Origin of the sequence: Exiguobacterium sp. s183, from assembly GCF_018617655.1 — a bacterium.
Classification (GTDB): Bacteria; Bacillota; Bacilli; order Exiguobacteriales; family Exiguobacteriaceae; genus Exiguobacterium; species Exiguobacterium aestuarii_A.
The window spans coordinates 1-57671 of the sequence record NZ_JACSKN010000004.1; the positions used below are offsets into that span (position 1 = coordinate 1).

At 47.2% G+C, this 57671-nt stretch carries 58 protein-coding genes and 1 rRNA gene (1 of these 59 running past the window's edge); 44 read left to right on the plus strand and 15 right to left on the minus strand.

The genetic code is table 11. The features are described 5' to 3' along the window. The 8 genes from KNP62_RS10160 to dnaA form a co-directional block, all read right to left on the minus strand. A 16S ribosomal RNA gene (locus KNP62_RS10160) occupies window positions 1-178 on the minus strand; the annotation flags it as partial. Window positions 179-403: 225 nt separating this feature from the next. Continuing rightward, window positions 404-1393, minus strand: a complete 990-nt coding sequence (locus tag KNP62_RS10165; RefSeq protein WP_214785432.1) for an HD-GYP domain-containing protein — start codon at window positions 1391-1393, stop codon at window positions 404-406. Between the two features lie 57 nt (window positions 1394-1450). Further along, window positions 1451-4021 carry a DNA gyrase subunit A gene (gene gyrA / locus KNP62_RS10170; RefSeq protein ID WP_214696483.1) on the minus strand — a complete coding sequence of 857 codons (2571 nt, stop codon included), beginning with the start codon at window positions 4019-4021 and terminating at the stop codon, window positions 1451-1453. 22 nt (window positions 4022-4043) lie between these two features. Continuing rightward, the gene (gene gyrB, locus KNP62_RS10175) at window positions 4044-5972 is read right to left on the minus strand and encodes a DNA topoisomerase (ATP-hydrolyzing) subunit B (RefSeq protein WP_214696486.1); all 1929 of its coding nucleotides are present in this window, start codon (window positions 5970-5972) and stop codon (window positions 4044-4046) included. Between the two features lie 49 nt (window positions 5973-6021). After that, window positions 6022-7140, minus strand: a complete 1119-nt coding sequence (gene recF / locus KNP62_RS10180) for a DNA replication/repair protein RecF (RefSeq protein WP_214785433.1) — start codon at window positions 7138-7140, stop codon at window positions 6022-6024. 1 nt (window position 7141) lies between these two features. After that, window positions 7142-7357, minus strand: coding sequence for a S4 domain-containing protein YaaA (yaaA, locus tag KNP62_RS10185; RefSeq protein WP_015880213.1), 216 nt, complete (start codon window positions 7355-7357; stop codon window positions 7142-7144). Between the two features lie 126 nt (window positions 7358-7483). Beyond that, complete coding sequence (gene dnaN, locus KNP62_RS10190) at window positions 7484-8623, minus strand: DNA polymerase III subunit beta (RefSeq protein ID WP_026824743.1); 1140 nt, start codon at window positions 8621-8623, stop codon at window positions 7484-7486. A gap of 196 nt (window positions 8624-8819) precedes the next feature. Then, window positions 8820-10199, minus strand: a complete 1380-nt coding sequence (gene dnaA, locus KNP62_RS10195) for a chromosomal replication initiator protein DnaA (protein ID WP_214749500.1) — start codon at window positions 10197-10199, stop codon at window positions 8820-8822. A gap of 764 nt (window positions 10200-10963) precedes the next feature. On the opposite strand from dnaA, the gene rpmH reads away from it, so the two are divergent. The 4 genes from rpmH (at window position 10964) to KNP62_RS10215 (ending at window position 13208) form a co-directional block, all read left to right on the plus strand. Then, a complete protein-coding gene (gene rpmH, locus KNP62_RS10200) occupies window positions 10964-11098 on the plus strand; it encodes a 50S ribosomal protein L34 (RefSeq protein WP_015880216.1) in 135 nt (44 codons plus the stop codon). Window positions 11099-11252: 154 nt separating this feature from the next. Continuing rightward, on the plus strand, window positions 11253-11597 hold the full coding sequence (gene rnpA, locus KNP62_RS10205; protein ID WP_147537828.1) for a ribonuclease P protein component: 345 nt from the start codon (window positions 11253-11255) through the stop codon (window positions 11595-11597). Window positions 11598-11700: 103 nt separating this feature from the next. Next, window positions 11701-12561: a membrane protein insertase YidC gene (gene yidC, locus KNP62_RS10210; RefSeq protein ID WP_214785434.1), complete on the plus strand. Its 861-nt coding sequence runs from the start codon at window positions 11701-11703 to the stop codon at window positions 12559-12561. A 101-nt stretch (window positions 12562-12662) separates the two neighbouring features. Further along, a complete protein-coding gene (locus tag KNP62_RS10215; RefSeq protein WP_214761215.1) occupies window positions 12663-13208 on the plus strand; it encodes an HdeD family acid-resistance protein in 546 nt (181 codons plus the stop codon). An 18-nt stretch (window positions 13209-13226) separates the two neighbouring features. On the opposite strand, the gene KNP62_RS10220 is transcribed toward KNP62_RS10215, so the two are convergent. Continuing rightward, window positions 13227-13979 (minus strand): nucleotidyltransferase domain-containing protein, encoded by a 753-nt coding sequence (locus KNP62_RS10220; protein WP_214785435.1) that lies wholly within the window; start codon window positions 13977-13979, stop codon window positions 13227-13229. A 170-nt stretch (window positions 13980-14149) separates the two neighbouring features. Here KNP62_RS10220 and mnmE point away from each other — a divergent pair, with 170 nt between their 5' ends. From mnmE to KNP62_RS10245, 5 genes are all read left to right on the plus strand, one after another. Continuing rightward, complete coding sequence (mnmE, locus tag KNP62_RS10225) at window positions 14150-15529, plus strand: tRNA uridine-5-carboxymethylaminomethyl(34) synthesis GTPase MnmE (protein WP_214749515.1); 1380 nt, start codon at window positions 14150-14152, stop codon at window positions 15527-15529. 15 nt (window positions 15530-15544) lie between these two features. Further along, window positions 15545-17431 (plus strand): tRNA uridine-5-carboxymethylaminomethyl(34) synthesis enzyme MnmG, encoded by a 1887-nt coding sequence (gene mnmG, locus KNP62_RS10230; protein ID WP_214785436.1) that lies wholly within the window; start codon window positions 15545-15547, stop codon window positions 17429-17431. A gap of 4 nt (window positions 17432-17435) precedes the next feature. Beyond that, a complete protein-coding gene (gene rsmG / locus KNP62_RS10235; RefSeq protein WP_214696505.1) occupies window positions 17436-18152 on the plus strand; it encodes a 16S rRNA (guanine(527)-N(7))-methyltransferase RsmG in 717 nt (238 codons plus the stop codon). Between the two features lie 80 nt (window positions 18153-18232). Continuing rightward, window positions 18233-19117: a nucleoid occlusion protein gene (gene noc, locus KNP62_RS10240; RefSeq protein ID WP_074034050.1), complete on the plus strand. Its 885-nt coding sequence runs from the start codon at window positions 18233-18235 to the stop codon at window positions 19115-19117. A 36-nt stretch (window positions 19118-19153) separates the two neighbouring features. Then, window positions 19154-19936 carry a ParB/RepB/Spo0J family partition protein gene (locus tag KNP62_RS10245; protein ID WP_074034048.1) on the plus strand — a complete coding sequence of 261 codons (783 nt, stop codon included), beginning with the start codon at window positions 19154-19156 and terminating at the stop codon, window positions 19934-19936. Here KNP62_RS10245 and yyaC read toward each other — a convergent pair. Continuing rightward, window positions 19909-20535 carry a spore protease YyaC gene (gene yyaC / locus KNP62_RS10250; RefSeq protein ID WP_214696519.1) on the minus strand — a complete coding sequence of 209 codons (627 nt, stop codon included), beginning with the start codon at window positions 20533-20535 and terminating at the stop codon, window positions 19909-19911. The two genes, KNP62_RS10245 and yyaC, sit on opposite strands and share 28 nt — an antisense overlap. 171 nt (window positions 20536-20706) lie before the next feature. On the opposite strand from yyaC, the gene KNP62_RS10255 reads away from it, so the two are divergent. The 25 genes from KNP62_RS10255 to KNP62_RS10375 all read left to right on the plus strand — a co-directional run bounded on the left by KNP62_RS10255 (window position 20707) and on the right by KNP62_RS10375 (window position 44172). Further along, complete coding sequence (locus KNP62_RS10255) at window positions 20707-21648, plus strand: mechanosensitive ion channel family protein (RefSeq protein ID WP_074034043.1); 942 nt, start codon at window positions 20707-20709, stop codon at window positions 21646-21648. Next, complete coding sequence (locus KNP62_RS10260) at window positions 21638-21841, plus strand: DUF951 domain-containing protein (RefSeq protein ID WP_015880228.1); 204 nt, start codon at window positions 21638-21640, stop codon at window positions 21839-21841. The genes KNP62_RS10255 and KNP62_RS10260 overlap by 11 nt, the downstream gene beginning before the upstream one ends. A 153-nt stretch (window positions 21842-21994) precedes the next feature. Next, window positions 21995-23095, plus strand: a complete 1101-nt coding sequence (ychF, locus tag KNP62_RS10265) for a redox-regulated ATPase YchF (protein ID WP_214696529.1) — start codon at window positions 21995-21997, stop codon at window positions 23093-23095. 131 nt (window positions 23096-23226) lie between these two features. Continuing rightward, window positions 23227-23514, plus strand: a complete 288-nt coding sequence (rpsF, locus tag KNP62_RS10270; protein ID WP_074034039.1) for a 30S ribosomal protein S6 — start codon at window positions 23227-23229, stop codon at window positions 23512-23514. A gap of 37 nt (window positions 23515-23551) precedes the next feature. Continuing rightward, entirely contained in the window at window positions 23552-24061 is a 510-nt protein-coding gene (ssb, locus tag KNP62_RS10275; protein WP_015880231.1) for a single-stranded DNA-binding protein, read from the plus strand. Window positions 24062-24104: 43 nt separating this feature from the next. Continuing rightward, window positions 24105-24335: a 30S ribosomal protein S18 gene (gene rpsR / locus KNP62_RS10280; protein ID WP_015880232.1), complete on the plus strand. Its 231-nt coding sequence runs from the start codon at window positions 24105-24107 to the stop codon at window positions 24333-24335. A gap of 151 nt (window positions 24336-24486) precedes the next feature. Next, complete coding sequence (locus KNP62_RS10285; protein ID WP_214785437.1) at window positions 24487-26478, plus strand: DHH family phosphoesterase; 1992 nt, start codon at window positions 24487-24489, stop codon at window positions 26476-26478. Beyond that, entirely contained in the window at window positions 26475-26918 is a 444-nt protein-coding gene (rplI, locus tag KNP62_RS10290; RefSeq protein WP_214696532.1) for a 50S ribosomal protein L9, read from the plus strand. Before KNP62_RS10285 ends, rplI begins: the two co-directional genes overlap by 4 nt. Window positions 26919-26935: 17 nt before the next feature. Then, entirely contained in the window at window positions 26936-28288 is a 1353-nt protein-coding gene (gene dnaB / locus KNP62_RS10295; protein WP_015880235.1) for a replicative DNA helicase, read from the plus strand. 158 nt (window positions 28289-28446) lie between these two features. After that, the gene (locus KNP62_RS10300) at window positions 28447-29736 is read left to right on the plus strand and encodes an adenylosuccinate synthase (RefSeq protein WP_074034026.1); all 1290 of its coding nucleotides are present in this window, start codon (window positions 28447-28449) and stop codon (window positions 29734-29736) included. A 122-nt stretch (window positions 29737-29858) separates the two neighbouring features. Further along, window positions 29859-30569: a response regulator YycF gene (gene yycF / locus KNP62_RS10305; protein ID WP_015880237.1), complete on the plus strand. Its 711-nt coding sequence runs from the start codon at window positions 29859-29861 to the stop codon at window positions 30567-30569. 3 nt (window positions 30570-30572) lie between these two features. After that, window positions 30573-32414: a cell wall metabolism sensor histidine kinase WalK gene (walK, locus tag KNP62_RS10310; protein ID WP_074034022.1), complete on the plus strand. Its 1842-nt coding sequence runs from the start codon at window positions 30573-30575 to the stop codon at window positions 32412-32414. Beyond that, a complete protein-coding gene (yycH, locus tag KNP62_RS10315) occupies window positions 32414-33796 on the plus strand; it encodes a two-component system activity regulator YycH (RefSeq protein WP_214785438.1) in 1383 nt (460 codons plus the stop codon). Before walK ends, yycH begins: the two co-directional genes overlap by 1 nt. After that, complete coding sequence (locus tag KNP62_RS10320; protein WP_214785439.1) at window positions 33783-34607, plus strand: two-component system regulatory protein YycI; 825 nt, start codon at window positions 33783-33785, stop codon at window positions 34605-34607. Before yycH ends, KNP62_RS10320 begins: the two co-directional genes overlap by 14 nt. A gap of 13 nt (window positions 34608-34620) precedes the next feature. Continuing rightward, window positions 34621-35412, plus strand: a complete 792-nt coding sequence (locus tag KNP62_RS10325; RefSeq protein WP_214785440.1) for an MBL fold metallo-hydrolase — start codon at window positions 34621-34623, stop codon at window positions 35410-35412. Between the two features lie 52 nt (window positions 35413-35464). Then, entirely contained in the window at window positions 35465-36724 is a 1260-nt protein-coding gene (locus tag KNP62_RS10330; protein WP_214785441.1) for a S1C family serine protease, read from the plus strand. Window positions 36725-36761: 37 nt separating this feature from the next. Further along, complete coding sequence (locus tag KNP62_RS10335; RefSeq protein WP_214696548.1) at window positions 36762-36923, plus strand: CxxH/CxxC protein; 162 nt, start codon at window positions 36762-36764, stop codon at window positions 36921-36923. Window positions 36924-37006: 83 nt separating this feature from the next. Continuing rightward, window positions 37007-37486, plus strand: a complete 480-nt coding sequence (gene rlmH / locus KNP62_RS10340) for a 23S rRNA (pseudouridine(1915)-N(3))-methyltransferase RlmH (RefSeq protein WP_214785442.1) — start codon at window positions 37007-37009, stop codon at window positions 37484-37486. Between the two features lie 173 nt (window positions 37487-37659). Next, entirely contained in the window at window positions 37660-38502 is an 843-nt protein-coding gene (locus KNP62_RS10345; protein ID WP_214785443.1) for a hypothetical protein, read from the plus strand. A 77-nt stretch (window positions 38503-38579) separates the two neighbouring features. Continuing rightward, window positions 38580-39134: a GNAT family N-acetyltransferase gene (locus KNP62_RS10350; RefSeq protein WP_214785444.1), complete on the plus strand. Its 555-nt coding sequence runs from the start codon at window positions 38580-38582 to the stop codon at window positions 39132-39134. Between the two features lie 172 nt (window positions 39135-39306). After that, the gene (locus KNP62_RS10355) at window positions 39307-39552 is read left to right on the plus strand and encodes an acyl carrier protein (protein WP_214696564.1); all 246 of its coding nucleotides are present in this window, start codon (window positions 39307-39309) and stop codon (window positions 39550-39552) included. Then, window positions 39549-40955 (plus strand): AMP-binding protein, encoded by a 1407-nt coding sequence (locus tag KNP62_RS10360; RefSeq protein ID WP_214785445.1) that lies wholly within the window; start codon window positions 39549-39551, stop codon window positions 40953-40955. The genes KNP62_RS10355 and KNP62_RS10360 overlap by 4 nt, the downstream gene beginning before the upstream one ends. 49 nt (window positions 40956-41004) lie before the next feature. Beyond that, complete coding sequence (locus KNP62_RS10365) at window positions 41005-42456, plus strand: MBOAT family O-acyltransferase (protein WP_214696568.1); 1452 nt, start codon at window positions 41005-41007, stop codon at window positions 42454-42456. Between the two features lie 21 nt (window positions 42457-42477). Continuing rightward, complete coding sequence (locus tag KNP62_RS10370) at window positions 42478-43383, plus strand: hypothetical protein (RefSeq protein ID WP_214785446.1); 906 nt, start codon at window positions 42478-42480, stop codon at window positions 43381-43383. Window positions 43384-43455: 72 nt separating this feature from the next. Then, window positions 43456-44172: an alpha/beta fold hydrolase gene (locus tag KNP62_RS10375; RefSeq protein ID WP_214785447.1), complete on the plus strand. Its 717-nt coding sequence runs from the start codon at window positions 43456-43458 to the stop codon at window positions 44170-44172. A 56-nt stretch (window positions 44173-44228) separates the two neighbouring features. Here KNP62_RS10375 and KNP62_RS10380 read toward each other — a convergent pair whose 3' ends face one another. Further along, window positions 44229-44486 (minus strand): hypothetical protein, encoded by a 258-nt coding sequence (locus tag KNP62_RS10380; protein WP_074036895.1) that lies wholly within the window; start codon window positions 44484-44486, stop codon window positions 44229-44231. A gap of 72 nt (window positions 44487-44558) precedes the next feature. On the opposite strand from KNP62_RS10380, the gene KNP62_RS10385 reads away from it, so the two are divergent. The 3 genes from KNP62_RS10385 (at window position 44559) to KNP62_RS10395 (ending at window position 46335) form a co-directional block, all read left to right on the plus strand. Next, window positions 44559-45035, plus strand: coding sequence for a peptide-methionine (S)-S-oxide reductase (locus KNP62_RS10385; RefSeq protein WP_214785648.1), 477 nt, complete (start codon window positions 44559-44561; stop codon window positions 45033-45035). Window positions 45036-45152: 117 nt separating this feature from the next. Beyond that, entirely contained in the window at window positions 45153-45674 is a 522-nt protein-coding gene (locus KNP62_RS10390) for a sigma-70 family RNA polymerase sigma factor (RefSeq protein WP_214785448.1), read from the plus strand. Next, a complete protein-coding gene (locus KNP62_RS10395; RefSeq protein ID WP_214785449.1) occupies window positions 45664-46335 on the plus strand; it encodes a DUF3600 domain-containing protein in 672 nt (223 codons plus the stop codon). The genes KNP62_RS10390 and KNP62_RS10395 overlap by 11 nt, the downstream gene beginning before the upstream one ends. A 65-nt stretch (window positions 46336-46400) precedes the next feature. Here the strand turns inward: KNP62_RS10395 and KNP62_RS10400 are convergent, their stop codons facing one another. Continuing rightward, entirely contained in the window at window positions 46401-46643 is a 243-nt protein-coding gene (locus KNP62_RS10400) for a hypothetical protein (protein ID WP_214785450.1), read from the minus strand. Window positions 46644-46662: 19 nt separating this feature from the next. Next, window positions 46663-47295: an HNH endonuclease family protein gene (locus KNP62_RS10405; protein WP_214785451.1), complete on the minus strand. Its 633-nt coding sequence runs from the start codon at window positions 47293-47295 to the stop codon at window positions 46663-46665. A gap of 281 nt (window positions 47296-47576) precedes the next feature. Here KNP62_RS10405 and KNP62_RS10410 point away from each other — a divergent pair, with 281 nt between their 5' ends. Together KNP62_RS10410 and KNP62_RS10415 are read left to right on the plus strand one after the other, a co-directional pair. Further along, the gene (locus KNP62_RS10410) at window positions 47577-48770 is read left to right on the plus strand and encodes a DUF4317 domain-containing protein (protein WP_015880257.1); all 1194 of its coding nucleotides are present in this window, start codon (window positions 47577-47579) and stop codon (window positions 48768-48770) included. A 14-nt stretch (window positions 48771-48784) separates the two neighbouring features. After that, complete coding sequence (locus KNP62_RS10415) at window positions 48785-49213, plus strand: hypothetical protein (protein WP_214785452.1); 429 nt, start codon at window positions 48785-48787, stop codon at window positions 49211-49213. Between the two features lie 195 nt (window positions 49214-49408). Here KNP62_RS10415 and KNP62_RS10420 read toward each other — a convergent pair whose 3' ends face one another. Beyond that, window positions 49409-50854 carry a DEAD/DEAH box helicase gene (locus KNP62_RS10420; protein ID WP_214696591.1) on the minus strand — a complete coding sequence of 482 codons (1446 nt, stop codon included), beginning with the start codon at window positions 50852-50854 and terminating at the stop codon, window positions 49409-49411. 109 nt (window positions 50855-50963) lie between these two features. After that, a complete protein-coding gene (locus KNP62_RS10425; RefSeq protein ID WP_214696593.1) occupies window positions 50964-51335 on the minus strand; it encodes a hypothetical protein in 372 nt (123 codons plus the stop codon). Window positions 51336-51455: 120 nt separating this feature from the next. On the opposite strand from KNP62_RS10425, the gene KNP62_RS10430 reads away from it, so the two are divergent. From KNP62_RS10430 to KNP62_RS10450, 5 genes are all read left to right on the plus strand, one after another. Then, on the plus strand, window positions 51456-52532 hold the full coding sequence (locus KNP62_RS10430) for an alpha/beta hydrolase (RefSeq protein ID WP_214785453.1): 1077 nt from the start codon (window positions 51456-51458) through the stop codon (window positions 52530-52532). Continuing rightward, window positions 52529-55303 carry a glycoside hydrolase family 3 protein gene (locus KNP62_RS10435; RefSeq protein ID WP_214785454.1) on the plus strand — a complete coding sequence of 925 codons (2775 nt, stop codon included), beginning with the start codon at window positions 52529-52531 and terminating at the stop codon, window positions 55301-55303. Before KNP62_RS10430 ends, KNP62_RS10435 begins: the two co-directional genes overlap by 4 nt. A 244-nt stretch (window positions 55304-55547) precedes the next feature. After that, window positions 55548-55814 carry a CD3324 family protein gene (locus KNP62_RS10440; protein WP_214785455.1) on the plus strand — a complete coding sequence of 89 codons (267 nt, stop codon included), beginning with the start codon at window positions 55548-55550 and terminating at the stop codon, window positions 55812-55814. Between the two features lie 121 nt (window positions 55815-55935). Beyond that, entirely contained in the window at window positions 55936-56586 is a 651-nt protein-coding gene (locus KNP62_RS10445) for a FusB/FusC family EF-G-binding protein (protein ID WP_214785456.1), read from the plus strand. Between the two features lie 137 nt (window positions 56587-56723). Then, window positions 56724-57671, plus strand: the 5' portion of a protein-coding gene (locus KNP62_RS10450) for an alkaline phosphatase (protein WP_214785457.1). The gene runs 423 nt beyond the window's last position; the window shows 948 of its 1371 coding nt (coding positions 1-948); the start codon lies at window positions 56724-56726; the stop codon falls past the right edge of the window.

Genomic DNA, 57671 nt, shown 5'->3' on the forward strand with positions numbered 1-57671 from the left:
CCCGATTTCTCGTGGTTATCCCAGACCTATGGGCAGGTTCTTTACGTGTTACTCACCCGTCCGCCGCTCATTCCGCCGTCGTCCCCCCGAAGGGTTCAGACGGTTTCCTGCGCTCGACTTGCATGTATTAGGCACGCCGCCAGCGTTCGTCCTGAGCCAGGATCAAACTCTCCAAAGAATTTGATATAGCTCTTAAATTGACGAAGCTTGCGCTTCATTCAAAAATTGTAAAACTTATTTTTGCCTCATCGTTCAGTTTTCAAAGTTCGTCTGCCGCTCTTAGCGACTCATTTATAATAGCATCTGACTTTATATTCGTCAACTATAAAAATAAAGTTTTTTAAAAAAGAATAAATAAAGACGATTCCTATCATTTTTGATGAGAGGAATCGCCAGTCTCTTCTTATTGAAATGATACAATTTTCACTTCAGCCAAACGTGATAAATCATATTCAGTCTCATCCGTATCTTCTATAACAATAGGTCGCTCAATACGATTCGTATAGGCGTGAATCTTTCCCCGCACTCCGCTACTCAATAAAACGGTTCGACCGATTTCATAAAATCCGAGCAACGTAGCGAGAAGCGACAAGGCCTCCTCGTCATAGGCTTTATTCTGCCACATATAGAAGTATGCTTCTTCTGGCGAAAGTGGTTTTCGAAACGTTCGAGGTGCGGTTAACTGACAGAATCGATCAGCGACAATAAATAGAGGAGACGCGGGATTCAACTCCCGCTCGGTTAGACGTTTTGGAAAACCGGATCCATCTAGACGTTCGTGATGCTCTGTGATCAATTGATAGACACGCCCTCGTAGCGTTTGGGTACTTGGAAGCATCGCTGCCGAGACGAGTGGGTGTTGGTATAGTAGCTCCCGTTCCATTTTTGTGAAATAACGCATATGAGACCATTTTCGAATTTTAGCGTAACTTGCATCAGCGAAATAAGAAGCAATTCCGTAATCAAATTGAAGTTGGTGCTCATCCCCTCGATATTTCGATAAGGCGCGTGCGACGAGTGCTCGATAAATCGCATGGTAGATGACATGGTTTTTTCGCAAAGGTTGATGTGTAAAAAAATGAACGACTGCTGAAAGCGGGAGTTCCTGACGAAATAGTTGATGAATGAATTCTAAACCTTCATAAGGATTCGGGGCGATTCGCTCTTCCCACTGATTATAATGTTTCTCATATTGTAGAACCTGTTCGCAAAGAAGCTTTTCTTCTATAGAAGTGAAGATGAATTGTTCAACAGGTGCAACATCAATTGCTTCAATCTTTAAGAAACGGAGCAAACGTAGATGTTCATTTGTTAAATGAATTCCTGCCTCTAAGGAAGAAACGGGTGACAATAACGTCATACCAACATGTACAGCGAATAAGTTCAAACGCACGCGAATCCCTCCTATATATGAAAAAGGTCGAACGTAAACACCGTTCGACCTCTCGTCTTACTCATTCACATCAGACGATTCGTCGGCTTCAGGTGCTTCTACCTCAAACCCATTCTCCAAATCGACTGCTGATTCCTCTTCTAACTCATCTTTTTTCAATTTTGCGATAGTCGCTAGACGATCGCCATCTTCAATGTTCATCACTTTCACACCACGTGTGCTTCGACCCATCTGAGAGATGGTTTGCGAATCGATTCGAATCGCAACGCCGTGCTCAGTCATCAACATGATATCATCATCTTCATCAACGACACGCATACCCACGACTGTTCCACGATCTGTCTTAATTCCAATGATTCCGGAACCGCCACGACCTTGTGTACGGAACTGCTCCATAGCCGTACGTTTCCCGAATCCTTTTTCAGTGATAATCAAGACGTCTTGCGTTGTGCGAACGATTTCCATTGAGACGACCAAATCATCGTCTTTCTTCAAACGAATTGCACGAACACCACGTGCCGTACGTCCCATCGATCGAACTTCTCCTTCGAGAGGGAAACGAATCGACATTCCTTGGCGAGTGACAATCAACATTTCATCATCGCTCTTCGCAAGGCGGACGGTGACGAGCTCATCTGTTTCATTCAAGCTGATGGCCCGAAGACCGTTTTTGTTGATTCGAGCGTATGCCGAGAGTGGTGAACGCTTAATCAAACCTTCTTTTGTAATGAAGACAAGAGACAATTGCTCATCTGCCACTTCTTCTTCCGATTCATTCTGCGCATCTTCTGCCACCGTTTGGTTTGCCAGGTAACTGTTGAAATCGACAGGAATCATCGTTTCAACTTTTTCACCTTTATCAATTTGAAGCAAGTTAATGATTGGCATTCCTTTTGCGGTACGACTCATCTCAGGAATTTCATATCCTTTAAGACGGAAGACACGACCGAAGTTCGTAAAGAAGAGAATCGTATCGTGTGTCGATGCTGATAGCAAACGAAGTACGAAGTCTTCATCGTTCGTTCCCATACCTTGTTTCCCACGTCCACCCCGACGCTGTGCGCGGTATGAATCGGATGGGATTGACTTGATGTAACCTTCGCTCGTTAACGTGATCATCATGTCACGAACCGGGATTAAATCTTCGTCCTCAAGTTCAACGATGTCTGTACGAATCACCGTACGACGTGCATCACCATACCGCTCTTTGATTTCAAGCAACTCGTTACGAATGATGTCGAGAAGCAACTCCTCATCACCAAGAATCGCACGAAGTTCCTCGATCAACGCTTTCACTTCACGGTATTCGCCTTCGATTTTCTCGCGCTCCAAACCAGTCAATCGTTGGAGACGCATATCTAAAATCGCTTGCGTTTGCTCAGTAGAAAGTCCAAAGCGAGCAATCAACTTCTCACGTGCCTCGTCACCAGTACGTGTACTACGAATGATGGCGATGACTTCATCCAAGTGATCAAGGGCAACACGAAGTCCTTCTAAGATGTGGGCACGTGCTTCCGCTTTATCCAAATCGAATTGCGTACGACGACGTACGACTTCTTTTTGGTGTTCGATGTAGTAATAGATTGCTTGTTTGATGTTCAACGTTTTCGGGCGGCCACCTACGAGGGCAAGCATGTTCACTCCGAACGTCGTCTGCATCGGCGTTTGCTTATACAAGTTGTTCAAGATGACACTCGCATTCGCATCCCGACGAACTTCGATGACGACCCGCATTCCATTACGGTCGGATTCATCACGCAAGTCTGTGATTCCTTCGATTTTTTTATCACGTACCAAATCGGCAATTTTCTCAACGAGACGTGCTTTGTTGACTTGATATGGGATTTCATGAACGAGGATCCGTTCACGACCGTTTTTCAACGTTTCGATTTCGGCTTTCGCACGCATCGTAATCGATCCACGTCCCGTTTCATAGGCACGACGAATCCCACTACGTCCCAAAATCTCTCCCGCTGTCGGGAAGTCAGGGCCTGGGATGTGTTGCATCAATTCAGCAATCGTGATGTCCGGGTTATGAGTAAGAGCCAACACCCCATCGATGACTTCATTCAAGTTATGCGGAGGAACGTTCGTTGCCATCCCGACCGCGATCCCGCTCGTTCCGTTGACAAGGAAGTTCGGGAAACGCGCCGGAAGAACGACCGGCTCTTTCTCTTCACCATCGAAGTTTGGTTGGTAATCGATTGTGTTTTTGCCAATGTCTCGTACGAGTTCCATCGCAATCTTAGACATACGTGCCTCGGTATAACGCATCGCAGCGGCCGAGTCGCCATCGACTGAACCGAAGTTCCCGTGACCGTCGACTAGTTCGTAACGATAACTGAAATCTTGAGCCATACGAACCATCGTTTCGTAGACGGCAGAGTCACCGTGTGGGTGATACTTACCGATCACGTCCCCGACGACACGCGCCGATTTCTTATGTGGCTTGTCCGCACGAATTCCGAGCTCGTTCATCGCATACAAAATACGACGGTGAACCGGCTTCAAACCATCTCGCACGTCCGGAAGGGCACGTGATACGATGACGCTCATCGCATAGTCCATGAATGACGTTCGCATCTCTTGGCTAATATTTATATCCTTGATATTTTCTTGTTCTGCCATTCGTTATTGCCTACCCTTCTTATTAAATATCGAGGTTCTTCACGTAATGGGCGTGAGATTGAATAAAGTCACGGCGTGGTTCGACGTTGTCACCCATGAGCGTTTCAAAAATCTCATCTGCTTCAATCGCATCTTGAAGATCGACGCGAAGCATCGAACGCGTTTCCGGGTTCATCGTCGTATTCCATAACTGTTCAGGATCCATCTCCCCAAGACCTTTGTAACGTTGAACGCTATAACGTGCATTTTCAGGAAGTTGTGCAAGTGTAGCTTGTAGCTCTCGCTCGTTTTGAACATAGATCGTTTCTTTACCGTGTTTCACACCATAGAGCGGTGGTTGCGCGATATAGACGTATCCACTTTCCACGAGTGGTCGCATGTAACGATAGAAGAACGTCAATAACAGCGTACGAATGTGCGCTCCATCGACATCGGCATCGGTCATGATGATCAGTTTATGGTAACGCGCTTTTGATAAATCAAACTCATCCGCAATTCCTGTTCCGAGAGCCGTGATAATGGTCCGGACTTCTTGGTTGGCTAAAATCTTATCAAGACGTGCTTTCTCGACGTTGATGATTTTCCCTCGAATCGGCAAGATTGCTTGGAAGTGACGGTCACGACCAGATTTCGCCGAACCACCCGCTGAGTCACCCTCAACGATGTATAGTTCAGATTTCGAAGCGTCTTTCGACGAACAGTCAGCCAATTTCCCTGGTAATGAACTGACTTCGAGAATACCTTTACGACGTGTCATCTCACGTGCGCGTTTCGCAGCAAGACGTGCGCGTGCTGCCATCAATCCTTTGTCGACAATAAGACGACCGACTGATGGATTCTCGAGCAAGAATTGTTCGAACGTGTCACTGAATAACGTATCTGTCGCCGTACGAGCATCGGCATTTCCAAGTTTCGTCTTCGTCTGTCCTTCAAACTGAGGTGCCGGGTGTTTGACGGAAACGATCGCCGTCAATCCTTCACGGACATCATCCCCGGAGAGACTTCCGTCGGCCTCTTTCATCAATCCGAATCGCTTCGCATAATCATTGATTGAACGTGTGAGTGCTGTCTTAAATCCAGTCTCGTGCGTCCCACCTTCATGTGTCGGGATGTTGTTCGTGAATGAGTAGATGTTACTTGCGAAACCTTCGTTGTACTGAAGGGCAATCTCTACCTCGATTCCATCTTTCGTTCCGTGCACATACACAGGCTCTTCATGAATCGATGCCTTCGAACGGTTCAAGTGCTCGACGTAAGACTTAATTCCGCCCTCGTAGTGATAATTACGTTCAATCGTCTCATCGCTACGATCATCTTTTGCGACAATCCGTAGCCCTTTGTTTAAGAAAGCGAGCTCGCGAAGACGTGTTGCTAGCAAATCAAAATCATACTCGAGCGTTTCTTGGAAGATATCGCCGTCCGGGAAGAAGCGGACAGTCGTTCCTGTCGTATCTGTCGTTCCGACGATTTCAAGTTCGCCTTGTGGCACGCCACGTTTGAACGATTGATAATACACGTTGCCGTCGCGACGGACGAACACTTCAAGTTTTGTCGATAGTGCGTTGACAACCGACGCCCCTACACCGTGAAGACCACCTGAAACTTTGTATCCGCCACCGCCGAATTTACCGCCGGCGTGCAATACCGTGAAAATAACTTCAACGGCAGGTCGACCTGTTTTCTTTTGAACGTCTACTGGAATCCCACGTCCGTTATCTTCGACAACGATGGAGTTTCCTGGCTCAACCGTCACTGTGATCGTGTCACAATAACCTGCAAGCGCCTCATCGATTGAGTTATCGACAATCTCCCATACTAAGTGGTGGAGACCGCGAGAGCTTGTGGAACCGATATACATCCCTGGACGTTTACGTACAGCCTCTAAGCCTTCAAGAACTTGAATCTGATCGGCGCCATACGCTTGTAATTCTTTTTCGTTTTCATTACTCATCGGTTATTTTCACCTACTATACATGATTTGGTGTTCCTTCTTACCACGATTACACGGATTCTGTTTCGACTTCGCCTTGTTTCACGTGAAACACTTTGGCTTGTTGAATGGTTTCATGCGCGATTCCATCAATGTTTGTTGTCGTCAAAATCGTTTGTACTTTCCGTCCCATCGTATCGAGTAGATGGGTTTGGCGATGATCGTCAAGTTCAGATAACACATCGTCTAATAACAAAAGAGGATATTCGCCCACTTCTTCATGAATCAATTCAATTTCAGCTAGCTTCAATGACAAGGCCGCCGTTCGTTGCTGACCTTGTGAACCGAACGTTTGAACGTTTCGACCGTTTACGTACAATTCAAAATCGTCACGATGCGGACCAAATAAGGTCACACCTCTTCTTCGTTCGTTCTCTCTTATTTTATCAAACTTTTGGCGATACGTTTCAAACATCTGTTCTTTTGAGAAACGTTCTTTTTGGAACGTGTCAGAAACGTATTGAATCGTCAGTGTCTCTAACTCACGTGTGATCCCAGAATGAATCGGATTGGCCCATTTTTCGAGTTGATCGATGAAATGATAGCGTCTCATCACAATCTTCACGGCGAGTTCAATCAATTGGTCCGTCAATACTTCGAGTAACGTCTCGTCCCCACCCTTTGTGGATAACTGCTTCAACAAGGCATTTCTCTGTTTTAACGTCTTCAAATATTGATTGAGCTCATGTAAGTACACGGGACTGACCTGACCGATTTCCATATCTAAAAATCGCCGTCTCCCTTGTGGACTGCCTTTGACGATGGCTAAGTCTTCAGGGGCGAACAAGACGACGTTAAATGCGCCGACATAGTCACTGAGACGACGTTGTTCTAAATGATTGAGCTTTGCTTTTTTTCCTTTAGGAGAAAATGAAAGACTCTGCACGGATTCGCCGGTGCGTTTATGAATCCGTCCTTCGATACTTGCGGCATCAGCTTCCCAACCGATCAATTCTCGGTCTTGTGTCGTCCGATGCGATTTTGCGAGCGCAAGTACGTAAATCGATTCGAGAAGATTCGTTTTTCCTTGGGCATTCTCACCAATTAGAACATTCGTCTGTTCTGAGAAATCTAGCTCGAGGGTTTCGTAGTTGCGGTAATTTTGCAATCGGATCGACTTTAAATGCACGTCAGTTTCCCTCGATTTGATATTCCCCGAAGCCTTCGACCTCGATTGTATCTCCATCTCTCAATTTGCGACCACGGCGTTGGTCCTGCTCACCGTTCACTTTGATCATGACATCTTCTAAAAAGAACTTTGCTTGTCCCCCGCTTGAGATGATATCTGCTAATTTTAAAAATTGTCCGAGCGTTACATACTCGGTTGTAATCGACACTTTTTCCATGTCGTCACTTCCTTTCTCACATGCTGATCTGAAAAAATCGCCATACATATTAGTTTATCGAAAATCGTCGAATAAGGCAAAAAGAGGGATGACAAGGTCAGACACCTCATCATCCCTATCCGCTGCTTACGATGTGCGGACTGGTAAAATCAGTTGAAGAACGCTATCTTGCTCAACCGGTCGTAGAATGAACGGTCTCATCGAACCCGTGAACTGGATTTCGATTTCAGATGCATCGAGCGCACGAAGCGCATCCATTACAAATTTAGAGTTGAAGGAAATTTTCAATTCTTCCCCTTCAAGCGATAAGATGCTGACACGCTCAGACACTTTACCGACTTCAGGTGAATGTGAAGATACTTCGACTGCTGTCGTATCTTCCGCGACAAATTTAATCACGTTGTTCCGGTCAGCACGTGCTAAGAGTGACGCACGGTCGATGGCTTGTAAGAATTCTTTCGCATTCATACGTACTGCTGTACGATATTCTTCCGGAATGAGGCGTGACGTGTCTGGGTACGCCCCGTCTAACAAACGCGAGAAGAATGAGATATTTTTCATGCGGAACAAGATCTGCTGGTCTGTCAGTACGATTTCAATCGGCAACTCTTCACGATCGAGCAATTTAGCAAGTTCGTTGAGCGAACGACCAGGGACGACGACATTTTGGAACGTCAAGTCGTTATCTGTCTCAAAACGAGCACGACGGAGCGCCAAGCGGTGGCTGTCTGTCGCTACACATGTGAGGAAGCCTTTCTCAGCAGAGAAGTTGACCCCTGTTAAAACTGGGCGTGTCTCTTGTGAGGAAACAGCGAAACTTGTCTGACGGATGATGGTTTTTAAAAGATCCGCTGGTAGATAGAAACGACGGTCGCTCGCAAGTTCTGGCAGGCGAGGATATTCGTCAGGGTCGAGACCGTTTAAATGGAATTCTGCCTGGCCAGACTCAATTCGTGTCATGAAGTTTGGTGACACTTCGAGTGTGACTTCGTTTGTCGGCAATTTCTTCACGATTTCTCCTAAGAAGCGCGCGTTTAATACGACACTTCCGGCACGTTGAATTTGAATGAGTTCGATCCCACCTTCTTCGATTGGGATCAAACGTTCAATCGAAATTTCAGTGTCACTTCCTGTCAGTGTTAAACCGTCCGCATGAGCTTCAAGCTTTAAGCCTGTCAAAATTGGAATAGTCGTTCGTGAAGCCACAGCTTTTGATACATCTTGTACGGCTTGCATGAATACATCTCGTTGAATCGTTAAATGCATGTGGATAATTCCTCCTAAGGTGAAATGAGTCATTTACTAATGATAATAATAGTATTATTTAAGTCATAATAGTAATAAGGGCTGTGGATACTGGGGATAAGTCCCCTGAAGCATACGTATAAAGCCATTTCGCCTGTGAATAACTTGTGGATAACTAAGGTGGTTTATCCACAGGATATCCACAGAGAATCCCTCATCAGTTAGACAGTGCTTTTTTCAACGTTTGAATCGTCTCTTGCATTTCCACATCGTTTTTCAGAAGCGTGCTAATTTTCTCATGTGCATGAATCACAGTCGTATGATCACGCCCTCCAAACTCTTCCCCGATTTTCGGTAATGAACTCTCCGTCATCTCACGAGATAAGTACATCGCGATTTGACGTGGGAATGCCAACGTTTTTGTGCGTTTTTTCGAGTTCAACTCTTCTACTTGAATGTTGAAGTGTTGACCGACTATTTCTTGAATATCACGAATGACGATCTTCTTCGCTTCCTGGACCGGCATGATGTTATGAAGCGCTTCTGCTGCTACGTCTGGGTCAATCGGTCGCCCAACTAGTTTTGCGTAAGCGACAACGCGTGTCAACGCCCCTTCTAGTTCACGAATGTTCGTATCGATTTGATTCGCAATATAAAGCATGACCTCGTTTGAGATATCGAGACCTTCAGCAGTCGCCTTTTTACGGAGAATCGCAATTCGTGTCTCGAGGTCAGGTGGTGTGATATCCGTAATGAGTCCCCATTCGAAACGCGAACGTAGGCGATCTTCTAACGTCGGAATTTCTTTTGGTGGTCGGTCGCTTGAAATGACGATTTGTTTCTGATCATTGTGTAGCGCATTGAAAGTGTGGAAAAACTCTTCCTGCGTTTGTTCTTTTCCTGCTAAGAACTGAATATCATCAATCAGCAACACATCGATGTTCCGATAGCGATTACGGAACTCGCCTGTTTTATTGTCTCGAATGGAGTTGATGAATTCATTCGTAAACTTTTCAGAAGAGACATACGCAATCCGAGCTCCTGGTTTTTGTCCTTTTACGTAATGACCAATCGCATGCATCAAATGCGTTTTCCCGAGTCCGACTCCCCCGTAAATGAATAGCGGGTTATATGCACGGGCTGGCGCTTCAGCAACAGCGAGTGATGCGGCGTGGGCAAATCGGTTCCCCGATCCGATGACAAACGTCTCGAAGATATATTTGTCATTCAGCTGTCCGAGATCCCCTTCCTCTTTTGAAGGTAATGGTAAAGGCTGTTCCCTTGTTTCCGTCACGGCAATGGATTCTTGTGACGATCCATCCGCTGGAGCATACTTGTGTGCTTGAGATTCTTCAATAAAATGAATTTCGAGCTTATTGTTTGTGATTTCTTCGACCGTATCTTGTAAAAGTGACAAGTACTGTCGCTCTAACCACGTAACGATAAAACTGGCCGGCGCCGACACAACGAGTGTCGTTCCCATCAGTGATATCCCTTCGGTTGATTTCAACCACATGTCAAAACTAGCTTTTGGAGTTCGTTCCTCTTCTTCAATCACAGATAAAACGTTTCTCCAAATCTCGCGAGCATTCTTCAATGAAAGACCTCCTTTACTCACATGTTTGGTAAAACTTATTCACACGATATACACATACACTATTCTATAGTAGAAACTAGGGTTATCCCCAGAGAACAAAAACTGTGGATAAAGTTATCCACATGGTGTTCATTATGGGGATAACACTTATCCACAGCCTGTGTATATCTCGGAATCACGAATTGTTCATCCACAAGTTTGTGCACATTCAGTTTAGCAAAATAAAATAGACGTGGCAATGCTTTTCGGTATTTATCCACAGACAAAGAAAAGTATCCACACCCACTTATCCACACGCTGTGTGTTTTGTGGATAAACTGTGGATATGTTGTGGATAAAGGTGTTTGGATAGAAAGGTCACTGAAAAAGTTATGCACAAAAGAGGAGGAAGTGAATTGAGAGAAAGTTTTTGTAAAAGAAGAAAATGAAAAAATAAAGAATTTAGACATGAAAAAAGAAGAGTTATTCACATATAAATGTGGATAACTTCGTGAATATGTGGATAAAATGGCTCAACATCGCTATTTATAAAGACCGTTTAAGAAATACGTTAAGGTTTCGTGTCAATCTGGTCCTATATAAGTCGTTCTAGACAAAGTTAAACAATCTCCAATGACACCTCTCGATCACGTAATCTCCCCGATTCGAAAACCGTTCGAAAATACATTGACAATTGTTGATTCGATTTATATAATCTTAAAGACTGCCTTAAATGAAACTATAACTTGCTAATAGAGCGTTAATCTTGAGGAGGTGCTGTAACCATGAAACCAACTTTCAACCCTAACAACCGTAAGCGTAAGAAAGTTCACGGATTCCGTGCACGCATGGCGACTAAAAACGGTCGCAACATTCTTGCTGCTCGTCGTCGTAAAGGCCGTAAAGCCTTGACTGTATAATTTCGAATGAAGATTGCCCGGGGATCCTTTCCTCGGGCAATTTTTTAGTTTGTCACAGAAACGTAGTATTTCATGGATTCTCCCTCGTTCAAATGATGCGGATATGATATGATGTTAGTTGACGATTTTTGAAGCGAAGGATGGAGTGAGAATTTTGAAAAAAGAATACCGCCTGCAAAAGAATGAAGAGTTCCAAGCGGTGTTTCGCGAAGGACGCTCCGTGGCCAATCGTCAGTTTGTCGTCTACACGCTCAAAGCGGATCAAACGCATTTCAGAGTGGGTCTTTCTGTCAGCAAAAAGCTTGGAAATGCTGTAGAACGAAACCGCATGAAACGATTGATGCGTGAGTCGCTTCGCTTGCTTGAACCGAACGTTGCGCCGAATGATTATGTGATCATCGCCCGGAAGCCTGCGACCGCATTGACGCAGTCGGAAGTGACCGAGAGTTTGAAACACGTATTCAAACGAGCGAAGGTTTGGCAAAAACAAAGCCGGTGACCATGACAATCTGAATTTGTTCTCTCATATAAAGAGTCTTATAAGATTGCCCGATCGACGTGTGCGTTAAAAAAGAATTGATAAAGAAAGCGTAGGAGGAACTATGAGCAAAAAGCTAAAATTAGGATTACTCGCTGCCATGACTGCGGTCATTATGCTGATGGCAGGCTGTGTGGATCCGTCTACCATCCAAGCCGAACCAATCACGGCTGACACAGAAGGTTTCTGGGCGAAGTACTTTGTATGGCCGCTCGCATGGCTCTTGAAGGAAGTTGCTTACTTAGTCGGTGGATCGTGGCAATACGGGATTTCAATCATCATCGCGACAATCATTGTTCGTTTGTTGATTCTCCCGCTCATGATCAAGCAGACGAAGAGTATGGGTGCGATGCAAGTCTTGCAACCGGAAATGTTGAAGCTTCGTGAGAAGTACAGCTCGAAAGACCAAGAAACGCAACGTAAACTTCAAGAAGAGATGATGAAGCTTTATCAGGAGTATCAAATCAACCCGCTCGCAGGGTGTTTGCCAATCTTGATTCAAATGCCGATTCTCTTCGCGTTCTATGATGCGATTCGTCGCACACCTGAGATTTTCGAAGCGAACTTCTTATGGTTCGACCTCGGTGCTCCAGACCCAACGTTCATCTTGCCGATTTTAGCGGCGATCTTGACGTTCGTCCAACAAAAAATCTCAATGGCGGGTCAAGAACAGAACCCACAATTGAAGATGATGCTTTATATCTTCCCGGTCATGATTTTCATCATGTCGATCAACCTTCCAGCCGCGCTCTCATTGTACTGGGTAGTCGGTTATATCATCTCAATCATCGTCACGATGGCCATCATGCTTCCGATGCGTGAGAAGATGAAGGTTGCAGCAGAAGCGAAAATCGCTGCGAAAGAAGCAGAGCGTGCAGCGCTTGCTGAAGAAGAGAAGAAAAGCAAAAAGAAAAAACGTAAATAATCGTTAGGCTGGGTGTCTTCTGACACTCAGCTTTTTTTGTGGGATTGTATGTTGAGAAGACGGGAATAATGAAAGAAACGGGTAAATGGAGGTGTGGAAACATGGAGGCATTTATTCATCGTGTAGAACGTTCGACGTTATGGCAAGCCATCCTTTACTTTGTGCTCGGTGTTCTTATTCTACTGTACCCTCGATTTTTCTTTGATGTCATGGTGTACGTGATTGCCGGATACTTGGCGATCATGGGCATATGGATGATCTTTCAGGGAGTTCGCAGACGACAAGGCGGATTACCGCCGGCTTTCTTTATGGGTCTCATCTATTTGATTTTGGCAGCGGTCGTCTTTTTCTTCGCCGAGACGCTGGCTAGTCTACTCCCGATTTTAATCGGGGCGCTGTTTTTATTTGGAGGAATCATTCGCCTCATTCAGGCGCTCGGTTACCGTCAATCGATGGCAGGGCGATGGCTCTGGTTTTTGATTGGCAGTCTACTGTGGATTGGTGTCGGGATTCTCATGCTGACGAATCCGTTCAGTAGCCTACTTGTCCTATTCCAGCTTTTCGGTGGAATCCTCATCGCCATTGCAATTCTAGAATTGTTCCTCTATTTCACGATTCGTTCGACGAAACGACAAGCACGTTACTAAAAAACAAACCGTCCTCTTTCAAGGGCGGTTTGTTTCTCGTTGAAGCAACTGTTCCATAAACGATCCGAACACATTGTAGCCGGATAAGGATTGGAAGAAAGGGTGTTCTTCTTTAAGTCGCTCGATATAGAGTCGGGCGGCTTTTTCATGATGCGTTGGAGTCAATTGATTATAAATTGGATGTAGGTCGATTTCTTGTCGCTGCGTCATATCCTTTAAACCGAGGGAAGCCCGATCCGGTGTATGGTGAGCGGCTAACACATATGCAAAATGGACCATTCCTTGACGAAGCATTTCGGCTGCCCAAATGTCGTTACCGCGATTTCTTGATTTCGTATATTGGAAAAAGAACCAAACGGTGTCGAAGGCATGGTCACTTGTCGTCTTTTCCTCAATCTGTAACGAGCTTTCATGCGCTATCAGGAGATGATGCGGATCGTAGAGAATCTGCATTGAGTCCTGATGGTTCAAGGTGTCTTTAGTGACGGTGAATAAGTCCATGTGAAGAAAATCGTCGAATACGACGATGAGTTGTGGGGCGACAATGAAGATGTCGTCTTTCAACAGAACAGGTCGATACGCACGAAGGTGATCGAGTCGTCTTGATAGAAACGATTCTTCTTGATCGGGGTGCACCATGACATAGAGGTCGATATCTGAATACTCATCGGCTTCTCCCCTGCCGAAAGAGCCTTTCAAAAAAATTGCTTGAACTGCCTCATCCTGTTTTAATCGTTCCGTAATAAGTTGAATCGCTTCCTGTTGCTTCATGTTCATCCCTCTCCTCTCTGTCAATATATTCCTTTATTGTACGAAAATAATGATAGGAACTGCAATGACTTCATCGGCGGGTGAACTCTTTCGTTCAAGTCGAATATCGTGTATAGTAGGTTCGTTATGCATATGATAGAAGAAGATGGTTTAGGTTTGGAGGGAGAAAGATGCTAGAGTTTGACACGATTACAGCGATTTCGACGCCGATGGGTGAAGGTGCCATTGGAATCGTCCGATTATCAGGCGATTTGGCGGTCGAAACGGTGAACAATGTGTTTTCTGGAAAAGACTTAACAACGGTCGATTCACATACCATTCATTATGGAACATTAAAACGTCCTGATACGGGCGAAGTCGTAGATGAAGTCATGGTCAGTATCATGCGAGCACCAAAGACGTTTACACGAGAAGACGTCGTCGAAATCAATTGTCACGGAGGTGTCGTGGCGGTCAATCGTGTGCTAGAACTCATTCTCGACCAACCCGACATCCGCTTAGCAGAACCGGGCGAGTTCACGAAACGCGCCTTTTTAAATGGCCGCATCGATTTATCACAGGCCGAAGCGGTCATGGACTTGATTCGTGCGAAAACGGATCGGGCGATGAACGTGGCCATGTCTCAAATGGAAGGACGTTTGTCGCGACTCGTTCGCGAATTGCGTCAACAACTGCTTGAGACGATTGCGGCAGTCGAGGTCAATATTGACTATCCGGAGTATGACGCCGAAGAGATGACACAAGCGATCGTCGAAGAGAAGGCCGGCGAAGTCAAACGAATCTTGGAGCAATTGCTCGAGACGGCGCGACAAGGGAAAATCTTACGCGAAGGTTTGGCGACGGCGATCATCGGGCGACCGAACGTCGGAAAATCCTCACTCATGAATACGCTCGTGCAGGAGACGAAAGCGATTGTCACTGAGATTGCGGGGACGACACGTGACACGATCGAGGAATATGTCAACGTGAAAGGTGTTCCGCTCAAGTTGGTGGACACTGCCGGTATTCGCGAGACAGAGGATATCGTTGAACGCATCGGCGTGGAAAAATCGAGGAAGGCGTTAGAAGCGGCGGACTTGGTCCTTCTCGTCTTAAACGGACATGAGGGGCTGACTGTCGAAGATGAGGCGTTGTTTGAGGCCGTCAAAGGGATGAATGCCATCATCATCATCAACAAGACAGACTTGCCACAAAACATGGATTCTTCTAAGCTAGAGAAACTAGCGGCAGGCCGTCCAATCGTGGCGACGTCGCTCTTACTAGATGAGGGGATCGATGCACTTGAAGCGGCGATTGCGAACCTCTTCTTTGCAAAAGGCGTCGAATCGCAAGATATGACATATATCTCAAACGCTCGACACATTCAGTTAATTAAACGAACGATTGGTCAAATTGATGAGGCGCTCGGTAGTGCTGTCATGAATATGCCAATCGATATGGTCCAAATCGATTTACGTCGGGCGTGGGATACGCTCGGTGAAATCAATGGAGATACCGTTCAAGAGAGCTTGATCGATCAGCTCTTTTCACAGTTTTGTCTTGGGAAATAATAAGGAGGAACAAATATGGCTTATACGGCAGGCGAATATGACGTAATCGTCATCGGGGCCGGACACGCAGGGATTGAAGCGGCACTCGCATCGGCTCGGATGGGTGCCAAAACAGCGATGCTGACGATGAACCCTGATATGGTCGGGTTCATGTATTGCAACCCGTCGATCGGCGGACCGGCGAAAGGGATCGTCGTACGTGAAATCGATGCACTCGGTGGAGAAATGGGTCGTGCGATTGATGCGACATACATCCAAATGAAGATGCTCAACACGTCGAAAGGTCCAGCGGTACGTGCGCTACGTGCACAGGCGGACAAATTCCAATATCAAAATCACATGAAGAAAGTGCTAGAAGACGAGCCGAATCTATTGCTTCGTCAGGCACTTGTTGAACGATTGCTCATCGAAGACGGGGAAGTGCGTGGCGTGGTAACGAACACGGGTTCAGAATATCGCGCGAAAGCAGTCATCGTCACGACGGGAACGTTCATGCGTGGTCAAATCATCATCGGTGAATTGGCATACGAAAGTGGTCCAAACAACCAAATGCCATCAGTCGAGCTTTCAAAACATTTAGAAGAACTCGGCCTCGATTTAGTACGATTCAAAACAGGGACACCGCCACGAATCGATGGGAAAACGATCGATTACTCGAAGACTGAGATTCAGCCTGGAGACGAGAATCCATCATTCTTCTCGTACACGTCGACTGACTTGAATCCAATTGAACAAATCCCATGCTGGCTCACGTATACGAGTGAACGTACGCATCAATTGATTGATGAGAACTTACACCGTTCACCAATGTATTCGGGTGCAATCAAAGGAACAGGACCACGTTACTGTCCATCGATTGAAGATAAAGTCGTCCGTTTCAATGACAAGCCGCGTCACCAGATCTTCTTAGAACCAGAAGGTCGCGACACGGAAGAAGTATACGTTCAAGGTTTCTCGACGAGTATGCCAGAAGACGTTCAACATCAGATGCTTCGGACGATTCCAGGTCTTGAAAAGTCAGAAATGATGCGTCCAGGTTATGCGATTGAGTACGATGCGGTCGTACCGACGCAACTTTGGCCGACTCTTGAAACAAAGGCAGTTCCAGGACTCTTTACAGCGGGACAAATCAACGGGACGAGCGGCTACGAAGAAGCAGCCGGACAAGGAATCATGGCGGGAATCAACGCCGCATGCAAAGTGCTCGGTAAAGACCCGGTCATCCTTGATCGCTCTCAAGCATATATCGGTGTCTTAATCGATGACTTGGTGACGAAAGGAACGAACGAACCCTATCGTCTCCTCACATCGCGTGCTGAGTATCGCCTCTTGTTGCGTCATGACAATGCAGATTTACGTCTCAGCGACATCGGGCATGAGATCGGCTTACTTTCAGAAGAACGCCATGCACATCTCAATGAGAAGCGTGAAGCGATTGAAAAAGAAGTGAAGCGACTCGCATCACTTGTCGTCAAACCGACGCCTGAAGTGAACGCGATGCTTGAATCGGTCGGTGCACAACCGCTGAAAGAAGCGACACATGCCAACATTTTGTTGAAGCGTCCAGAAGTGACGTATGAGGCGCTCATGACGGCCGTGCCATCTGCGGACGAGTTATCGTTCGAAGTGAAAGAACAAGTCGAGATTCAAGTGAAGTATGAAGGTTATATCTCAAAACAACTCGAACAAGTCGAGAAGATGCGTCGCATGGAAGCAAAACGAATCCCAGAAAACTTGGATTACGATGCAATCGGCGGTCTTGCGACAGAAGCGAAACAAAAATTAAAACAAGTTCGTCCACTTTCGATCGGACAAGCATCACGAATCTCAGGTGTAAACCCTGCAGACGTGTCAATCTTGCTCGTCTATATCGAACAAGGACAATATGCGACGGTGGAGTGAAACGATGAACGAATCTCAATTTATTGAAGCGTTACGGGCGAAAGGGTTTGAACTGAACGAGACACAACTCGCTCAGTTCAAGCGCTATTTCGAGATGCTCGTTGAATGGAACGAAAAAATGAACTTGACGGCCATCACGGACAAAGAGGAAGTGTATTTGAAGCACTTTTACGATTCGCTCAGCGCAGCGTTCCATTTCGATTTCACGAAAGTCGAAACGGTATGTGATGTCGGAGCGGGTGCCGGATTCCCAAGTCTCCCTCTCAAGATTTTATTCCCGCACTTACATGTCACGATCATCGATTCATTGAACAAACGCATCACGTTCTTGAATGAGTTGGCGCTCGCCCTTGGACTTGAAGGTGTCGCGTTCCATCATGGACGTGCCGAAGAGTTCGGGAAAAACAAAAAATTCCGCGAACAGTTTGATGTCGTCACAGCACGTGCGGTAGCTCGCATGACAGTGCTGGCTGAGTACTGCCTACCGCTCGCAAAAGTAGGCGGAAACTTTGTCGCGCTGAAAGCGGCGAAAGTATCTGATGAGATGAAAGACGCCCAAAATGCGTTGGCTGTCCTTGGCGGGAAAGAAAAAGCGACACACCAGTTCCTATTGCCAGGAGAGATGAGTGAGCGTAATATCGTAGTTGTAGATAAACTACGAAAAACGCCCGGGAAATATCCGCGTAAGGCGGGGACACCGGCGAAAGAGCCACTTATCTGATGATGTCGTTTCACGTGAAACAAAAGCAGATTCCAGTGGTGGAGTCTGCTTATTTTTTTACATAAAAGGGGTGCCCGACGTTGAAGAATAGATTTGCGAAATTGTTCGGTGTGAATCGAAAAGACGAAGTTGCCGTGACGCAGATTGCAGAAGTTCGAGCGGATGACACGGTACAGGAGCTCTCGTTGTCACGATTGCGTCCGAACCGATATCAACCGCGTAAAGTATTCGAACCGGCTAAAATTGAAGAGTTGGCAACGACGATTTCGGAACACGGACTGCTTCAACCGATCGTGGTTCGTAAGGCAGATGGGGACTGCTATGAAATCATCGCCGGGGAGCGTCGTTTCCGTGCCGTGAAATCGCTCGGCTGGTCAGCGATTCCGGCAATCGTTCGAGACATGGACGACGACACGACGGCTGCGCTCGCCTTGATTGAAAACTTGCAACGGGAACAGTTGAGTCCGATTGAAGAGGCGGAAGCATACGACCGTTTACTCGCCTTGAACGGCTTGACGCAGGATGCGTTAGCGAAGAGTTTAGGGAAAAGTCAGTCTACGATTGCGAATAAGTTACGACTGTTGAAGTTGCCTGAAGACGTGAAACAGTCACTTCGCGATCGTCGCATCAATGAACGACACGCTCGTGCGCTGTTACCGTTAAAAGAAGAGGGATTACAGCTCCAAGTGCTCGTGGAAGTATTGGAACAGGATTACAATGTTAAAGAGACGGAAGAACGAGTCGCCTTTTTGACAACGCCGATTGAAGAAGAAAAGCGTAAACCGAAAAAACAACGTCGCCGGACGAAAAGTTTTGCGCGCGATACTCGAATCGCCATCAATACGATTCGTGACTCAATCGATTTGATTGGGAAAACAGGGATTGATGTCCAAACTGAAGAAGTAGACGAAGAGGAATTTGTTGAAATTCGAATTCGCATCCCGAAAGCGCGGCCTCAAAAATGAGTCCGTGCTTTTTCATACGATGAAGGAGGTTTGTAGATGGAACGATTAGCATTAAAATTCATTCGCCCAAACCCGAACCAACCCCGGAAACAATTTGAGGTGGAAAAACTAGAAGAGTTGCGCCAGTCGATTGAACGGTATGGCGTTCTGCAGCCGATTGTCGTACGAAAAGCGACCGGTTACTATGAAATCATCGCTGGGGAAAGACGATTCCAAGCGGCAAAACTTGCCGGGAAAGAAGACATTCCCGCTCTAGTCGTCACGGCGGACTCGGATCGCGTCATGGAGTTGGCCTTGATTGAAAACATTCAGCGTGCCGACTTGAACGCCATCGAAGAAGCCGTCGCCTATGAACAATTGATGCAGACACTCGGCCTGACGCAACAACAATTGGCAGACCGGGTCGGGAAAAGCAGAAGTCATGTGACGAACAGTTTGCGTCTGCTTCGTCTACCGAGCGCGGTCCAGCACGCGGTCATGGTCGGTGATTTGACGATGGGTCATGCACGGGCGATTACAGGCATGAAATCAGAACAAGCGATGGAACAGATTGCAAAACGAGTGATTGCCGAACATTGGACGGTAAGGCGGCTCGAGCGTTACTTACAAAAAGAGCGCACAGCAAAAAAGACGCTGAAGCAATCGAACGCAGATATCGAAGCGGTCGAAGCAGTGCTTGCAGAGCGTCTTCAAATGGATGTGTCAATTCGTCCTCGTCGAAAAGGAGGCGTGTTAGAACTAAAATACTTCTCACAAGACGATTTAGAACAACTCCTTACGTTGTTGTCGCCTCAAGACTTTGATTCGTCTCGTGATTGACGAAGTCTCGTGATTGCGGCTTCTTCGTGATGAAGGCGTCCGATACGTGAATCGAAATCGACGAACCCTTCCGTGATGAAGCGTGCGAGTTCATAGACGAGATGGAGTCGTGTATTTTGAAGAATCATCATCTCCATAAAGCCACTGACGTTCACGACGGCCTTGATATTATAAGCACCGACGGCAGGGAGTTCTTTTTGGACGCCTGCACCGGGGGCGAGTGGTCCTTCTGAAAAGAAAACGTAGCCGACGCTCGACAAACGTCCGAGACAGGCATCGATGGCAATGATGAGCGGTTGATGGAAGCGGGTTTGAATCTCATGTAACGTCTCCACTAAGTTGAGCGCATGTACGGGCTTCGTCAACGTACCGTATACGTGTAGGTTGCGGATGCGACGTTCTTCTAAAAACGTTCCGACGAGTGGACCAAGAGAATCACCGGTCGAACGATCCGAACCGATGCAAACAAGGACGATGGGGCGATGGGTTTCATTGACCAACTGTTCATGAAGCTGGTCCGCAAGTAATCTGGATCCACTCCGCTCAGTGTGTTCAATGAAGAAAGAGTATGGTTTATGAGGTTTTAGGCGAAACGGCATGAATCTCATCCTCTCTTCTGAGCTGCCTATTCCTAGTTGCAGTTAGGGGATTGATCTCGTATTAACCCATTCCCAAAAGTGGAAAACTTCTAAACTTCCGAATGCGGCGTTTGAGAAAAGTCGCGAAATATGTTTTGATGATTTAGAATCTACGACTTTTGAGGTGAAAAGATGGCTTCGCAAAATACAGAAAAAGATTTAAATACGGTTGCCGATGAGACAATCGATAGTGTAAACCGATTCGTGGAGTACTTTAAGGATACAGACATGTGGATTGGCTTGGGGATCAAGCTTGCAGGCGTCGCACTCATCATTCTTGGCTTATATATCGCGACAAGAATTTTGACGACGATGGTCGAACGTGTGTTTACGCTTCGGAAAATAAAAGAACATGATATTGTCGCTCAGCGTCAAAACGAGACACTTTTGAAACTCGCACAAAATACGATCCGTTATGTGATCGGTTTGATTATGGTCCTGACAGTGCTCGGACAATTTGGCGTTAATATCGCCGGTTTAATCGCATCAGCCGGGGTAGCAGGTCTTGCCATCTCGTTCGGTGCGCAAAGTTTAGTGAAGGACGTCATTACAGGCGCATTCATCATTTTTGAAAATCAATATAAAAACGGGGATTACGTCAATTTGAACCAGCAGGTCGATGGAACGGTCATTGAGGTCGGCATTCGCACAACGAAGTTAAAGGGATTAAATGGACAAGTAACGATTATTCCGAACGGACAAATTTTGCAAGTGACGAACTATTCGCTTGAAAACAGCGTTGCGGTTGTCGATATTGGTGTTGCATACGAAGAAGATATGTCAAAAGTAGAACAAGCGCTAAAAGAAATTGCAAAGTTGGTCGAAGAACGCTATCACGACTTGTTCATCGAACCTATCAACTTGGCTGGAGTCCAATCGCTTGGACCTTCGGAGGTCGTCTATCGATTAATGGCGGAAGTCCCGCCGACCCAGCACTTTGCTGCCGGGCGAATTTTGCATAAAGAGTTGAAGGCTGGACTTGACGAACGCGGTATTGAAATTCCATATCCACGTACGGTCATGATGCCACCGAACTCGACTCCTAAAGGAGGAGAAACAGAACATGCAAAGTAAAACTTATGCGTTGAACGATGTTGTGGAAATGAAAAAACCACATGCCTGCAAGACGAACCGCTGGCAAATCACACGTGTAGGGATGGACATTCGCATCAAATGTCAAGGTTGCGGAGCAAGTGTACTCATGCAACGCCGTGACTTTGATAAGCGATTCAAGAAAGTGCTTGAGCAAGGGAACGCCGCAGAATAAGCGGCGTTTTTCTTTAGGTTATGAACGTGAGTTGCGGTTTAATCGTGGACTATCTATAATTGTGAAGGATGTGACGGTGTGGTGTACTGAAGGTACCCACTCCACAGACGGCTTAACATTTCCCGGGAAACACCGGATGAGGAGGAACTACTAGTGGGATTAACAGCAGGAATTGTCGGATTACCAAACGTCGGGAAATCGACTTTGTTTAATGCGATTACACAAGCAGGAGTCGAAGCGGCCAACTATCCGTTCGCGACAATCGACCCGAACGTCGGAGTCGTTGAAGTACCAGATGCGCGTCTTGATCGATTGACGGAACTCGTCAAACCGAAAAAGACGGTGCCAACAGCGTTTGAATTTACAGATATCGCTGGAATCGTCAAAGGTGCATCAAAAGGTGAAGGACTCGGAAACAAGTTCTTGGCGAACATCCGCGAAGTCGATGCAATTTGCCAAGTCGTTCGTTGCTTCGAGGACGAGAACATCACGCACGTCGCGGGACGCGTCTCACCGATTGACGACATCACGACCATCAACCTTGAATTGATCTTAGCTGACCTTGAACAAGTCGATAAACGAATCGCACGCGTTCAAAAAATGGTAAAAGCAAAAGATAAAGGAGCGGTACAGGAGCTTGAAGCACTTGAGATCGTACGTGACGTTCTTGAGTCGGAGCGCCCGGCACGTGTCGCTGAATTAACGGACGACCAACTCGCCATCGTGAAACACTTCCAGTTGTTGACGATGAAGCCGATGCTTTATGTGGCGAACGTGAGTGAGGATGAAGTGGCGGACGCGGACTCAAACGAGTACGTTCAAGCGGTCCGTGACCATGCGGCAACAGAAGGGGCGAAAGTGATCGTCATCTGTGCACGTATCGAAGAAGAAATTTCAGAGCTCGAACCAGAAGAGCGCCTTGAATTCCTACAAGATCTCGGCATCGAAGAGTCAGGACTCGATCAATTGATCCGCGCTGCGTATTCGACACTTGGTCTTGCGACATACTTCACGGCAGGTGAAAAAGAAGTTCGCGCTTGGACGTTCAAACAAGGGATGAAGGCCCCACAATGTGCCGGTGTCATTCACTCTGATTTCGAACGTGGATTTATTCGTGCTGAAGTTGTCGCGTATGAAGATCTTTCGGCAGCTGGCAACATGACGACAGTGAAAGAACAAGGGAAACTTCGCTCGGAAGGTAAAGAATATGTCTTCCAAGACGGCGATGTTGTCACATTCCGCTTCAACGTATAAGTTGATTTGCTGAAACGTGTTGTAAAAGTCAAGGAAGTTTGATAGTATATTATGACGTGAGTAAAACAATTGTTTGCTCCTTGCTCCTACAAACCGGTAGGAGCCGTTAGTCCAAGAGGAGGTGAAAGATAATGCGTAAATACGAACTTCTTTACATTATCCGTCCATCAGTTGATGAGGAAGCGAAGAAAGCTTTGATCGAGCGCTTCAACAACGTCATCACTGAAAACGGTGGTACTGTTGAAAAAACAACAGACATGGGTAAACGTCGTTTCGCTTATGAAATCAACAAGATGCGCGAAGGACACTACGTTCTTCTTAACATCGTTGCTGAACCTAAAGCGATCCAAGAAACAGAGCGTCTCATGAAGATCTCTGACGACGTTGTCCGTCAAATGACAACAAAAGACGAGCGTTAATCCTTAACGTCTCGTATCGTGAAAGGGGAGCTTGGAGATGATTAACCGAGTTGTGTTAGTTGGTCGATTGACTCGCGATCCGGAAATGCGTTACACGCAGAGCGGAATCGCCGTAACACGCCTTACTCTCGCTTGCGATCGTCCATTCGCTGGACAAGATGGGAAGCGCGAGACGGACTTTATTGATTGTGTCGTTTGGCGCAAACAAGCAGAGAACGTAGCACAATACTTGAAAAAGGGCAGCATGGCCGGCGTTGACGGTCGCCTTCAAATCAGTAGTTACGAAGGACAAGATGGCCAACGTCGTTACCGGGCAGAAGTAGTCGCCGACAGCGTACGCTTCCTTGAACCACGCGGGGCCTCAGGGCAACGTGAGCAAGCACCATCTGGAGATGTCTTCGGTGGTGGTGAATCAAGTGGATCAGGATGGGGCGCAGGAGCTGCTTCGACTTCATCTCAGTCCTCGAATTCGAATAAAGGTTTTGACGCAGATCCGTTCTCGGGTGGCGGCAAAATCGACTTGTCAGATGATGATTTGCCATTCTAATCATTGTTGACAATAAAAACTAACTTATAAAGGAGGTCTTCACATGGCACGTCGTCCAGGAGGTCGTCGTCGTCGTAAAGTATGTTTCTTTACGTCGAACAACATCACTCATATCGATTATAAAGACGTAGAATTGCTCAAACGCTTCGTTTCGGAGCGTGGTAAAATTCTTCCACGTCGTGTGACTGGTACTTCAGCGAAATACCAACGTCCACTTACTGTCGCTATCAAGCGCTCACGTCAAATGGCTTTGCTTCCATACGTTGCAGAGTAATGTTTGACGAACGGCTTATCCTTTTGGATAAGTCGTTTTTTTGTATTTCATCTCGTTTGTAAGTGTGTAAGTGAAACCGACGAATATGGTATGATAGAGCAGAAACCTTTACGATTCCATGGGTGAACATTACTCATTTTAGGAGGCATACATGCACAGTGGTGAAGCAATAACATCCGTGAAGAACCAATACGCGCGGCACATGATTCCATATGTGATTGGATTTCTTGTCTCGTTAGGATTGGCGTTCTACAGCATTGTGGCGGCAATCACCCTGTTTATGGGCACGCTGATCTTTTTCATCTATCAGCAAGTGACGATGCGACGGGAACGTAAAAATTGGGAACAGTATGTCCTTTCACTCTCTCATCAAATCGAAGAGGTCGGAAAAGAAGCGTTGACGACGATGCCGATCGGAATTTTAGTCTTCGATCAAGACCGACGAATCAGTTGGTATAACGAGCAATCACGATTGATCTTTGAACTCGATATGGCGATTGGTGTACCGCTTGATGCGCTCCATTCCGCATTCGATGAGTTGATTGAAGAGGAAGAGGATGAAGCCACGATTGAAGTGGGTGACCGCGTATATCGTGTTTTTTACAATCAAACACATCAAACGCTTTATTTGTTTGATATGACCGAAGAAGCAGAGATGGAACAAAAATATGTTCAAACGCAAACGGTCATTGGCATCTTGTATCTAGACAACTACGATGAAATGTCGACTGCAGTGGATGAGCAAGTGCGAAGCGAAGTAAACCGTCGTGTGACGGTGCTTCTCAACCAATGGGCGCAACGGCATCACATCTACATGCGTCGTACGGCAGCAGACCGCTTTTTCCTCGTGATGAACGAGCGAACGTTATCTGAACTGGAGAACAATCGCTTTTCTATTTTGGATGAAGTGCGTGATGCGACGAAGGAACAAAGGATTCCATTGACGTTATCGATTGGGGTCGGATGTGGTGAGACGACATTGACCGAGCTTGGCAATCTATCTCAGTCGAGTCTGGATTTAGGGCTTGGTCGTGGTGGTGACCAGGCAGTCGTCAAGCGCCATAACGGAAAAGTTCGTTTCTTTGGAGGGAAGACAAACCCGACGGAAAAACGGACGCGCGTCCGTGCACGTGTCATCTCGAACTCGATGCGTGATTTGATTCGCGAATCGAGCCGTGTCCTCGTCATGGGACATAAAAACCCAGATATGGACTCGCTCGGGGCTTCGATCGGGATTATGAAATTAGCTGAGTTTGTCGGACGTGAGGCGTACGTGGTTGTGCCGTCAGGTGAGACGAGCATCGGCATTCAACGTCTCGTTCAAGAGGTAGAAAACGATGACTCGTTATACAGCCAGTTCTTAACCGAATATGAAGCACAACCGCTCATCGATGAACAGACGCTTCTCGTCGTCGTCGACACGCATCGTCCTTCACTTGTCATTTCAAAAGACATCCTGTATCGAGCGGAGCGTGTTGTCGTGATTGACCATCACCGACGTGGTGAAGAATTTATCGAGGATCCGGTTCTTGTGTACATGGAACCTTATGCATCGTCGACGTGTGAGCTCGTCACGGAGTTGATTGAGTATCAGGCGGGAAGTCGCAAGCTCTCGATTTTAGAGGCGACGTCACTTCTTGCAGGAATCATGGTCGACACGAAAGGCTTTACGCTCCGTACAGGTTCACGTACGTTTGATGCGGCGTCCTTCTTACGTATTCAAGGGGCTGACACGGTACTCGTGCAACACTTTATGCGTCAAGACCTCGATGCCTATATCGAACAGTCACAGATTTTAAAAAACACCGAGATTTACGCAGATGGCATGGCGATCGCGGTCGCTTCTGACGATGAGGCCCATCACCAGGTATTGATTGCCCAGTCTGCAGACCAGTTGCTGAACATGGAGGGTGTCAAAGCCTCGTTCGTCATCGCGATTTTACCGGATGGACGAACCGGGATCAGCGCGAGGTCTCTCGGTGACGTCAATGTTCAAGTCATCATGGAAATGCTCGATGGCGGCGGACATTTGACGAATGCAGCGACACAACTCGAAATGAGTCGTGAACAAGCAAACGTCTTGTTAAAAGAAGCAATTGATCATTATTTGACAGATGATACTGAAGGAGAGGAATTAGAATGAAAGTCATTTTGAAAGTAGATGTAAAAGGGCAAGGAAAAGCTGGAGAAGTGAAGAACGTGGCAGACGCTTACGCAAAAAACGTCTTGTTCAAGAAAAACTTGGCGGTTGAAGCGACACCTGGAAACTTAAAAGCGTTCGCGGCGAAAGAACGTCGTGCTGAAGAGGCTGCAGAAGAAGAGTTGAAAGAAGCGCAGCAACTTAAGGCAAAACTTGAAAAAGAGACGATCGCCGTCACGACAAAAGCCGGTGAAGGTGGTCGCGTGTTCGGATCGGTCACGAGCAAACAAATCGCGGATGCCCTCAAATCAATGGGCTACAAGATTGATAAGCGTAAAATTGAACTCGAGCACCCAATCAAGGCGCTCGGTTTCACGAAAGTGCCAGTGAAGTTGCACCATGACGTCGTTGCGACGTTGAACGTACATGTACAAGAAGCTTGAAGGTGAGGTAGAGACGGATGAGTGATGCGATTCAAGTCAATACACCACCACATAGCGTGGAAGCGGAGCAAGCCGTCTTAGGGGCGATCATCCTCGATTCGGACCGGTTGATCACGGCCTCAGAGCGGGTCGACCCGGACGACTTTTATCGCGTCAGCCACCAGCGCATCTTTGAAGCGATGTTAAAAATCAATGACCGGGGCGAACTTGTCGACTTGGTCACGCTCAGTTCAGAACTCCAGGCGCAAGGCATTTTAGACGAAATCGGCGGTCTCAACTATTTGGCGGAGGTCGCTGAATCCGTCCCGGCCATCGGGAACATCGGCTATTACTTGAATGTCGTCGATCAAAAAGCGGCACTTCGTCGTCTGATTCGAACGGCAACGAACATCGTTTCAGATGGTTATGAGCGTCAGGACGAGGTCGATTCTGTCCTCTCGGACGCGGAGCGGAACATTCTAAAAGTATCGCAACGGAAAGGGCAGTCCAGTTTCCACCCGATTGGTTCCGTGCTATCGGATGCCTATTCGACGATTGAAAAATTGCATCAGTCGAGCGGTGAGATCACTGGGATTGCGACAGGGTTCACGGATTTAGATAAGATGACGGCCGGTTTCCAACGAAACGATTTGATTATCGTGGCCGCTCGTCCATCTGTTGGGAAGACTGCGTTCGCCTTGAACATCTCGCAAAACGTTGCCGTCCGTACGGGCGAGAACGTCGCCATCTTCAGTTTAGAGATGGGGGCGGAACAGCTCGTCATGCGTATGTTGTGTGCGGAAGGAAATATCGATGCCCAGCGCCTCCGGACCGGACGCCTTGAAGCGGAAGACTGGGGTCGCTTATCACTTGCGATGTCGTCGCTCTCACAAGCGGGCATCTACATCGACGATACGCCGGGTCTTCGTGTCAACGAGATTCGGGCGAAGTGTCGTCGCTTGAAGCAAGAACATGGTCTCGGGATGATTATGATTGACTACTTGCAGCTCATCGTCGGGAACGGCAAACCGGGCGAGAACCGACAACAGGAAGTATCGGAAATTTCACGTACGCTCAAAGCGATTGCGCGTGAACTTCAAGTACCTGTGATCGCCTTGTCACAGCTCTCTCGTGGGGTAGAGAGTCGTCAAGACAAGCGACCGATGATGTCGGATATCCGTGAATCGGGAGCGATTGAGCAGGATGCCGATATCGTTGCCTTCCTCTATCGTGATGACTATTACGATAAAGAGAGTGAAGACGCCAATACGATTGAAATCATCATTGCGAAACAACGTAACGGTCCGACCGGTACGGTCAAGCTCTCCTTCCGGAAAGAGTACAACAAGTTCGTCAATATGGAGACACAAGCCTTCGCACCACCGATGTAACGTCGGTGGTGTCTTTTTTTATATAGGTGATTTGTAAAATAACGAACGAATAGTTACATGTTATATAAAACGTTCGGTATTGGATTGACTTTCTCGCTTTTCAAGTGTACACTTACGGATGGTTTGAACAGAACGTTGATCAATAAGGAGGATTCATTATGTCATCAGTAGTCGTAGTGGGAACGCAGTGGGGCGATGAAGGGAAAGGGAAAATCACCGATTTCTTATCGAAACAAGCCGAAGTCGTCGCGCGTTATCAAGGGGGAGACAACGCTGGTCATACGATCGTCTTCAATGATACGAAATATAAACTTCACCTCATTCCGTCGGGTATCTTCTATTCGGATAAGACGTGTGTCATCGGGAACGGAATGGTCGTCAACCCGAAATCACTCGTGACCGAACTCGCTTACTTACATGAGCGCGGTGTGAGCACGGATAACCTTCGTATCTCGAACCGGGCGCACATCATCTTACCGTATCATCAGCTTCAGGATCGTTTAGAAGAAGATGCGAAAGGTGATGCGAAAGTCGGGACAACACTTAAAGGGATTGGTCCAGCATACATGGACAAAGCGGCGCGTATCGGGATTCGTATCGCAGATCTTCTCGACAAAGAAGTGTTCGCAGAGAAATTAAAGACCGTTCTCGAGTTGAAAAACCGCATGTTCGTGAAAATGTACGAGGTCGATCCAGTAGAATTTGATGATATTTTCGAAGAGTACTACGCGTATGGCCAACAGTTTGCGAAATACGTGTGTGATACATCTGTCGTCTTGAACGATTCACTCGACGAAGAGAAGAAGGTTCTCTTTGAAGGAGCACAAGGTGTCCTTCTCGATATCGACCACGGAACGTACCCGTTCGTCACATCGTCGAACGCAGCATCAGGTGGCGTATCAAGTGGTGCCGGAATCGGTCCATCAAAAATCCATCACGTTGTCGGTGTTTGTAAAGCATATACGTCACGCGTCGGTGACGGTCCTTTCCCAACACAACTCGATGACGAGATCGGTCATACGATCCGTGAAGTCGGGAAAGAATACGGAACGACAACAGGTCGTCCACGTCGTGTCGGCTGGTTCGACTCGGTCGTCGTTCGTCACTCACGTCGTGTCAGCGGGATCACAGATCTTTGCCTCAACTCAATCGATGTGTTGACAGGTCTTGAGACACTCAAGATTTGTACATCGTATGAGTACGAAGGAAAGCATCTTGATGAATATCCTCCGAACTTCCGCGTCCTTGAGAAGTGTGTACCGGTATACGAAGAACTTCCTGGTTGGACTGAAGACATTACGGGCGTTCGTAACTTCGACGACCTTCCAGAAAACGCGAAACGTTACGTGCGTCGCATCGAAGAATTGACGGGTATTGAGTTATTGACCTTCTCGGTCGGACCGGCTCGTGAGCAGACGGTCATCTTGCGTGACATTTACGAAGCATAAGAAAGGAGAGCCATTGCGGCTCTCTTTTTCATTTCCACGGAAATGGACCACGCTTTCTAAGCTGTATAAAAAGAGTTACAATGTAGGCATGTACGTTTAATGATAAGAGGAGGACTCACTGAATGGATCGTACGATTTTAGTGGTAGATGACGAACAACCAATCGCAGATATATTGAAGTTTAAACTTGAAAAAGAAGGTTACCAGGTGCATGTCGCCTATGACGGCGAAGAAGCGCTCGTGAAAGTAGAAGAGATTCAACCGGATCTCATCTTACTCGACATCATGCTTCCACTCAAAGACGGCATGGAAGTATGCCGCGAGGTACGGAAGAAGTATGATATGCCGATTATCATGTTGACGGCAAAAGACTCAGAGATTGATAAAGTGCTCGGACTAGAGCTCGGTGCGGACGATTACGTCACGAAACCGTTTAGCTCACGTGAGTTATTGGCTCGCGTCAAAGCGAACATGCGACGTCATGCGACGGCGCCGGCGCCTGAAGCGAAAGGGGCGAACGCGAACGATATCGTGATCGGCGACTTGACGATTCACCCGGATTCGTACATGGTGACGAAACGGGACGAGAAGATCGAGCTGACGCATCGCGAGTTCGAATTGATTCATTACCTCGCGCAAAACATCGGACAAGTGATGACGCGTGAGCATTTACTCCAAACGGTTTGGGGCTATGATTACTTCGGGGATGTTCGTACCGTGGATGTCACCGTACGCCGTCTTCGTGAAAAAGTAGAGGACAACCCATCGACACCGACGTATATCATTACGCGTCGCGGAGTCGGGTATTATTTGAAGGCAGGAGAAGAAGATTAAACGATGAAACGGACGAACTTCTTTAAATCAATCCAGTGGAAGCTCGTCGTCATCTATGCGCTGCTCATTCTCGTTGCGATGCAAGTCATCGGCGTGTACTTTGTGCGTTCTTTGGAACGGCAATACATCAACAACTTCTCGCAGTCACTCGTCGACCGGGCGAACCTACTGAGCTATAACGTCAGTGAGGGCATCGCCGCGAACGAGAGTGACTCGACCACGGACCAGCAGTTGAACCAGTTACTGGATCAGCTGCTGTCTGACTTTACCGAGAGCACGACGCTAGCTGACGACATTCGAGAAGTCCAAATCATCGATACGAACAGTGTCGTACGGGCGACCTCGAACCAGAACAATCAAAGCCTTGTCGGACAACGAACGGCAAGTACGTTTATCCAGAAGTCATTCGCGACAGGCGGCGCCCAAGAAACGCTCGTCTATGAAGATTCAAATGACCGGATGCGCGTCGTCGCCGTTCCCGTCAAGTCAGAAGTAGACGGGACCACAATCGGCATGATCTATATCGAGGCATCGATGCAGTCCATCTATAACCAGATGGAACAAGTCATCCGAATCCTCGCGACCGGGACGGTCATCGCCCTGATCATCACATCCTTCCTCGGTATCTTATTATCTCGAACGATCACACGACCGATTGCCGATATGCGTCGGCAAGCCGTCGAGATGCGAAAAGGGAACTTCTCGCGGAAAGTTAAAGTGTATTCGGATGATGAGGTCGGTCAACTCGCCTACGCGTTTAACGAATTGACGGACGAGTTGATGGAAGCGAATGCGACAACGGAAGCAGAGCGTCGTCGATTGACGAGTGTCCTCGAAAACATGTCGGACGGTGTGGTTGCCACCGATCGTTCGTTACGGGTCATCTTAATGAACGACCAGGCGCGTGACATGATTGGGGTCGATGAAGAAGAGGCGATGGGGATGAACTTGCAGAGCCTCCTCGCATTCGAAGAGGAAATCGTCATTCCAGAGGATGGGACGATGCCGGCGAAACTGATTGACCTCAGTACGGATGAGGAACTGTTCCTCGTTCGAGCCTATTTCTCACCGATTCAAAAACATAGTGGACCAATCACAGGTCTTATCGTCGTCTTGCACGACGTCACCGAACAAGAGCAAGTCGAACAAGATCGCCGTGAATTCGTCGCAAACGTCAGTCACGAGTTGCGCACGCCGCTCACGACGATGCGTAGTTATTTGGAAGTCCTTGCGGAAGGGGCTTATCAGGATGATGAGTTGGCGCCGCGCTTCTTAGAGACGACGCAAAACGAGACAGAGCGAATGATTCGCCTCGTCAATGACTTGTTGCAACTCTCGAAGATGGACAGTAAAGAATATAAGATGCAGAAAGTGAAGTTTGACTTTGTACAGTTCTTTAACGACATCATCGATCGTCATGAGATGACGAAAGGGGACGCGATTCAATTCCGTCGGAAGCTGATGAAACGTCGCGTGTACGTGCATGCCGACCAGGATAAGATGACCCAAGTGATCGATAACATCATTACGAACGCCATCAAGTTCTCACCGGAAGGCGGTACGATCACGTTCCGGACGATGCTTCGGGCGAAACGCCTCGTCATCGGCATCAAGGATGAAGGGGTCGGGATTCCGAAGTCGAACTTGAAGAAAATTTTCGAACGCTTCTATCGTGTCGATAAGGCGCGGGCGCGTAATATCGGTGGTACCGGACTCGGACTATCGATTGCCAAAGAAGTCGTATCCGCTCACGGTGGAGACATCTGGGCAGAGAGTGAATTTGGCCGCGGCACGACGATTTACTTCACGATTCCGTTCGATACGATTGTGGAGGTGAATGATTGATGAAACGGTTTACGATTGCAAAGCCAGAACTGTGGAAGTCGTTCCTTTTGCTCACGTTAATCGTCACGTCGATTGTTCAAACCATCATTTTGTGGGATTATCATCCCACCTATCAGGCAGTCCAATCGGAGACGCAATTGACGACAGTGGACGAGTCACTTCAACGCCGGGCGAATCAAGTCGTCATCCCGGTTCAAGCGGTCGTTCATGACAACAACGCCGTCTTCGCTTCGAAGAACACCCCAAAGCAGTTGATGCGGGTCATTCGGGATACGTTTGAAGCGAGTGAATTCAAACCACTCGCCGCAAAGAATATCCCGAGCTTTTACACGGATATCAACGAAGGACTCGAATTGATTTTACCGGAAGCCTATTATGCGGATACGCTCAGCTATATGCTGCCGGGCACGTATAGTCTGTCTGGAAAGATTCCGCAACGTGTGCTCATCTACATGGAAGACAATGCGTTTACAATCCGAACGATCATGAGTGACCAATCGATTTGGGAAGGGAAGTTGACGAAGGTCGGAAACGGCGACGTGAACAGTCTATTCCTAAAAAACTCGAGTCGGACGATGAAGCGAGTGACGTATACGGATGAGCGTGTGAACTATATCCCGGTCGTCGGACCGGAGATGAATGAGTTGTTCGCATATGACGTATCGTCGATTCAAATCGATGCGCGCCTCGACTGGATGCGGGACACGTTCTTCCCAGGCGACCCGAACGTCCAGGAAGTCGACCCGGCGAGTTCGGTCGGTGCATTGACGAACGGTGTCAGTGTGGCGGAATATGACGCGAAGCTGAACGCGAGTCGCTATCGGAACTTATCGCGAAACAGCACTGAGCGGGAAACGGCACTCGGATTGGATTCGATTGTCGAATTCGTGAATTTCCATGGTGGATGGGTCGACGAGTCTTCGGAGAATCAAGGACTCTCGCTTCGTTTCGATGCCATTACACCGGCGAACAAAGGCTTTGAAACGACCGTATTCCGTTTTCATGTGAAAGGATTCCCGGTCTTTAGCCAACGTGAGGCGTTTATCAACAATGACGCCATCGACTTATCCACATTGCGTGTGGAAAACGACGGGGCGCAAGTCCGGTCCATCACACGACATCACTTAGAGATTGACCGCTTGATCACAGTCGGCACGACGCAGCTGGCTGACGCAGAAGAAGTACTCGGGACACTCATCAACTCTGGACGGTTTGAGAACGTGACTGAGATTCGAATCGGTTATGAAATTGAGTATAACGAGGATACGAGCCGATATGTGACGTTCTCACCGAATTGGTTCGTACGTGAAGCGGGACGTTGGGTCCCATATAATCAGTCAGAAGATTGGACAGAAAGGATGATGTATCGTGGATTGGAGTAAAGCGAAAACCATTTTAATCTTCGCCTTCCTCGCCTTGAACATCTATCTGTTGTTCCAATTGGTGACTGAGACATGGGCGACCGAAGTCGTGACGAACGACAACACGTCGATTGCACAAATTTTAGACCAACGAAACGTCGACCCGGCAAAACTGCCACGAATGGGTCGGGATATCGGCTATTTGACAGGGTCGTCTGAAGAGATGTCGGCCGCGATGATTACGAAAAATCGAGAGGCACAACTGGCAACGACGCTCGACAATATGCAACTCGAAGTCGAGCTGAAACAGCCGGTACCGCTCGATGCAAAAGAATTGAGAACAACGGCTTCAACGTTTGTTGCGGAATATGTCCCGTTCGGAGAAGAGTATGCCTACTGGCGATATGATGAAAAGACGAGACAAATCGCTTTCGTCCAAACGTTTGAAGATAATAAGATTTTCTCGGCACCTGAAGTTGAGGGAGATTCGGAGATGTATATCGGACCGTCCCTCATCTTGATTCAATTGAATGAGGCGTTTGAAGTGACGGATTATAAGCAACGTCACTTGAAAGACATCTCATCGAAACCACAAGACGATCTCGTGTTAACGGCCAGCGAAGCCATCTCTCAACTTGCGTCACGGAAGTATTTCCAACCGAACCAGGAGATGCGGGCCATCAACACCGGTTTTTATAGCTTACCCCTCGACAGCTCTGGCGGTTTGATTATCATGCCACCGCTCTGGTCAGTCGCGATTGACGATCATGTGTATTTCGTCAATGCCATCGACGGAACGGTAGAGCGCGTCGAGTTTGAAACGAAAGAATGAAAGGAGTGATGGTGTGAGTTTACAGTATAGTGTGTTAGCGAGCGGGTCGACCGGGAACGCCCTCTATATCGAGACGGAACGGACAAAGCTGCTCGTCGATGCCGGATTGACCGGGAAAGCGATGCAACAACGCATCGAAGCAATCGGTCGGTCGTTTGATGGGATCGATGCACTGCTCGTCACCCATGAGCACTCCGACCATATTAAAGGAGTAGGGATATTAGCACGAAAGTATAACTTACCGATTTATGCGAATGCGAAGACGTGGGCGGCGATGGAATCACTCATCGGAAAGATTGACCCGGCGTTGAAGTTTCACATCGAGGTCGGGGACATCAAGCAGTTCGGTGATATTGAAATCGAGACATTCAATGTCAGTCATGATGCGGCGGACCCGATGTTTTATCAGTTTGCCCACGACGGGAAACGCTTGGCCCATATCACGGATACCGGCTACGTCTCAGACCGGATGAAAGGGATTATCCGCGGAGCTGACGACTTTATCTTTGAGTCAAACCATGACGTCTCGATGCTGCAGATGGGACGTTACCCGTGGAGCGTCAAACGACGCATCCTTGGGGACTACGGACACGTCTCGAATGAGGATGCGGCGATTGCGATGAGCGAGGTCATCGGCGACCGGACGAAACGGATCTATTTGGCGCATTTAAGCAAGGACAACAACATGAAAGAGCTCGCGCAAATGAGCGTCTCGCAAACACTCGGCATGCGAGACGTCGACTTAGGTCGAATCAAATTGTGCGATACGGACCCGACAATCCCCACTTCGCTCGTTTCTTTATAAGGAAACTTGGGAAAAGACAGTTATCACACTGTCTTGAAGGGGGGGACGCGTCGTGAACGAAGAGAGACACCATGAGTATGAACCTCAAGACGTCGAACCTGAAGTACACGAAGCAACAGAAGAGAAATCGACGTATCCGTCTCGGAGCGAATGGCGTCCGAAGCAAGAGGAGCACGTACGCCACAAGCCGAGACCGAATATAAAACCGTTGTTACTCGGAGGGGTTGGCGGATTCTTAGGAGCGGCTTTGTTTTTTGTCACAGTGATGCTCTGGGATTCGCCGACCTCTCGTTTTGTGACGAACGAACTGACGCGGACCGAGCAAGCCGTGACCGTCACCGAATCCGACGTCACGACCGCTGTCCTTGGAGCGAAGACATCCGTTGTCAGTATTACGAACATTCAGCGGGCCTTCACTTCGGACTCGCAATGGGAGGCGGGCGCTGGTTCTGGCGTCATTTATAAAGTGGAAGGGAATACGGCATACATCGTCACAAATTTCCACGTCATTGAAGAGGCGGACGAAATCAACATCGCCTTTTCCGACGGTCAGATCGCGTCGGCAACAATTTTAGGTGAAGACCCGCTCAATGATTTGGCGGTCGCAGAAGTGGAGCTGCCAGATAACATCGATGCGAAACCGATCGTGCTTGGTGATTCGACCGTGCTACAAGCCGGTGAGACCGTCATGGCCATCGGAAATCCGCTCGGTGTCTTCTCAAACTCGGTCACCCGTGGTATCGTCAGTGGTGTCGAGCGGACGGTGCCGGTCGATACGAATAGCGACGGCTTGATGGATTATAACGCAGAAGTCATCCAGACCGATGCGGCCATCAACCCAGGGAATTCGGGCGGTGCCCTCATCAATATTCGTGGAGAACTCGTCGGAATTAATTCGATGAAAATCGCCGAAGCGAGCGTAGAAGGGGTCGGCTTCTCGATTCCGGTGAACGTGGCGCTGCCGGTCATTGACATGTTAGAACGTGATGGGAAAGTGACACGAGCACAGCTCGGGGTCACGATTCAAGAAGTCATTGCGGTACCCGGTAACGTCCGGGAAGAGTATGGCATTTCATTCGATCAAGAAGACGGTGTCTTCGTCGAAGAAGTGACACCAGGTAGTCCGGCTGAAGAAGCGGGACTCCGTGTCGGCGATATCATCACGCAAATCGGAAATCGGGAGATTAAACGATACGTCGATTTACGCGATGCGCTCTATCGAGATGCAACGGTCGGTGATACGATTACGATTGAGTATTTACGTCGCGGGGAAACGAGAGAAACCGAGGCGACATTAACTGAAGCAACTTAAAGAAGCGGCGACGCTTCTTTTTTAAGGAGGAAAAACTGTGGAAAAAAAAGTATGCAAGGAACATGTTGAAATCGCTTTAGACATCATTGTGGATGAAACAGGGGAGTACCCGTTGTTAGAGGAATTATCCACAAGTGAACAAGTGACATGTGAGTTCTGTGAAGCTGATGCAACATATGTTGTGTCAAGCAAAAACTAATTATCAACATGTGGATTTGTGGATAACTCTGTGGATAACCCTATGGATAACTCCAAAAAAACTGTGGAAAAAGGAAGAATTGGATGAATATTTCAATTATCACGGTCGGCAAACTGAAAGAAAAATATTTAAAGCAAGGAATTGCCGAGTACACAAAGCGGCTCTCTGCCTACGCAAAAGTGCAGGAAATCGAGGTCTCAGACGAAAAAGCACCCGAGCATTTGAGTGAGGCAGATATGTTCTTAGTAAAACAAAAGGAAGGCGAGCGGATTTTGGCAAAGATATCCCCAGATACGCACGTCATCGCTTTAGCGATTCAAGGAAAGCAGCGGACGAGTGAAGCGTTCGCCCGTGAACTCGATCAACTCGCGACGTATGGAAAGAGTAAAATTGCCTTCGTCATCGGAGGATCGCTCGGTTTGTCGGATGATGTGATGAAACGAGCGGACGATACGATCTCGTTCTCGAAGATGACGTTCCCCCATCAACTCATGAAACTCGTGTTGTGTGAACAGATTTATCGGGCGTATCGGATCAATCGGAATGAACCGTACCACAAATAAGAAAACAACTTAAGCTTCTGAAAATGCAACGATGTTGATGATATATATCAACATCGTTTTTTTATAACACTTAAAAATCATATATAAAAAGTCGATATCTTATAGTGAAACCAAATATCCAAATATTTTCTATAAATAACATTCAAAAAGTAAAAAATCGGAGGTATTACCACATGAAAAAAATAGTATTATCATTCAAAAACATAATAGAAGATGATAACCCAACTTTTATATATGGTTTATGGAAATTAATATTTTTAAGTTTACAGAAAATAACTCTATTTGATTTGATAAGAAGAATTTTTCCGAGTTCTAGAACAGGAAAATATAGATTCTTGTTAGTAGAGATTTGGGTGATTTCTAATGTCATGTTATCAATTTTTTCTTTAATATATATTAGTAATAATAGTAACGGGAACTTCCAACAAATTTTAAGTGGTTTAATTATTTTTTATGGAGTACTCAGAGTGTTTGAAATCGGTATTACACAAATAAATATCTTAATGTTTTCTGATTCAAATCATGAAGTTCGAAGTTACAAAAGAACAATTATACTCTTGCTACATAATTATGTAGAGATAGTGATGTGGTTCACGTGTACTTATTTATTTTTCTCTACTGAATTTGACTTGATGGAGACAAAATCATTTAGCGAAGTTATTTATATTAGCTTTATGACAATGGCAAGTTTTCAGTCTTCTCTAAAGCCACTTACGAGTTTAGGTTATTATTTGATTGTATTCCAAACACTCACTGGATTGATGTTGACTTTGATTTGTTTGGCAAAATTTATACCACTCTTAAATAACCCTACATCAATAAATTCAGACGAGAAAAATTTAGATCAACAAAATACAAATGATGCTATAGCAAAAATCCTTGTTGAAAATATGAAGCTAACAGAGAAATTAAGTAGACATGAAAGATATCTACAAGAGATTATAAAGAATAGTCATTATAGAGAAACGATAATCAACAATAACAACATCTCAGAGTATATAGAAAATAAAAACTAACAAATAGTTTAGTTAAAAATCTAACTTCCAATATTTTTTGAAGACAACTATTCTAACCCGAACTAGGAGGATGCTAGATGAACTACATCATCAAACTCCTAACAGAACGAATCGCTCTCGATTTTCTAACGACCTTTGAACGTTTTCAGGAAACGCATCGCATTTATGCCGTGGATTCAAATGGTGAGCTTTATCAAAAAGACGAGCATTACATCGATGAATGGGATGACGCGAAAAAACAACAGGTCATTGAGATTCTTAACTACTACATCGACCGTGGCGGCGTTGTTGTGGCAATCCAAAAAAGTGAAACGTTACTTGGCTTTGCCGGACTGGATGGACACCTGCTCGGAACGGAAGGCCAGTATTTGAATCTGGGCTTCATTCATGTGAGTCGTCCTAATCGTGGACAGGGGATTGGTAAAGTGTTATTTGAACAGGTCTGTCAGGCAGCGGTCGATCGAGGTGCGAAGAAACTCTACATTGGAGCGAACCCGGCCGTCGATACATATCATTTCTATGAAGCGATGGGATGCATACTAGCCGAAGAAATCGTGCCAGAAATCTATAAAGAAGAACCACTCGATTTACAACTCGAATATGTTTTATCATCTTCTGAGACCGCATCGTAACGATGTGGTCTTTTTCATGTACAAAATCGCTTAACTCCAAGCTTTTCCTCCTATGAAGAATTGACCGATTTCGAAAAATTGTGATAGAATCACAAGGCAAATGATTATCATTATCAGTCAATAAGAATAGATGAATTCGAACAGTTGGAGTGAACGTGAAAGGATGAATACAATGAGCACGCTTGAAGCATATAACATGGCATTTAAAAACGGATTGGAATTAGAGGACGATGTGGTTCTCGAAGATATGAAGCTCGGAGAATCGACGGAATGGGATTCGATTGGACACATGACGCTCATCGCAGAAATCGAGGATGCGTTTGACGTCTATATCGACTCGGATGAAATGACGGAGTTCCATTCGTATCAGTCTGGCATCGCGTTGCTGCAGCGCCTCGGTGTGGACATCCAATCATGACGCTTTTTCAAACACTCGAGCAGTACACAGGTCGTGAGGCGGTCTATGCGGACCGTTCTTACACATACGGCGAGATGTTGGAGGTTGGGGACTCGATTTGTCAAGAAGTCGGCGAACGGTCGCTCGTCTTCTGTCTATGTGCCAACCGGGTCGAGTCGCTCTTCGGGTATGTCGGTTTCATTCGAGGACATGTCGTACCCGTCTTGTTAGACGCGGACATCCCAGCCGAGCAATTACAGAAGCTGATGGACCGGTATGAACCGACGCACGTATGGGCACCGGAATCGAGAGAGGATTTGGCAAACTCGTTGGATGCTTACTATGGTTACGGTGGTTACGCCTTGTTTGAAATAGGAGCAACAGTTCACCATGAACTTCATGAAGAGTTGGCCCTTCTGTTAACGACTTCAGGGAGTACCGGAAGTCCGAAATTTGTCCGTCTCACGTATAGCAATCTATCAGCGAACGCCACGTCGATCATCGACTATCTCGACATCGATCAAACAGATAAACCAATCACGACCCTTCCGATGAACTATTCGTATGGGCTCTCGATCATCAACAGTCATCTGTTGAAAGGAGCAACGATCATCTTGACAGATCGCTCGATCGTTCAAAAAGAGTTTTGGGAGTTGTGTCGTGCCGAGCAGGCGACCACGTTTGGTGGGGTACCGTTTCATTACGAGATGTTAAAACGTTTGAAGTTTGAGACGTATGATTTGCCAAGTTTGAAGAAGGTGACGCAAGCGGGTGGGAAGTTGGGCCCGACGCTCGCCCATCACTTCGCGACGGTATGTGAAGAAAAAGGGCTTCAATTTATTATCATGTACGGCCAAACGGAGGCGACGGCCCGAATGTCGTATTTACCCGATCGGATGCGTGCGGAAAAAGCAGGGAGTATCGGTATCGCCATCCCAGGTGGAACACTCTCACTACGAGACGAAGCCGGAAACGACATCAAAGATGCAAACGTGACGGGCGAACTGGTGTATCAAGGCGATAACGTGTCGTTCGGGTATGCGACCTCATTAGCTGACCTTGCGAAGGGTGACGACAATCACGGTGTCTTACGTACAGGTGACATGGCGTATCGTGACGAGGATGGGTATTTCTTCATCGTCGGCCGCATGAAGCGCATGATTAAACTATATGGAAGTCGAATCAGCCTGGACGAAGTCGAGGCCCTCCTTCGAGAGCACGGACATGACTGTGTCTGTGCCGGGGAAGACGACCAACTATATGTGTATACGTTGCAAGATGACGTCGCACGCATTCAAAAAATCATCAAAGAACAAATCAAGGTGAAAGGTGTTCGGGTGATGCAGATTGACGAGATTCCACGTAATTCGTTCGGAAAGATTCGTTATGCCGCATTGCCGAAGGGAGAACTTGTGACCACCTGATTGTCAGGAATCGGTACATCGTCAAGTTTCATAACATCAGGTGGTAAATATGACTTTTATTTCGATTGAATTTCTCTTATTTTTAACAATCATCGTTGGAACCTATTACGTGGTCCCACATCGATTCCGATGGGTACTCCTCCTCTTAGCGAGCTATGTCTTTTACGCCACGTTGAGCGTTCAATTCATTCCGCTCCTGTTGATCAGTACCGCCTTCACTTATGTGATTGGGATTCTGATTGAGAAGCAGGAAAAGAAAGAACAGAAGAAACGGCTCATGTGGGTCGGTGTCTCCGTTCTCGTCTTCTTCCTCGGATGGTTCAAATATTTTAATTTCGTCAATGATTCGCTCCGTTCGTTCGCCGCATGGAGCGGATTTGATTATGACGTCCCGTATAAAGAAATCGTGTTGCCGTTGGCCATCTCGTTTTATACGTTCCAAGCCATCAGTTATGTCGTGGACGTCTCGCGAGGGAAGCAAAAAGCAGAGCGTCATTACGGCTATTTCTCAGTCTATTTCGCCTTCTTCCCGCAACTTGTGGCGGGTCCGATTGAGCGGGCGAAAAAGCTGCTTCCCCAGCTGAAGACGGAGCAACATCTCGACTATGACAATATCAGCTATGGGATTCAGCGCATCATTTGGGGATTCTTCAAGAAGACGTTGATTGCTGACCGATTGGCCCCGATTGTCGCAAGTGTGTTCAATAGTCCGGACCCGACCGGTTCAGAGATTGTCCTCGCGACGATGTTGTTCTCGATTCAACTGTTCGCCGACTTTTCGGCATGCAGTGATATTGCCATCGGTTGTGCACGATTGCTCGGAATTCGATTATCGGAGAACTTCAAACAGCCACACTTTGCCGTATCGATTGCCGACTTCTGGAACCGCTGGCACATCACACTTTCGATGTGGTTGCGAGATTATATCTTCATGCCGCTCGCGAAAGGGAAGAAGAAGCGCGAGCAGATTTATGGTGCCATCCTTGCGACTTTCTTAGTGAGTGGAATCTGGCACGGTGCCGCGTGGAATTTCGTCTTATGGGGACTCATTCATGGAATCTATCGTGTGTTCGGAGACCATACGAAGCAACAACGCGAAAAAATGGCGTCATGGGTTGGGTTTGACCGCGTGCCAACACTGCATCGTTGGTGGAAAATCGCCATCACGTTCCAGCTCGTCTGCTTCTCGCGCGTATTCTTTCAATCGCATTCGATGGCAGAGGCATTCTCGCATGCCAAACTGTACGTGACACCCTCTTCATGGGCACCGTCAGGCATGATACAGGCAATTCAAATGTTCTCGTTACTCGATTTGATTATCTTCCTCGTCGTCTTTGTCGTCGTTCACTTGTTCCAACATATTGAACGGACGAAAGGTTCGGCTTGGGATTGGATGGCACGTCAGTCTGCCGTGACGAGCGTGGCCATCAACTTGTTCTTGATTGTCTCGGCCTTCTTGTTTGGCGTGTCGGGCCAAGGATTTGTGTACGGTGGGTTTTAAGATGCAAGGAAAGGAATTAGCATGAAGCGTTTAGGAATTAAAATCGTCGTTGTGTTACTCGTCATGATCGCCATCTTTATTCCCGTCAACGAGTTCGTGAAAGACTCGTGGGAATACAATAATAACCGGGCCGTCCTAGCGTTTAAAGAAGACCCTCATCCTGTCGATATCATCAATTTGGGTACGTCTCATGCGATGTATGGGTATTATTTTAAACCGACCGGATTATCGCATCTCGACTTGGCGTTACCGAGTCAACCGATTGAATATGATTTGAAGATGCTAAAAGAATACGATGAGCACTTGAAGCCAGGAGGGATCGTGATTGTGTCCCTATCTCAAATCACATTCAGCAACTCGGATGTCGGTCGGAAAGCCAATTACTATCGCGTCTTGGACCGTAAAGACATCGAACCGGTCAGCCTGTTTCAATATTATACGCATGAACAGTTCCCGGCATTGAATAGTGGCAGTGTTTATGCCGCGATTTCCCGGGAAATCCGGGATTTTCGGTTTGATGCGCATAAGCCATGGGAGAATGGTGGGCTGAATTACTCCGAGCGTAAGTATGAGGAAGTGGCCGCTCAGTATGAAAATGCCGTGAACAATCATGAGATTGAAGAAAACATGGCTCATTTACAAGACATCATCGACTATTGTAAACAACAAGGGTATCGTGTCGTCTTGGCGATGGAGCCGGTCCACGCGTCATACCATACGTATTTTGATGAAGACGTCATGGAACGCCTCGTGTTTCAGCATTTAGAGAACTTGGATTTAGATGTCCCGTTCCTCAATTATATGGGGGATGAACGATTCATTCATGAGCAGTCATTCTTCCATAACCCGGACCATTTGAACGGTGATGGGCGAACGCTGTTGTCTTCACTCGTTTATGAAGATTTGAAGCGGTTGGGATATTTATAAATTGATGGGCGGCTGTCCATCAATTTTTTTATGCTTTATGATAGCGAAAGGGACGAAGTGAAGGGGGAAACCATGAACAATCAGCAAATGGTAAAAATCCATGACTGTGAGTTATATGTTGAGTATATTCAACAACATTCAAAGTCAGTGACAATCATCATGGATGCAGGATATGGCGATGATTCTACGACTTGGAGACAGGTGGCTGATGAAGTGTCGACATATGCCAATGTCCTTCTTTATGATCGGGCAGGTCTAGGCAAAAGCGGGACTAGTACGAATCGAAGAACAAGTAAGGAGATGGTTCGAGAATTGCACCAACTAATCAAACAGTTGAATATAGCATCTCCGTTCATCTTGGTCGGTCATTCGTTCGGAGGCGTCAATATGCAATTGTTCGCATCTGAATATCGAGATGAGGTAACGGGTCTAGTGCTAGTAGACACGACGCCGAGCGACTATCGAGAACGATTTCTTCCGACCATGTCACGAGAGTTTCAAAACGCATACTCCAAGCAATTTGTGCGGGAAGGGAACTATGATGAATTTATGGAAAGTTTGCACCAAGTGAACCAAGCAAATCTTGATCTTTCAATCCCAACAACAATCATATCAGCAGGAAAGAAAGACTTTTATTCCGCAGAAAATCAGAGGCTGTGGAATGTCTTACAAAAAGAAATGACGGGAATATCTTCAAATGCCACGTTTGTAATTGCAGAGCAGAGCGCACATTATATCCAAAGAGATGAGCCACACTTGATTGTAGAAGCAATTCGAAAGTTAATTTAAACACTTTTAAGTCACGCATAAACGATGGGGATTTATCGCGAGACGAAGCTATATATTCAATCAAAAAGAATGCCTGCGAACGTCCATAGTATCACTAGCATCGACAGGAACGAGACGAATACCGTCTGATTCGATACCCGTTGCTCCGCAAAGCGTCGAAATAGTCGTTCGAGGATTGTTTGGCCGATGACGACCGCTAGAAAGATGATTGCCATTTCAGCGAATAGAGAATAGTCGTTACGAAAAATAAAGATCATGGCAACAAAGAGGATGATGGAGCTGGTCAATGTGGTGAGAAAACGTTGTTTATTCAATCAAATTCCTCCCTTCTCTCATTATTACGTGTATGCTTTAGAAAAGATTCAAATAGACGGGGAGTGATTCACATCGAAACGATTTATTTAGCGGGCGGATGTCTATGGGGTGTCCAGGAGTTTGTGAAGACGTTACCGGGTGTCCTTTTAACAGAAGCGGGACGCGCAAACGGGACGACCGATACGTTAGACGGGGAGTATGACGGCTACGCGGAGTGTGTCAAAACAACGTTCGATCCGGACGTAGTGACGGTCGAAGATTTAATGCATTACTTGTTCGAAATTATTGATCCATACAGTGTCAACCAACAAGGAATCGATGTCGGGGAGAAGTATCGAACGGGCGTCTACAGTGAGGAGTCACGACATTTGATGGAGGCGCAAACGTTTATTGATCGACGCACGGATGCAGAACGAATCGCTGTTGAAGTCAAACCGCTCACGAACTATGTGCGGAGTGCGGACGAACACCAGGATCGCCTGACGCGTTGCCCGGACGATTATTGTCATATACCGAAAGACTTATTAACAAAATATCAGACCGTTTAATCAACAAAGGTGTCTCTCCGAGATGCCTTTTTCATTTTTTTCCAAATGAATAAAGCTAAATGCATGAGTTTCATGTCTAATAAGTGTAAGGGAAAAAACGAAAAGGGGGGACGTTCGATGAAACGTCTCATTCAGAAAGCGCAGCGAGGCAATGACCAAGCATTCTTAAAGATCTTTCATCATTACGAGGAAGACCTATATCGGATGGCCTATGTGTACGTCAAAAATCCGGACGATGCGCTAGACGTTGTACAAGAAGTCGCTTACCAAGCTTTTAAAAAAATCGGGACGTTACGGGAACCGCAATTTTTGAAGACGTGGCTGATGAAAATCACCATCAACTGTGCACTCGATGTGATGAAAAAAAGACAGAACGTGATTCACTTGAATGCAGATGTGGAAGAGGCTTTCGGGAGTGAACAAACAGATCTTGCGATGACGATGACACTAGCTGACATGATGAAGTCCCTTCATGAGGACGAACGCAGTGTGATCGTACTGAAGTATTACCAAGACTATACGTTTCAACAAATCTCAGATTTATTGGAATGGCCGATCGGTACGGTGAAGACAACTTTATATCGAGCTGTAGCTAAATTGAGACGTGAATGGAAGGAGGCCGATTGCTATGAATCATGAGATGAAACGAATGTTGGCGGACATCGAAATCCCAAGTGAACTGCGTGAGCGGAGTCGCCAAGGTGTGAAGCGAGCGAAACAAGAAATGCGCCGGGAACCAGGATTTATCCGTCGGCGGTTGATGACGGTCGGAATCGCGGCGGCACTACTCATCCCGACTGGTGCATTCGCCTATCAATCCCTGCTTGCAGATGAGTTATACGGTTCGTTTGATGAGATGAAGGTACATATCGTCAGCGCTACTTTAGAGAAATATTTGTTATTGGATGCTAAATTGAATCAAGCGAAAGGGGTACTCGGTGAGGCAGAGTATGAGGAGTTCAAGCAAGGTCTGAGTGTCTTCACGGATACGCGAATCGCCTATGGAAATGCGAATGGAAACGTTGATTATGAAGCAATTCCGAAAACGGAACGAGCGGAAGTGAAGCAGGCACTTGCCGACATTCAGCCATACTTCGATCAATTGAACAACCAGCCAAGTGCACGTGATGTGTTGACTACTGACGAATATGACGCATACATCGAAGCGCTCATGCGAGAAGAGTCGATTCGGGTACGTGCTGGAGAGTATGTTCAAGACATGCCGGATGAGTTGCGACAGTCTTATGAAGAGGCACTCGCGATTATTCGAGAAGTAGATGCAAAGCAGCAACAGAACTAAATAGATTTCAGGAACATGAAAAGAAGGGGTCCATCCTTAAAATCGAGTGATGGACTCCTTCTTTTTTACGTCCGCTCGAGAATGTTCACGAGCATTTGATGAACGACGTCATGGTCGTTTGTGTCATGCAGCTGATATGGACTCCCGGGGAGCGTGTATATATCTTTCGCTCCGACGTATGTGACGTGGAGTGTCAAGGAACCATCTTCCTGACACGCCGTCGTCAATTCCAAGTCACCACTGATGACACCGACTTCTTCCGTCATGACACCGTGGGTTGCCTTAAAGGTAGAGGTAAGTTTGTTCATGAATGACTCCTTTTCTGTCTCAATAAATGCAAGCGTTGATGGCTGTCGTGAGTGCGGACTTCTCTGACGATTGAAGGCTCAAGCCCCAACGACTCTTCGTCTCGACCCACATCTTCGCATATGCACAACGTGCGCCGGTGCGAGGTGGTTGCCATGTCGACGGGTCTTGATCTCCTTTTGAGCGGTTCGATGAAGCAGATACCGCGATCAATTGAGGACCGCTCAAGTCGTTCGCAAAGCTTTGACGTTTGGTTGTCGTCCAGCTGCTTGCGCCAGAGCGCCATGCTTCAGCGAGCGGGACAACGTGGTCGATATCGATGTCAGATGCCGACGTGAACGTCAAACCGTCATAGTAACTGTACCATGAGCCCGTCGTTACGGGACATTGGTCGACGACCGAATCAGCGTCCCGTTTCAAGACGATGTGACGCGTGTTACAACCACTTCCTTGACTCGACCAGTGCGGGAAGAGGTCCCGACTGTATCCTGTCATCGACCCTTCATTTTTGACCGTGAGCGCATTCAGTTTCGTGAGCGCATCCGCTTTCGAAGGGATATTAGGCGGGAAAGCAGAGACCGGTGTCGCGTCAAATGACGCGGAAATCCAAACAAGCAATGTGACGAGTGCGACAGACATGAGTTTCTTCAACATAAAAAGCCTCCTACTATGTATTTGGAATGAACACTTGTCGAAGCAAGTGGGCAACCTTTCATCAACCAAAAAGTGAGACAAACATCACGCAATAAATTCAACTTGATCATACACAGGACGATTTTGAAAAAGTGTGAAAATCTGCAAAATGATTAGAAAGACTATCGCAAATCCTTCTCTAGCATTAATGAACGACCTGGTGTTATTTCTTTGGAACTAGTGAGCGATCAGGACTGGTATAATGAATGACATGGATTTAGAGAAAAGAAGAGGTGGATGGAATGAACAAGAAAGAGATTGCGGCGATTCGCCGACAGTTTAAAGTGAATGCGACGAAGCTGAAGATTGCTGACTTATATACGATTTACATCCGACAGGAAACGAATGAGATTTACTACGAAGAGTTGCGTCCGTTCCCGTTCTTAGAAGAAGAACAGCAGGAACTGTTTTTGACGAACTTCAAAAAAGTGCTCGGTGGGAAACTCGATGAAAAGTTATTCGAAGTGAAGTTCCAATATCCGGAGGAAGGTCAAGTCGACCATACGCAAGGATTGCTGTATGAAGGACTTCGTACGGAAGAGACAGACGTATGGACGGACTATATGCAGCGTATCGCCTTGAAGATGGTGAAAGACACGCCATTTGAAAAAGACATGGTCGTGACGTTCATCCGGGGTAATTACAATAAGCCGACGAACCGATACTCGGAAGAGTCTGAGATTCACGCGAACGATGAAGTGTATACGACGAAGTTCATCCTCGGCAGTATCAGCCCGACAGAACTTCCGAAAAAGTCACTCGTCTTTGACTTCGTCGAGCGTGAATTCAAAGCCAGCTTGATTGTAAATCCAATCATCAAACTCGAGGCGCCAATCGGTGGATTCTTATTCCCGTGTTTCACCGATAATGCGGCCGATGTGAACCATGTCCTCTACTCGGCACATAAAGCGCACCAACCGGATATGACGTTCATTGAGAACGTGCTGAACGGTTCGGAAATCGTTACGGCAGTGGAAGAGAAGGCGGTCTTTGAAGAAGTCGTGAAAGCGGTCATCGGAGAAGAAGTCAATTCCCGTACGCTCGCGACCGTTTATGATGAGATCAATCAAATCATTGTCGCCGAAGAAGAGAACGAACAGGAAGAAGAGAGGGTCGCAATGCTCGACTCTCGTGCGGTCGAGGTCGTCCTTCGGGCGAGCGGTGTGGAAGATGTGACGACAGAAAAAGTCGAGCAGGCGTTCAAACAAGTCGTCGATGACACGAAATATGAGATGAAAGCGACGAGCGTCGTTCCAAAATATACGTCAAAATCGATTAAAATCAATACGAAAGTCGCCAACATTTCCGTCAGTCCACAAGATCTGAAATACGTGAAGCAAGTGAACTATAAAGGAAAACCATGCTTGTTGATCGAAGTGGAGGAAGAGACAGAGATTGAAGGATTCAAGCTCATCTCTGAAGAGTCGCTAGACTGACTGGGGGAAAATCGATGCATCCGCTCGAGTTGATTGATCTGTTGATTGTGTTCGCCATCGTAGTTGTATTGGTTTTGCTGTCGTTTCAATTTCATGGGAAATGGCGCAGGCGTATACGGGTCGCGACGGTGTGTTGTGTATTAGCGTACGGAATATTCTATGCAGTTCGTCCTTATTGGGTGAATCAACAGGTGCAGGAAGAAAAAATAGTGCTCGAAGCGTATCTCAAGGATCGATATCCGACCGAAACCATCACCGTCCGCTCTATTCCTTATGGGGAGGACGGATTTGAGAGTATGAATCCTCATACATTGTTCGTGAAATTTTCGACAGAACCGGATGCTGAGTACACATATCTCGTGAGTCGTGACGAATCGATTCATCAAACGAGCCACAGTTCAACCATCGACTCAAAATTTGATTTTCTTCACTTGGAAGACTGAGCCCAAACGACAGATTGGGCTCTTTTTTGACAATCGAGTGAGGAAGGTTGAATTTGAGATTTGATACAGGTATGATGCAGGTGAAAACGTTTTCCGAAGCCCATATTTTTTTAATATTTATCGAAAGCGCTTTCGGTTATTACGAAGTAATAAAAAACCTCAAAGACGAATATCATCTTTGAGGCTGAATCTGCATTACTTACGTGCTTTGCTTACTTTTAATTTCTTCCCTTTGACAGGAGTCGTTTCCATCGCTTGAAGGACGATCGAGCCTTTTCCGTTAAGGATATCGACGTACGTCATCTGGTCATTGATTGTGATGATCCCGATGTCGTCAGCAGATACGCCAGGAATTTTGGCAATCGTTCCAACGAAGTCGACAGCGCGAAGTTTTTTCTTCTTCCCGCCACTGAAGTGGAGCTTCATGATGTCCTGGTTGATGCGAGCTGTCTTGTTGTTTCGAACGACGCGTCGTCCGCTCAACTTTTGCTCGAAGGCATCTTGGTTAGCTGCTACTTCCGCTTCTGTCGGAGCATCGATCATCGGAATTTCGAATTGAACGTATGATTCGATAGCTCCGATGAGACGTTCTTCCTGACGGGTCATGAGCGTGATAGCTGTTCCTTGTTTGCCGGCACGTCCGGTACGACCCGTCCGGTGCACGTAACTTTCTTTTTCGACAGGAACGTCATAGTTGATGACGAGTTCGACGTTGTCGACATCGATTCCACGTGCTGCGACGTCTGTCGCCACGAGGTAGCGGAAGTTACCCATCTTGAAGCCGTTCATGACGGCGAAACGGTCCTCTTGCTCAAGTCCGCCGTGAAGACGTTCAGCCGAGTAACCGGCTTTGTCGAGCTCAGCGTACACGGTATCGACGTTCTCTTTCGTACGACAGAAAATCATACAGCTATCCGGGTTTTCGACGACCGTGATGTCTTGAAGGACAGCAAGTTTCTCGTTCCGATGAACGGGAAGTAAACGGTGTTCGATTGTCGAAGCCGTCATACCTGTCGACTCGATTGCGACACGTGCCGGAGCATTCATATGCTTCTGGCAGAGACGTTCGATATCTTGTGGGAATGTCGCTGAGAAGACCATTGTGACGCGATCTTTCGGTAACTGTTGAAGAATCTTCTCAACGTCGGCGAGGAAGCCGCGATTGAGCATCTCGTCCGCTTCATCGATGATCAAGTATTCGATGCGGTCGAGTGAGAGGGTTTCGCGCTCGATGTGGTCCATGACGCGACCAGGTGTACCGACAACGATATGTGTCTTTTGCTTCAACTCTTCACGCTGTTTCGAGAACGGTTCTTTCCCGTAGACGGCAGTCGCTTTGATTCGTTTGAAACGTCCGATGTTCGTCATGTCTTCCCGTACTTGAACGGCGAGTTCGCGTGTCGGTGTCAAGACGAGCACTTGCGGTTTGTTTTCGGCCCAATCGATGAGCTCGATGACCGGAATCCCGAAAGCAGCTGTCTTTCCGCTTCCCGTCTGTGCTTTGACGATCAAGTCTTCGCGCTCGAGAGCACGGGGGATGACCTGCTGTTGTACTTCGGTCGGTGATTCGTATTTCATAATGCCTAACGCACGAGTGATCTCGTCGCTCAGGCGATAATCAGTAAATTGCTGTTTGTTCATGGGTAACCTCATTCTTTCGTGAAAACTTCTGCTTCAGAAAATTTCAATGTCTATTTGCAATACAGTCCATTATAGACCGAAAGACGGTAGGAAAGCGAATGAGAATCCATTATCCGAAGTCAGGCAACGTCGGGTCGGGTTGAATCACATAAAAAATAAACTGGTCATGAACATCTTCTAACTGTTCGATCAGCTCTTCATTTTGTTGTTGATATGCTTCTAGCATTTGAGGGCATATGTAATGAACTGTTCCATCTTCACGAGCCAGGCTAGCGGTTTCTTCCTGATCAAATTGTAAAACTAACGGTTGTTGGCATGCTGTGCAGCAACCAATCTCCATCTTGTGAAAACCGATTTTTGCTCCCTCAATGAAGCAAGCATCGCAATAATGCTTGATTGGATCACCGAAATGACCGAGTTCATCTGTATGGATGACTTCATGTTCGTTCAATGATTTATTGCAGCTGACGCAGTTATACATCAATAACACTCCTTTAGTGATCTGTTCCAACAACGTATCATGCGATGAGCCGATGTACAACTTTATCCAATAACAATATTTTATCAGGTTCAGAAATGTTGAAAGAAAGGGGCTTACATAATGGAATCCGATTATAAATATCTCGTCCAACACCTTCAACAAAGCCAATATCGAACGCACGCGAACCATCTCGAAACCATCATCAAACCCATACCGGATTCAGACCGCACCGGCGATCTCGACCCACGCGTGTTCGAAACGCTGACCGCAAATCATTCTTCACACGATGAACCGGATACAGCATTTGACCTCGAGGCGGCACGTGCCAGTATGGGTTGGCCGAATCAGGATCGGACGACGACTGATATCAAAACCGAGCATCTCATGATTCCTAGTGAGGACGGTGACATTCCGGTCCGCCTGTATCGTCCGCATCATACTGAAGCCATCCCAGCTATCCTCTTCTTCCATGGTGGTGGATTTTTCGGAGGAACGCTCGATACGGTCGAGAATCCTTGTAAATTGCTGGCGGAACAGGCGAACGCGGTCGTCATCTCCGTCGATTATCGTCTTGCTCCCGAGCATCCGTTCCCGGCCGGATTGAATGACTGTTACGGCGCCTTTGAATGGGTATACGCCAACGCGACGGAGTTGAACGTCATCCGTGACCAAATCGCCGTCGCCGGAGACAGTGCCGGAGGGAATTTGGCGACCGCTTGTTGTCTGATGGAGAAAGAACGAGGGGAGGGGCGCATTTGTTATCAAGCACTCGTCTATCCCGTCGTCAATCTGGGATCGATTCCGACAGATGATTTTGAATGGACACTCGATGCGTACGATATCTCACACCATCACGACCTGATTCGAGGTGTCGTGCTCGCTCTTGCAGATCCAGATTCGTTACTAAATGACCTCTATCTTCAAGGGAAGACGGATGTCACGCATCCACTCGTCTCACCGTTGTTGGCAGAAGACGTCACGACTTTACCGCCAGCCTTGATTGTGACGGCAGAGTACGATTACTTACGACTTGAAGGGGAGGCGTATGCCCGAAAACTTTCAGAAGCTGGTATTCCGACTCGACTGATTCAATATCGGGGTATGGATCATGCCTTTATGGACAAATTAGGAGACTACCCACAGGCAGAAGATTGTATGAATGAAATCGCAGAAGGACTTAAGGAGCTGACGAAATGAAACAGTATACATTGGATTGGAAACGTTATGAGGAATTGGCACGTCAAGCGGTTGCGGAAGGGGTCGTGTTAGTCAAAAACGAACAGAAAACTCTCCCGTTGCAGTCTGAAACGAAGCTTGCCGTATTTGGGCGTAGTCAGTTCCATTACTATAAGAGCGGTACCGGTTCAGGTGGGATGGTGAACGTCGGACATGTCACGACACCGCTCGAGGCGTTGCGTGAACGTACAGACATTCATATCAATGAATCGCTTTATGCGACGTATGAGGAATGGGTGAAAGAGAACCCGTTCGACCAAGGTGTCGGTTGGGCCGGTGAACCGTGGTCGCAACAGGAAATGGACGTATCGGATGAACTCGTCGATCAAGCTGCACAGGAGTCGGATGTCGCCCTCATCATGATCGGACGTACGGCAGGGGAAGACCGTGACAATACGGCCGACCCGGGCAGTTACTTATTGACGGATATCGAACACGCGATGATTGAGCGCGTAACGAAGCGTTTCAACAAGACGGTCGTCGTGTTGAACGTCGGAAACATCATCGACATGAAGTGGGCGAATGAGCCGAGTGCCATCCTCTATGCTTGGCAAGGTGGGATGGAAGGCGGAAAAGGACTCGTCGACGTGCTTGTCGGAGACGTGAGTCCTTCCGGGAAACTGACGGATACGATTGCTCGATCCATCGAGGATTATCCGTCGACAAAGAACTTTGGTCACGCGGATAAAGGGATTTATCAGGAAGATATCTATGTCGGTTACCGCTACTTTGAAACGTTCGCGAAAGATGACGTCTTGTACCCGTTCGGATTTGGATTGTCTTATACGACGTTCCATACTGAAGTGAAGCGTACGGCAGAAGTCGATGGCGTTTTAACGGTTGAGGTGGAAGTGACGAACACGGGTGAGTGTGACGGGAAAGAAGTCGTCCAACTCTACGTCGAGAAACCGCAAGGAAAACTCGGAAATCCGCTCCGGTCTTTAGTAGCGTTTGAGAAAACATTGCTTCTTGAACCGAGTGAGCGACAAACCCTTTCGTTTAACGTCCAGATGACTGATTTTGCGAGCTACGACGACTCTGGCGTGACGGGTCATGAATCGAGCTTCGTTCTCGAAGCAGGGGCATATCGCTTATATGTCGGGACAGATGTCCGTTCGGCTACACTCGCTTTCGAAGTCGAGCAACAGGAACAACGCATCCTCGAGACGTTAAGCGAAAATATGGCACCTGTCCTTCCGTTCGAACGGATGAAGCCGATTCAGAGCGAAAAAGGATGGGAAGTAGGTTACGAATCAACACCGCTTCGCGCCGTTGACGTCGAGACACGTTATTTGGAAGAACGCCCTGAGACTAGAGTGTTCACGGGTGACCAAGGTATCAAATTGAGCGATGTATATCATGGAAAGGCGTCACTCGACACATTCTTAGATCAATTGACGGATGAGGATTTGGCGACAATCGTTCGCGGACAAGGGATGAACTCACCGCGTGTCACACCGGGGACGGCAGCGGCGTTTGGTGGCGTGTCCGACCGATTGAACGAGCTTGAGATTCCAGCGGCGTGTTGTGCCGATGGTCCATCAGGCATTCGTATGGATATCGGGACGAAGGCGTTCGCGCTTCCGAACGGGACTCTCTTGGCTTCTACGTTCAACGTCGACCTCGTTGAAGACTTGTTCGAGATGACAGGGCTCGAGATGCGGAAAAACCGCGTCGACACGTTGCTCGGACCAGGGATGAACATTCATCGCAACCCGTTGAACGGTCGGAACTTTGAATACTTCTCGGAAGACCCGCATTTGACAGGGAAGATGGCAGTCGCTCAGTTGAACGGGATGCATCGTGTCGGTGTGACAGGAACGCTCAAGCATTTCAGCGCCAACAACCAGGAGGCGCATCGTCACGATATCGATTCGGTCGTCTCGGAGCGGGCGTTACGCGAGATTTATTTGAAAGGGTTCGAGATGGCCGTGAAAGAAGGTCGGGCATCGTCAATCATGACGACATATGGTGCGGTCAACGGGATTTGGACGGCCGGATTATACGATCAAAATACGCGCATCTTACGTGACGAGTGGGGCTTTGAAGGGATTGTCATGACGGACTGGTGGGCAAAAGTGAACTTCCGTGAGGACGAGTCCGCCAACCGTCAAAACACAGCGGCGATGGTACGCTCGCAAAACGATTTGTATATGGTCGTCGACCGTCCGGACCTCAACTCATTCGAGGACAATACGATGACCTCTCTTGAAGAGGGAGTGGTCACACGGGGTGAGTTGTTGCGGAGCGCGCGCAACATTTGTTCATTCATCTTGAAATCACCAGCGATGGAGCGTCTTCTCGGAATTCATGATGGTTCGGTCGAGGTGCTCGGTTTTGAAGACGAGACGAATCAACAAGACGCATTCGAGTTGGACTATCAGCATCTCGAAAACGGGGAACACGTCGATTTGTCAGGAATCGACACCTCGACAGGGAGCACGCACGTCTTCGCCATCTCGGTCGACCAGACCGGAACGTATGACATCACGTTGACGGCCCGTTCGAACGCAGGGGAGTTGGCGCAGATGCCGGTGACGTTGTTTGCGAACAATATCCCGGGTGCGACGTTCACGTTTAACGGGACGGACGGAGAATGGGTGACACAGACGAAGCAGGTCTTCTTCCTGAACCAGCATAACTATCTCCAACTCTATTTCGCATTGAGCGGACTAGAAGTGAAGGACGTGTCCTTCACCCTTGCGGATGAGTTCAGTATGAAGAACGGCTGAGTCGCCCTTTTGTCGATTCATTGAATTCGGTATAATCGAAAGAACGACACATCGCAAAGGAGGCGCATACCCGTGGAAAATCGGCTTCGATTTTCTAGGTCTTCACGCACTCATGCAAAGCCATTTGGACGAAAGGCGATCACTTGCATGGGGCGAAACGAATACCTTGATCGCTTGATTTAACGTAACCACTTGGCTTTGCTCCCTTATCGGATTGGATTCATTCAATAAGGAGCGAGGTACGATGAAGTACGTCAATGCGCAACACATCCTGCCAGAACATTTGCTGCGAGAAGTGCAGCAGTATGTACAAGGCGAAACGCTATATGTGCCGACCCCGACCGACACGAAACGGAAATGGGGGACGGTCAACGGTGGAAAACAATTACTTGAGGAACGAAACGAAGCCATACGCGCAGCGTTTCGGAATGGAGAGCGAATCGAAAATCTGGCCAAGTCCTATCATTTGGCGACGCATACGATTCGAAAGATTGTATACCGCTCGAGATGAAGGAGGTACGACTAGTTCGCTAGTCGTACCTTTTTAGGTCGACTATGTTTCTTAATCAAAGTGTACACAGTAAGGAAGCATCGATTCCTGTAAACTGAAGATGGAGGAAGGGGGCGACAAAATGTCAGATCCATTTATTCAAAACGAACAGTATAATCTCATCAAAGAACAAGTGACGCTCGTCAAAGAGAGTCGAACGCAAAGCCTGCCGCCTTCTGTCTTGCGAGCAGTCATCGACTTGGCACAATCGAAAGTGATGTATGCATTTCCTGAAGCGACGACTGAACAACTGAAGCTGTTACAGTTCGCGGCGCTACAGACGAACGAAGCGTTCGACGAATACATGCAACAATTACGAGAATGGGTTCAACCGTTTCCCGTTATTTCTGCCGAGCAGCTGAAGGAATTGTTCCCGAAACAGAAGAAGCTTCGCTTACCGGAGTTATCCGATGTTGATTTTGGACGACTCACTTATCTGAGTTGGAACGATGGACGTTCCAATCAAAAGTTGATGATTTGCCAATACGAAGGTCAATTGATTGGCATCGCATGTAAACCGAGCACGAATACGAAGAAAAACATATGTGCCTTTTGTAATCAGTTCACGGATGTGACGTACTGCGTTACGATCACTAAAGCGAAACAAGTGAAAAATCCGGACTATTACAAAGCCATCGGCACATATATATGTGTCGACAGTAAGACGTGCAACGAACACATCACGAGCCAAGAGGCGTTGCATACTTTTGTTCATACAGCGTTACAGGCCTGACGAGAGAGTCAGGCTTTTTATGTTGTTGAAATGGCGGCATTTACAAAAACCATACAGGGCTGTATTCAATCTGAAAATGTATCTTTACAAATGTCCGTTAGGCTACAGGAGTAGTACATATTCGGGAGGGTTTACAGATGAAAAAGACAATGAAGAAGTTTGTTCCACTCGCGGTCGTTTCGACGCTTGCACTTGGGGGAATCGTTGGCGTTCAACAACAAAATGAAGCAGAAGCCGCAAAAGATTCAAAGAATCATAAGGCGAAAAACGTCATCTTTATGATCGGGGACGGGATGGGCGTGCCTTATACGACAGCGCTTCGTTACATGAACGACAATGAAGAAACGGTAGAGATGGAGCCGACTGCCTTCGATCCACATTTGGTGGGTATGCAATCGACATATCCTGAAGACGACGCGGAGAACGTGACAGATTCGGCAGCCGCAGCGACGGCGATGAGTTCTGGTGTCAAGACGTATAACAACGCAATTGCCGTCGATAACGACAAAACAGACGTGAAAACGGTACTCGAACAAGCGAAAGAGAACGGCATGTCGACAGGACTTGTCGCCACGTCAGAAATCACGCATGCGACGCCGGCATCTTACGGGGCACATGAAGAGCAGCGTAAGAGTGAAAACGCCATCGCTAACGATTATTATGATGACTTGATTGATGGGGAGCACAAAGTAGACGTCATGCTCGGAGGCGGAACGAAATTCTTCGAACGCTCGGATCGAAATATTGCGAAACAGTTCCAAGAAGACGGCTACAGCTACGTTACGTCTGCAGAAGAAATGAAGCAAGACAACAACGAGCAAGTGCTCGGTCTTTTCGCGGAAGTTGGCATGGATAAAATGATTGACCGTGACGAGGAACAACCGAGTCTTGCGGACATGACGACTTCGGCTCTTGATCGCCTAAAAGGGAACGATGATGGGTTCTTCCTCATGGTAGAAGGAAGTCAAATCGACTGGGCCGGACATGATAATGATGTCGTCGGTGCGATGAGTGAGATGAGAGACTTTGAGCAAGCATTTGAAGTCGTTCGTGACTTCGCCAAAGAGAATGGGGAGACGTTGGTC

Coding starts and splice junctions, on each gene's coding strand:
- gyrA (WP_214696483.1), bottom strand. CDS start 4,021: ATGGCAGAACAAGAAAATATCAAGGATATAAATATTAGCCAAGAGATG.
- gyrB (WP_214696486.1), bottom strand. CDS start 5,972: ATGAGTAATGAAAACGAAAAAGAATTACAAGCGTATGGCGCCGATCAG.
- yaaA (WP_015880213.1), bottom strand. CDS start 7,357: ATGGAAAAAGTGTCGATTACAACCGAGTATGTAACGCTCGGACAATTT.
- dnaN (WP_026824743.1), bottom strand. CDS start 8,623: ATGCATTTAACGATTCAACGAGATGTATTCATGCAAGCCGTACAAGAT.
- rpmH (WP_015880216.1), top strand. CDS start 10,964: ATGAAACCAACTTTCAACCCTAACAACCGTAAGCGTAAGAAAGTTCAC.
- yidC (WP_214785434.1), top strand. CDS start 11,701: ATGAGCAAAAAGCTAAAATTAGGATTACTCGCTGCCATGACTGCGGTC.
- KNP62_RS10215 (WP_214761215.1), top strand. CDS start 12,663: ATGGAGGCATTTATTCATCGTGTAGAACGTTCGACGTTATGGCAAGCC.
- KNP62_RS10220 (WP_214785435.1), bottom strand. CDS start 13,979: ATGAAGCAACAGGAAGCGATTCAACTTATTACGGAACGATTAAAACAG.
- mnmE (WP_214749515.1), top strand. CDS start 14,150: ATGCTAGAGTTTGACACGATTACAGCGATTTCGACGCCGATGGGTGAA.
- mnmG (WP_214785436.1), top strand. CDS start 15,545: ATGGCTTATACGGCAGGCGAATATGACGTAATCGTCATCGGGGCCGGA.
- rsmG (WP_214696505.1), top strand. CDS start 17,436: ATGAACGAATCTCAATTTATTGAAGCGTTACGGGCGAAAGGGTTTGAA.
- KNP62_RS10245 (WP_074034048.1), top strand. CDS start 19,154: ATGGAACGATTAGCATTAAAATTCATTCGCCCAAACCCGAACCAACCC.
- yyaC (WP_214696519.1), bottom strand. CDS start 20,535: ATGCCGTTTCGCCTAAAACCTCATAAACCATACTCTTTCTTCATTGAA.
- KNP62_RS10255 (WP_074034043.1), top strand. CDS start 20,707: ATGGCTTCGCAAAATACAGAAAAAGATTTAAATACGGTTGCCGATGAG.
- KNP62_RS10260 (WP_015880228.1), top strand. CDS start 21,638: ATGCAAAGTAAAACTTATGCGTTGAACGATGTTGTGGAAATGAAAAAA.
- rpsF (WP_074034039.1), top strand. CDS start 23,227: ATGCGTAAATACGAACTTCTTTACATTATCCGTCCATCAGTTGATGAG.
- ssb (WP_015880231.1), top strand. CDS start 23,552: ATGATTAACCGAGTTGTGTTAGTTGGTCGATTGACTCGCGATCCGGAA.
- rpsR (WP_015880232.1), top strand. CDS start 24,105: ATGGCACGTCGTCCAGGAGGTCGTCGTCGTCGTAAAGTATGTTTCTTT.
- KNP62_RS10285 (WP_214785437.1), top strand. CDS start 24,487: ATGCACAGTGGTGAAGCAATAACATCCGTGAAGAACCAATACGCGCGG.
- rplI (WP_214696532.1), top strand. CDS start 26,475: ATGAAAGTCATTTTGAAAGTAGATGTAAAAGGGCAAGGAAAAGCTGGA.
- dnaB (WP_015880235.1), top strand. CDS start 26,936: ATGAGTGATGCGATTCAAGTCAATACACCACCACATAGCGTGGAAGCG.
- KNP62_RS10300 (WP_074034026.1), top strand. CDS start 28,447: ATGTCATCAGTAGTCGTAGTGGGAACGCAGTGGGGCGATGAAGGGAAA.
- yycF (WP_015880237.1), top strand. CDS start 29,859: ATGGATCGTACGATTTTAGTGGTAGATGACGAACAACCAATCGCAGAT.
- walK (WP_074034022.1), top strand. CDS start 30,573: ATGAAACGGACGAACTTCTTTAAATCAATCCAGTGGAAGCTCGTCGTC.
- yycH (WP_214785438.1), top strand. CDS start 32,414: ATGAAACGGTTTACGATTGCAAAGCCAGAACTGTGGAAGTCGTTCCTT.
- rlmH (WP_214785442.1), top strand. CDS start 37,007: ATGAATATTTCAATTATCACGGTCGGCAAACTGAAAGAAAAATATTTA.
- KNP62_RS10345 (WP_214785443.1), top strand. CDS start 37,660: ATGAAAAAAATAGTATTATCATTCAAAAACATAATAGAAGATGATAAC.
- KNP62_RS10350 (WP_214785444.1), top strand. CDS start 38,580: ATGAACTACATCATCAAACTCCTAACAGAACGAATCGCTCTCGATTTT.
- KNP62_RS10355 (WP_214696564.1), top strand. CDS start 39,307: ATGAGCACGCTTGAAGCATATAACATGGCATTTAAAAACGGATTGGAA.
- KNP62_RS10360 (WP_214785445.1), top strand. CDS start 39,549: ATGACGCTTTTTCAAACACTCGAGCAGTACACAGGTCGTGAGGCGGTC.
- KNP62_RS10365 (WP_214696568.1), top strand. CDS start 41,005: ATGACTTTTATTTCGATTGAATTTCTCTTATTTTTAACAATCATCGTT.
- KNP62_RS10370 (WP_214785446.1), top strand. CDS start 42,478: ATGAAGCGTTTAGGAATTAAAATCGTCGTTGTGTTACTCGTCATGATC.
- KNP62_RS10375 (WP_214785447.1), top strand. CDS start 43,456: ATGAACAATCAGCAAATGGTAAAAATCCATGACTGTGAGTTATATGTT.
- KNP62_RS10390 (WP_214785448.1), top strand. CDS start 45,153: ATGAAACGTCTCATTCAGAAAGCGCAGCGAGGCAATGACCAAGCATTC.
- KNP62_RS10395 (WP_214785449.1), top strand. CDS start 45,664: ATGAATCATGAGATGAAACGAATGTTGGCGGACATCGAAATCCCAAGT.
- KNP62_RS10400 (WP_214785450.1), bottom strand. CDS start 46,643: ATGAACAAACTTACCTCTACCTTTAAGGCAACCCACGGTGTCATGACG.
- KNP62_RS10405 (WP_214785451.1), bottom strand. CDS start 47,295: ATGTTGAAGAAACTCATGTCTGTCGCACTCGTCACATTGCTTGTTTGG.
- KNP62_RS10410 (WP_015880257.1), top strand. CDS start 47,577: ATGAACAAGAAAGAGATTGCGGCGATTCGCCGACAGTTTAAAGTGAAT.
- KNP62_RS10415 (WP_214785452.1), top strand. CDS start 48,785: ATGCATCCGCTCGAGTTGATTGATCTGTTGATTGTGTTCGCCATCGTA.
- KNP62_RS10420 (WP_214696591.1), bottom strand. CDS start 50,854: ATGAACAAACAGCAATTTACTGATTATCGCCTGAGCGACGAGATCACT.
- KNP62_RS10425 (WP_214696593.1), bottom strand. CDS start 51,335: ATGTATAACTGCGTCAGCTGCAATAAATCATTGAACGAACATGAAGTC.
- KNP62_RS10430 (WP_214785453.1), top strand. CDS start 51,456: ATGGAATCCGATTATAAATATCTCGTCCAACACCTTCAACAAAGCCAA.
- KNP62_RS10435 (WP_214785454.1), top strand. CDS start 52,529: ATGAAACAGTATACATTGGATTGGAAACGTTATGAGGAATTGGCACGT.
- KNP62_RS10440 (WP_214785455.1), top strand. CDS start 55,548: ATGAAGTACGTCAATGCGCAACACATCCTGCCAGAACATTTGCTGCGA.
- KNP62_RS10445 (WP_214785456.1), top strand. CDS start 55,936: ATGTCAGATCCATTTATTCAAAACGAACAGTATAATCTCATCAAAGAA.